Source organism: Actinopolymorpha sp. B17G11 (assembly GCF_040196095.1).
Lineage (GTDB): Bacteria > Actinomycetota > Actinomycetes > Propionibacteriales > Actinopolymorphaceae > Thermasporomyces.
This window is the reverse complement of the sequence record NZ_JBEFTW010000034.1, coordinates 1-57,671: the sequence shown is the minus strand read 5'-3', so window position 1 is coordinate 57,671 and position 57,671 is coordinate 1. Positions and strand designations below refer to the sequence as shown.

The 57,671-nt window shown below is 68.8% G+C and carries 48 protein-coding genes and 1 pseudogene (1 of these 49 running past the window's edge); 23 read left to right on the top strand and 26 right to left on the bottom strand.

All coding sequences use genetic code 11. The features are described from left to right. The 3 genes in view from ABN028_RS27605 to cbbX are tightly spaced (at most 14 nt apart) and all read left to right on the top strand, a layout consistent with a single transcriptional unit that may run on beyond the window. Positions 1-1,392 carry the 3' portion of a form I ribulose bisphosphate carboxylase large subunit gene (locus ABN028_RS27605; RefSeq protein WP_349330245.1) on the top strand. Its footprint begins 54 nt before the window's first position, so only the last 1,392 of its 1,446 coding nucleotides appear in the window; its start codon lies beyond the left edge, outside the window; the stop codon is at positions 1,390-1,392. A 14-nt stretch (positions 1,393-1,406) separates the two neighbouring features. Next, positions 1,407-1,874, top strand: coding sequence for a ribulose bisphosphate carboxylase small subunit (locus tag ABN028_RS27600; protein ID WP_349330246.1), 468 nt, complete (start codon positions 1,407-1,409; stop codon positions 1,872-1,874). Then, positions 1,874-2,869, top strand: a complete 996-nt coding sequence (gene cbbX, locus ABN028_RS27595) for a CbbX protein (RefSeq protein ID WP_349698648.1) — start codon at positions 1,874-1,876, stop codon at positions 2,867-2,869. Before ABN028_RS27600 ends, cbbX begins: the two co-directional genes overlap by 1 nt. Here the strand turns inward: cbbX and ABN028_RS27590 are convergent. Next, a complete protein-coding gene (locus ABN028_RS27590) occupies positions 2,850-4,412 on the bottom strand; it encodes an SDR family oxidoreductase (protein ID WP_349698647.1) in 1,563 nt (520 codons plus the stop codon). The two genes, cbbX and ABN028_RS27590, sit on opposite strands and share 20 nt — an antisense overlap. A 16-nt stretch (positions 4,413-4,428) precedes the next feature. After that, positions 4,429-5,376, bottom strand: a complete 948-nt coding sequence (locus tag ABN028_RS27585; protein ID WP_349698646.1) for a phosphoribulokinase — start codon at positions 5,374-5,376, stop codon at positions 4,429-4,431. Positions 5,377-5,624: 248 nt separating this feature from the next. Here ABN028_RS27585 and ABN028_RS27580 point away from each other — a divergent pair, with 248 nt between their 5' ends. Both ABN028_RS27580 and ABN028_RS27575 read left to right on the top strand, forming a co-directional pair. Beyond that, positions 5,625-6,287 carry a response regulator gene (locus ABN028_RS27580; protein ID WP_349330250.1) on the top strand — a complete coding sequence of 221 codons (663 nt, stop codon included), beginning with the start codon at positions 5,625-5,627 and terminating at the stop codon, positions 6,285-6,287. Then, positions 6,284-7,453 carry a GAF domain-containing sensor histidine kinase gene (locus ABN028_RS27575; protein WP_349330251.1) on the top strand — a complete coding sequence of 390 codons (1,170 nt, stop codon included), beginning with the start codon at positions 6,284-6,286 and terminating at the stop codon, positions 7,451-7,453. Before ABN028_RS27580 ends, ABN028_RS27575 begins: the two co-directional genes overlap by 4 nt. A 42-nt stretch (positions 7,454-7,495) precedes the next feature. Here the strand turns inward: ABN028_RS27575 and ABN028_RS27570 are convergent, their stop codons facing one another. From ABN028_RS27570 to ABN028_RS27530, 9 genes are all read right to left on the bottom strand, one after another. Further along, the gene (locus tag ABN028_RS27570) at positions 7,496-7,918 is read right to left on the bottom strand and encodes an HNH endonuclease signature motif containing protein (RefSeq protein WP_349330252.1); all 423 of its coding nucleotides are present in this window, start codon (positions 7,916-7,918) and stop codon (positions 7,496-7,498) included. Then, positions 7,915-9,072 carry a DUF222 domain-containing protein gene (locus ABN028_RS27565; protein ID WP_349698645.1) on the bottom strand — a complete coding sequence of 386 codons (1,158 nt, stop codon included), beginning with the start codon at positions 9,070-9,072 and terminating at the stop codon, positions 7,915-7,917. The genes ABN028_RS27570 and ABN028_RS27565 overlap by 4 nt, the downstream gene beginning before the upstream one ends. Before the next feature lie 946 nt (positions 9,073-10,018). Next, positions 10,019-10,828 carry a Rid family hydrolase gene (locus tag ABN028_RS27560; protein WP_349698644.1) on the bottom strand — a complete coding sequence of 270 codons (810 nt, stop codon included), beginning with the start codon at positions 10,826-10,828 and terminating at the stop codon, positions 10,019-10,021. A gap of 80 nt (positions 10,829-10,908) precedes the next feature. Continuing rightward, positions 10,909-11,292, bottom strand: a complete 384-nt coding sequence (locus ABN028_RS27555; protein ID WP_349330255.1) for a VOC family protein — start codon at positions 11,290-11,292, stop codon at positions 10,909-10,911. 114 nt (positions 11,293-11,406) lie between these two features. Beyond that, positions 11,407-12,009 (bottom strand): hemerythrin domain-containing protein, encoded by a 603-nt coding sequence (locus ABN028_RS27550; RefSeq protein ID WP_349698643.1) that lies wholly within the window; start codon positions 12,007-12,009, stop codon positions 11,407-11,409. Positions 12,010-12,118: 109 nt separating this feature from the next. Further along, a complete protein-coding gene (locus ABN028_RS27545; protein ID WP_349698642.1) occupies positions 12,119-13,081 on the bottom strand; it encodes an AraC-like ligand-binding domain-containing protein in 963 nt (320 codons plus the stop codon). A gap of 183 nt (positions 13,082-13,264) precedes the next feature. Further along, positions 13,265-13,669, bottom strand: a complete 405-nt coding sequence (gene mscL, locus ABN028_RS27540; protein WP_349698641.1) for a large conductance mechanosensitive channel protein MscL — start codon at positions 13,667-13,669, stop codon at positions 13,265-13,267. Between the two features lie 147 nt (positions 13,670-13,816). Beyond that, a complete protein-coding gene (locus ABN028_RS27535) occupies positions 13,817-17,038 on the bottom strand; it encodes an AfsR/SARP family transcriptional regulator (RefSeq protein ID WP_349698640.1) in 3,222 nt (1,073 codons plus the stop codon). A gap of 76 nt (positions 17,039-17,114) precedes the next feature. After that, positions 17,115-18,152, bottom strand: a complete 1,038-nt coding sequence (locus ABN028_RS27530) for a phosphotransferase (RefSeq protein ID WP_349698639.1) — start codon at positions 18,150-18,152, stop codon at positions 17,115-17,117. 186 nt (positions 18,153-18,338) lie between these two features. Between ABN028_RS27530 and ABN028_RS27525 the strand changes: the two genes are divergently transcribed. Together ABN028_RS27525 and ABN028_RS27520 are read left to right on the top strand one after the other, a co-directional pair. Then, on the top strand, positions 18,339-19,193 hold the full coding sequence (locus tag ABN028_RS27525) for an SDR family NAD(P)-dependent oxidoreductase (protein ID WP_349698638.1): 855 nt from the start codon (positions 18,339-18,341) through the stop codon (positions 19,191-19,193). 230 nt (positions 19,194-19,423) lie between these two features. Further along, entirely contained in the window at positions 19,424-20,221 is a 798-nt protein-coding gene (locus ABN028_RS27520; protein ID WP_349698637.1) for a GntR family transcriptional regulator, read from the top strand. 81 nt (positions 20,222-20,302) lie between these two features. Here ABN028_RS27520 and ABN028_RS27515 read toward each other — a convergent pair whose 3' ends face one another. Continuing rightward, entirely contained in the window at positions 20,303-21,592 is a 1,290-nt protein-coding gene (locus tag ABN028_RS27515; RefSeq protein ID WP_349698636.1) for an enolase C-terminal domain-like protein, read from the bottom strand. Positions 21,593-21,784: 192 nt separating this feature from the next. Further along, complete coding sequence (pdxR, locus tag ABN028_RS27510; protein WP_349698635.1) at positions 21,785-23,242, bottom strand: MocR-like pyridoxine biosynthesis transcription factor PdxR; 1,458 nt, start codon at positions 23,240-23,242, stop codon at positions 21,785-21,787. Between the two features lie 177 nt (positions 23,243-23,419). Between pdxR and ABN028_RS27505 the strand changes: the two genes are divergently transcribed. Both ABN028_RS27505 and ABN028_RS27500 read left to right on the top strand, forming a co-directional pair. Then, positions 23,420-23,692, top strand: coding sequence for a dihydrofolate reductase family protein (locus ABN028_RS27505; RefSeq protein ID WP_349698634.1), 273 nt, complete (start codon positions 23,420-23,422; stop codon positions 23,690-23,692). A 26-nt stretch (positions 23,693-23,718) separates the two neighbouring features. After that, positions 23,719-24,117 (top strand): SRPBCC family protein, encoded by a 399-nt coding sequence (locus ABN028_RS27500; protein ID WP_349698633.1) that lies wholly within the window; start codon positions 23,719-23,721, stop codon positions 24,115-24,117. Positions 24,118-24,174: 57 nt separating this feature from the next. Here the strand turns inward: ABN028_RS27500 and ABN028_RS27495 are convergent, their stop codons facing one another. Continuing rightward, complete coding sequence (locus ABN028_RS27495; RefSeq protein WP_349698632.1) at positions 24,175-24,498, bottom strand: GNAT family N-acetyltransferase; 324 nt, start codon at positions 24,496-24,498, stop codon at positions 24,175-24,177. A 196-nt stretch (positions 24,499-24,694) separates the two neighbouring features. Between ABN028_RS27495 and ABN028_RS27490 the strand changes: the two genes are divergently transcribed. From ABN028_RS27490 to ABN028_RS27480, 3 genes are all read left to right on the top strand, one after another. Continuing rightward, a complete protein-coding gene (locus ABN028_RS27490; RefSeq protein ID WP_349698631.1) occupies positions 24,695-26,176 on the top strand; it encodes an endonuclease/exonuclease/phosphatase family protein in 1,482 nt (493 codons plus the stop codon). Between the two features lie 86 nt (positions 26,177-26,262). Continuing rightward, positions 26,263-27,156 carry an HAD family hydrolase gene (locus ABN028_RS27485; RefSeq protein ID WP_349698630.1) on the top strand — a complete coding sequence of 298 codons (894 nt, stop codon included), beginning with the start codon at positions 26,263-26,265 and terminating at the stop codon, positions 27,154-27,156. Then, positions 27,153-29,516: a glycoside hydrolase family 65 protein gene (locus ABN028_RS27480; RefSeq protein WP_349698629.1), complete on the top strand. Its 2,364-nt coding sequence runs from the start codon at positions 27,153-27,155 to the stop codon at positions 29,514-29,516. The genes ABN028_RS27485 and ABN028_RS27480 overlap by 4 nt, the downstream gene beginning before the upstream one ends. Before the next feature lie 216 nt (positions 29,517-29,732). On the opposite strand, the gene ABN028_RS27475 is transcribed toward ABN028_RS27480, so the two are convergent. Both ABN028_RS27475 and ABN028_RS27470 read right to left on the bottom strand, forming a co-directional pair. Beyond that, entirely contained in the window at positions 29,733-32,684 is a 2,952-nt protein-coding gene (locus tag ABN028_RS27475) for a discoidin domain-containing protein (RefSeq protein ID WP_349698628.1), read from the bottom strand. Continuing rightward, positions 32,681-34,717 (bottom strand): glycoside hydrolase family 2 protein, encoded by a 2,037-nt coding sequence (locus ABN028_RS27470; RefSeq protein ID WP_349698627.1) that lies wholly within the window; start codon positions 34,715-34,717, stop codon positions 32,681-32,683. The genes ABN028_RS27475 and ABN028_RS27470 overlap by 4 nt, the downstream gene beginning before the upstream one ends. Before the next feature lie 212 nt (positions 34,718-34,929). Here ABN028_RS27470 and ABN028_RS27465 point away from each other — a divergent pair, with 212 nt between their 5' ends. The 7 genes from ABN028_RS27465 (at position 34,930) to ABN028_RS27435 (ending at position 41,923) form a co-directional block, all read left to right on the top strand. Continuing rightward, entirely contained in the window at positions 34,930-35,757 is an 828-nt protein-coding gene (locus ABN028_RS27465) for a FadR/GntR family transcriptional regulator (protein ID WP_349698626.1), read from the top strand. After that, entirely contained in the window at positions 35,754-36,899 is a 1,146-nt protein-coding gene (gene dgoD / locus ABN028_RS27460; protein WP_349698625.1) for a galactonate dehydratase, read from the top strand. The genes ABN028_RS27465 and dgoD overlap by 4 nt, the downstream gene beginning before the upstream one ends. Before the next feature lie 69 nt (positions 36,900-36,968). Continuing rightward, on the top strand, positions 36,969-38,300 hold the full coding sequence (locus ABN028_RS27455; RefSeq protein ID WP_349698624.1) for an ABC transporter substrate-binding protein: 1,332 nt from the start codon (positions 36,969-36,971) through the stop codon (positions 38,298-38,300). A gap of 54 nt (positions 38,301-38,354) precedes the next feature. Next, positions 38,355-38,822 (top strand): hypothetical protein, encoded by a 468-nt coding sequence (locus tag ABN028_RS27450; protein WP_349698623.1) that lies wholly within the window; start codon positions 38,355-38,357, stop codon positions 38,820-38,822. A gap of 104 nt (positions 38,823-38,926) precedes the next feature. After that, on the top strand, positions 38,927-39,796 hold the full coding sequence (locus ABN028_RS27445; protein ID WP_349698622.1) for a carbohydrate ABC transporter permease: 870 nt from the start codon (positions 38,927-38,929) through the stop codon (positions 39,794-39,796). A gap of 17 nt (positions 39,797-39,813) precedes the next feature. After that, positions 39,814-40,650, top strand: a complete 837-nt coding sequence (locus ABN028_RS27440) for a carbohydrate ABC transporter permease (protein WP_349330287.1) — start codon at positions 39,814-39,816, stop codon at positions 40,648-40,650. Positions 40,651-40,660: 10 nt separating this feature from the next. Further along, entirely contained in the window at positions 40,661-41,923 is a 1,263-nt protein-coding gene (locus ABN028_RS27435) for a cellulase-like family protein (protein WP_349698621.1), read from the top strand. A 487-nt stretch (positions 41,924-42,410) separates the two neighbouring features. Here the strand turns inward: ABN028_RS27435 and ABN028_RS27430 are convergent, their stop codons facing one another. The 6 genes from ABN028_RS27430 to ehuB form a co-directional block, all read right to left on the bottom strand. Continuing rightward, a complete protein-coding gene (locus ABN028_RS27430; RefSeq protein ID WP_349698620.1) occupies positions 42,411-43,928 on the bottom strand; it encodes an amidase in 1,518 nt (505 codons plus the stop codon). Beyond that, the gene (locus ABN028_RS27425; RefSeq protein ID WP_349698619.1) at positions 43,925-44,926 is read right to left on the bottom strand and encodes a D-2-hydroxyacid dehydrogenase; all 1,002 of its coding nucleotides are present in this window, start codon (positions 44,924-44,926) and stop codon (positions 43,925-43,927) included. Before ABN028_RS27425 ends, ABN028_RS27430 begins: the two co-directional genes overlap by 4 nt. Before the next feature lie 89 nt (positions 44,927-45,015). Further along, entirely contained in the window at positions 45,016-45,849 is an 834-nt protein-coding gene (gene ehuA, locus ABN028_RS27420) for an ectoine/hydroxyectoine ABC transporter ATP-binding protein EhuA (protein WP_349698618.1), read from the bottom strand. Continuing rightward, the gene (ehuD, locus tag ABN028_RS27415; protein ID WP_349330292.1) at positions 45,839-46,489 is read right to left on the bottom strand and encodes an ectoine/hydroxyectoine ABC transporter permease subunit EhuD; all 651 of its coding nucleotides are present in this window, start codon (positions 46,487-46,489) and stop codon (positions 45,839-45,841) included. The genes ehuA and ehuD overlap by 11 nt, the downstream gene beginning before the upstream one ends. A gap of 61 nt (positions 46,490-46,550) precedes the next feature. After that, positions 46,551-47,264 carry an ectoine/hydroxyectoine ABC transporter permease subunit EhuC gene (gene ehuC, locus ABN028_RS27410; protein ID WP_349330293.1) on the bottom strand — a complete coding sequence of 238 codons (714 nt, stop codon included), beginning with the start codon at positions 47,262-47,264 and terminating at the stop codon, positions 46,551-46,553. Positions 47,265-47,278: 14 nt separating this feature from the next. Beyond that, entirely contained in the window at positions 47,279-48,193 is a 915-nt protein-coding gene (ehuB, locus tag ABN028_RS27405; protein WP_349698617.1) for an ectoine/hydroxyectoine ABC transporter substrate-binding protein EhuB, read from the bottom strand. A 442-nt stretch (positions 48,194-48,635) separates the two neighbouring features. Here ehuB and ABN028_RS27400 point away from each other — a divergent pair, with 442 nt between their 5' ends. Beyond that, complete coding sequence (locus ABN028_RS27400) at positions 48,636-49,304, top strand: GntR family transcriptional regulator (RefSeq protein WP_349331312.1); 669 nt, start codon at positions 48,636-48,638, stop codon at positions 49,302-49,304. 51 nt (positions 49,305-49,355) lie between these two features. Here the strand turns inward: ABN028_RS27400 and ABN028_RS27395 are convergent, their stop codons facing one another. The 3 genes from ABN028_RS27395 to ABN028_RS27385 all read right to left on the bottom strand — a co-directional run bounded on the left by ABN028_RS27395 (position 49,356) and on the right by ABN028_RS27385 (position 52,697). Then, positions 49,356-50,012 carry a hypothetical protein gene (locus tag ABN028_RS27395; protein WP_349698616.1) on the bottom strand — a complete coding sequence of 219 codons (657 nt, stop codon included), beginning with the start codon at positions 50,010-50,012 and terminating at the stop codon, positions 49,356-49,358. 229 nt (positions 50,013-50,241) lie between these two features. Beyond that, on the bottom strand, positions 50,242-51,192 hold the full coding sequence (locus ABN028_RS27390; protein ID WP_349698615.1) for a threonine ammonia-lyase: 951 nt from the start codon (positions 51,190-51,192) through the stop codon (positions 50,242-50,244). Between the two features lie 35 nt (positions 51,193-51,227). Further along, positions 51,228-52,697, bottom strand: a complete 1,470-nt coding sequence (locus ABN028_RS27385) for an NAD-dependent succinate-semialdehyde dehydrogenase (protein ID WP_349698614.1) — start codon at positions 52,695-52,697, stop codon at positions 51,228-51,230. 271 nt (positions 52,698-52,968) lie between these two features. On the opposite strand from ABN028_RS27385, the gene ABN028_RS27380 reads away from it, so the two are divergent. From ABN028_RS27380 to ABN028_RS27370, 3 genes are all read left to right on the top strand, one after another. Then, positions 52,969-54,240 (top strand): aspartate aminotransferase family protein, encoded by a 1,272-nt coding sequence (locus tag ABN028_RS27380; protein ID WP_349698613.1) that lies wholly within the window; start codon positions 52,969-52,971, stop codon positions 54,238-54,240. An 80-nt stretch (positions 54,241-54,320) separates the two neighbouring features. Further along, positions 54,321-55,505: a M24 family metallopeptidase gene (locus tag ABN028_RS27375; protein ID WP_349698612.1), complete on the top strand. Its 1,185-nt coding sequence runs from the start codon at positions 54,321-54,323 to the stop codon at positions 55,503-55,505. Between the two features lie 62 nt (positions 55,506-55,567). Beyond that, positions 55,568-56,878 carry a mandelate racemase/muconate lactonizing enzyme family protein gene (locus ABN028_RS27370; protein ID WP_349698611.1) on the top strand — a complete coding sequence of 437 codons (1,311 nt, stop codon included), beginning with the start codon at positions 55,568-55,570 and terminating at the stop codon, positions 56,876-56,878. A 139-nt stretch (positions 56,879-57,017) separates the two neighbouring features. On the opposite strand, the pseudogene ABN028_RS27365 reads toward ABN028_RS27370, so the two are convergent. After that, positions 57,018-57,548, bottom strand: a pseudogene (locus tag ABN028_RS27365) (IS630 family transposase); the annotation flags it as partial. Between the last annotated feature and the right edge of the window lie 123 nt (positions 57,549-57,671).

Below are 57,671 nucleotides of genomic sequence, written 5' to 3'. Positions count from 1 at the left end.
GAAATGGGTTACTGGCAACCCGACTACGTGCCGGAACCGTCCGACATCCTGGCGGCGTTCCGCATCTGTCCCCAGCCTGGCGTCCCGCCCGAGGAGGCCGGCGCGGCGGTCGCCGGTGAGTCGTCGACGGCGACGTGGACGGTGGTCTGGACCGACCGGCTCACGGCGTACGACCGCTACCAGGCCAAGTGTTACAAGGTCGAACCGGTCCCGGGCAAGGAGGGCGAGTACATCGCCTACGTGGCCTATGATCTCGACCTCTTCGAGGAGGGGTCGATCGCGAATCTCACCTCCTCGATCATCGGCAACGTGTTCGGCTTCAAGGCGTTGAAGGCACTGCGGCTGGAGGACATGCGCATTCCGCCGCATTACACAAAGACGTTCCAGGGGCCCGCCCACGGCATCGTGATGGAACGCGAGTACCTCAACAAGTACGGACGCCCGCTCCTCGGCGCCACGGTCAAGCCCAAGCTGGGGCTCTCGGCCCGCAACTACGGCCGAGTGGTCTTCGAAGCGTTGCGCGGTGGGCTGGACTTCACCAAGGACGACGAGAACATCAACTCCCAGCCGTTCATGCGGTGGCGGGACCGTTACCTGTTCTGCATGGAGGCGGTCAACCGCGCGCAGGCCGAGACCGGGGAGATCAAGGGTCATTATCTCAACGTCACGGCCGCGACGATGGAGGACATGTACGAACGCGCCGAGTTCGCGAAGGAACTCGGCAGCGTCATCGTGATGATCGACCTCACCATCGGCTACACCGCGATCCAGTCGATGGCGAAGTGGGCCCGCCGCAACGGCATGATCCTCCACCTGCACCGGGCGGGCCACTCGACCTACACCCGGCAGAAGACGCATGGGGTGAGCTTCCGCGTCATCGCCAAGTGGATGCGCCTGGCCGGTGTCGACCACATCCACGCCGGTACGGTCGTCGGCAAGCTGGAGGGCGACCCCAACTCCGTCGCGGGGTTCTACGACACGTTGCGGCTCAACCACGTCGAGCCCGATCCGGTCAAAGGCCTCTATTTCGAACAGGACTGGGCCTCGATGCCCGGCGTCATGCCGGTCGCGTCGGGCGGGATCCACGCCGGCCAGATGCACCAGCTGCTGCACCACCTCGGCGAAGATGTCGTACTCCAGTTCGGTGGTGGCACCATCGGCCACCCGATGGGAATCGCGGCCGGCGCCGCCGCCAACCGCGTCGCCCTCGAAGCGATGATCAAGGCCCGTAACGAAGGCCGCGACTATCTCGCCGAAGGCGAGGACATCCTGCGCGACGCCGCGAAGCGCAGCCATGAGCTCGACGTCGCGTTGACGACCTGGGGCGACATCAGCTTCACCTACGAGTCGACCGACACGCCCGATGTCGTCGAGACGCCCACGTCGGTGTGAGGGAAGGCCAGTCCATGCGGATCACCCAAGGCACGTTCTCCTATCTGCCCGACCTCACCGACGAGGAGATCTCCAAGCAGATCCAGTACGCACTCGACCACGACTGGGCGCTGTCGGTGGAGTTCACCGACGATCCGCACCCCCGCAACAACTACTGGGACATGTGGGGCCTGCCGATGTTCGACATGAACGACGCGGCCGGCGTGCTGTATGAGGTCAACGCCTGTCGCAAGGCCTACCCTCAGCGCTACATCCGGGTCAACGCCTACGACTCCCGGCCGCACCGGCAGACCACCGCGCTGTCGTTCATCGTCAACCGCCCCAGTCACGAACCAGGCTTCCGGGTCGAGCGTCAGGAGACAGTTGACCGCAGGATCCGTTACACCCTTCATCCGTACGCGGCAGACCGTCCTGCCGGCGACCGCTACGTCTCCACGACAGGCAACGGCCACGACGGCCACCCGCCCGCGGCTCCCGGCTGATGACCGCCGGCGACGCGCAGGAGCGCCCCAGCTTCGGCATGCCGACACATGGCGTGTCGCCGGCGAAGCCTGGCGACACAGGCGATCGTGAGGCGACTCCGCCGCCGCGACTTCCCGCCGACGCCAAGGTGGACCTCGCCGCCGAGCGTCAGGCCTCGGGCATCGACGAGATCCTCGACACGCTCGACCAGGAGCTTGTCGGCCTGGCGCCGGTGAAGACCCGAATCCGCGAGATCGCCGCGCTGCTGCTGGTCGACCGGGTCCGCCAGCGTTTCGACCTGAGCGCGTCGCAGCCCAGTCTGCACATGTCGTTCACCGGAAGTCCGGGCACCGGGAAGACCACGGTCGCCCTCCGGATGGCCGAACTGCTGCACCGGCTCGGCAGCATCCAACGCGGCCACCTCGTCGCCGTCACCCGCGACGATCTCGTCGGCCAGTACGTCGGCCACACGGCACCCAAGACCAAGGAGGTCATCAAGCGCGCCATGGGCGGCGTGCTGTTCATCGACGAGGCCTACTACCTGTACCGCGCCGAGAACGAACGCGACTACGGCCAGGAGGCGATCGAGATCCTCCTGCAGGTCATGGAGTCCCATCGCGATGATCTCGTGGTCATCCTCGCCGGCTACAAGGACCGGATGGATTCGTTCTTCGGCTCCAACCCCGGTATGAGCTCGCGGATCGCCCATCACCTCGACTTCGCCGACTACGACCTCGACGAGCTGGTGGCCATCGCGCAGCTCATGTTGAACAAGGAGCACTACCGGCTCTCCGACGCCGCCGAGGCGGTCTTCCGCGACTACCTCCAGCGCCGGATGCGCCAGCCTCGTTTCGCGAACGCCCGCAGCGTCCGCAACGCACTCGAACGCGCCCGGCTCCGACAGGCCAACCGCCTCGTCGCCGCGACCGGACGTACGTACCACAAGGACGATCTGATGCGGTTCGAACCCGACGACTTCCTCGCCAGCCGCGTCTTCACCGACCAGCCGGGCTAGCCGGGCTAGCCGGGATAGCCGCGCCCGCCGACTCGGCCGTACGCACGACATCGCGCAACATCATCTCGTAGACGAGTCCGTGGAACGGTTTGAGGAGCCACCAGTACGCGTGCCCGGCCAAGCCGCGCGGGACGAAGACCGACCGCTCCACCAGGCGCCGTGATGTTCCGTCGTCGTCGATCTGTAGTTCCAGCCAGGCGTTGCCGGGCAGGCGCATCTCGGCATGCAACCGCAACAGCCGATCCGGCTCGCGAACCTCGACCCGCCACCAGTCCACCCGATCACCCACCCGCAGCCGATCCGGGTCCCGCCGGCCGCGACGCGCGCCGGTTCCGCCGGCCAGCCGGTCCACGAGGCCACGCAGTTGCCACGCGACCGTCGTGTGGTGCCAACCACGGTCGCCGCCCATTCCCTCGATGGTCGACCACAGCACATCCCGGGACGCCTTGACCGGCCGGCTGTGCTGCTCGACGTAGAGACTGCCACCGGACCACGCCGGGTCGGTCGGGAGTGGATCGCTCGGTGTGGCGACGGCCGCGTCCGCGGCTGACGACCATCCGAGTGCCACCGCGAGCCCGCGAGTCCGTTCCAGGGCAAGGGATGCGGCCGCGTCGAAGCCGAGGCGGCCGCCCGGTGGTTCGCCGAGGTGACCGGCGATGTCGTCGTCGTGACAGACCACCTCATACCGCAGTGACGCGACCAGCGGTTTCGCGATCCCCTTCGGTACGGGCGTCACCAAACCGACCCAGTAGCTCGACAACTTCGGCGACAGCACCGGCAGCGGCACGATCCACCGACGCCGGAGGCCCTCGATCGCCGCGAATCTCCGCATCATCTCTTCGTACGTGAGGATTTCCGGACCGCCGATGTCGAACGTTCGGTTGGTCTCGGGCGGCAGCCGGGAACACTCCGCGAGGTACCACAACACGTCTCGGATCGCGATCGGCTGGATCCGGCTGCGTACCCACCGAGGCGTGGTCATGACGGGCAGGCGTTCGGTGAGGTACCGCAGCATCTCGAACGACGTCGAACCCGAACCGATGATCACCGCCGCCCGAAGGGCGACCGTCGGCACGCCGGACCCGAGGAAGATCTGCCCGACCTCCTCCCGCGAACGCAGATGCGGGGACAGCTTCGCCGCTCCCGTGGGAATGATCCCGCCCAGGTACACGATCCGCCCGACGTGCGCCCGCTCGGCCGCACGTGCGAAGCGGGTCGCCGTTCTGCGGTCCCGTCGTACGAACCGGCGTCCCTTCCCCATCGCATGAATGAGGTAGTACGCGGTGTCGACACCGGTGAGGGCCCGGGCCAGAGTGTCGGGGTCGTTGGCGTCACCCTCGATGACCTCGACGTCGCCGAACCACGGGCGTTCGTGGATCCGGTCGGTCGACCTGGTGAGGACGCGCACCTGCGTGCCTCGGTCCACCAGCTCCGTCACCAGCCGCCCGCCCACGTAGCCGGTCACTCCGGTGACGAGGGTCGTCGCACGGGTGGGAGACGTGGACTGGGTAGACGTGGACTGGGCCGAGGTGGCGGGGGCCATGACTCGTCCGGCGTCTCTACCGGGCCGCCGTCAGGAGGTGGTAGAGCAACACCAGCTGGGTGATGGCGAGGGCCTCACTGCGGTCACCGTTACCGAGGTCGCCCAACATCTCCACCGGCTCGCCGCCTTCCAGACCGAGCCGCGACCAGATCGCCTTCTGGACAACCCGGCTCTCCTCACGCGGCACATAGCCGTGCACGTGCAGCGCGTCGACCGGCAGCCCGTCCTCATCCCTTGCCAGGCTGAGATGAAGCGCACGCTGGTCGCTCTCGGCAAGGATCCGGCGCAGATCCGGATGCCGGATCGTCGGGCGCAACATCAGCTCGGCCGACAACGGCGTTCCCGGTGGGTCGTACCTGCCCGCCACGGGCGCGAACCGGGCGACGAGATCAGCGACGGCGCGCTGTGGACGGATGAAGGCAGCGGACTCCGGCTCGCGGCGTTCCAACTCCGCGTGCACCTGTTCGACTCCGTAGCCGCGTTTCTGCGTGTCCCGCTTGATCTTCCACTGCCGACGGATGTCCTCCGGCGGGTCGAGATAGACGGTGATGTCGAAACACGCCCTGGTCAGCCTCGAGTGCAACGGCAGCAGGCCTTCGACGATGACGAACTCCCGCGGCTCGACGAGCTCGGGCCTGGCCAGCTGGCCGGTGTCATGGTCGTACACCGGTTTGAGGATCGGCTGCCCGGTCGCGAGGAGCTGCAGGTGCTGCTCCATGATCTCGACATAGTTGCATTCGGGATGCAACGCCGTGAAAGGGAGGTTCTTGCGTTCCTGCCGGTCGTACCGGTGATAGTCGTCGACACAGATCCGGGTGACGCGTTCGGGACCCAGTGGGTTCGCGAGTCCCTTGCTGAGCGTGGTCTTTCCCGCCGCACTGTCGCCGGCGATGGCCAGCATCGTGGGTCGTCCCGGGCCCGCCTGGTGACGCCCACGCTGCATCCGAATCAGCTTGTGCGGCATGTCGTCTCCTCCCCCGTGAGCCATGACAGACGACGGCCGACACCACCGAATGTACGTTCCTACGCGGGCGTTGGGACATTTCGTCCCTCGGCCACAGGCCTGCGCCGCCACGGCTTGCACTCGACCATAGGCCAGGACGGATGGGACCGGATCCCCCGCGCGAGGGTGCCCACGGGGTAGGGGTCCTCGGTAGTCCCGTGTCACTCGTTTTCCATTCGGGCTCGCAGCCACGCTCATACGCTCATCTCATGGGCAACCAGCCGCTTCGGCTTGTCATGGTTGACGACCATGAAATGGTCCTCGAAGGGTTGAAAGCCCTTCTCGCCCGGTTTCGTGGGCGGGTACGCATCGTCGCGCAGTCGGTGAATGCCGACGACGCGGAGCCGTTGATCGCCGCGCTGGATCCTGACGTCGTGGTGTCAGACGTACGCCTGCGCGGGTCGGCCAGCGGACTCGATCTGTGTCGACGCCTGGTCGAATCCGACCCGGGACGGCGCGTGGTCCTGCTCAGTGCGTACGACGACGAGCAGTATCTTTTCCAGGCACTCCGGGCAGGTGCGGCGGGTTATCTGTTGAAATCCATCGACCGGGAGGAACTCGTCAGGCAGCTCGAACGTGCCGCAGAAGGCGAAACCGTCGTTGATCCCAGCATGGCCGGCAGAGCGGTCGCCGCGGCCGCCCGGTTACAGGCCGGCGAATTCTGGCCGGGCGCCCATCTGAGCCTCACCCAACGCGAAAGCGAAGTTCTCGCCCTGGTTGTCGCGGGACTCTCCAACCGGGCCATCGCAGGCAAGCTTGTCGTCGGTGAGGAAACCGTCAAGAGTCACGTCCGCGGGATCTTCCGCAAGCTCGACGTGAACGACCGTGCAGGTGCCGTCGCGGTCGCGCTCCGCGAGGGGATCTTTCAGTGACTGCGCCGCTCGTCGACATCATCGAGGTGGCCTCGTCGGGGCTTTCGCTGGAGGACCTGGCCCCGCGGATGGCGCCACTGATCGCTGCCGCGACCGGGACCGACGCATGTCTCCTCTTCGCATTTGACGACCTGGATCTCGAAGCCTCACAGCCTGTAGGCGCCGGACGCCACGCCGGGGGGCTCGACGCCGCCTGGCAGTGGTTGACGCTTCGCGGAGCGACTCCACCGTACGACCGAGGGGTCGGACGGGTCAGGATCCGGCTCGGCGAAGCGCTGCCGGACGCCGGTCGGGAGGGCCTGGATCCTGATGGTGAGGCGTACATGTCGATGGTCTCGGTGCCGATGACGAGTTCGCCGGGCGGCGTTGTCGGCGCGCTGAGTGTCTATACGCGGCCCCGGCGCAACTTCACCGATGGGGACATCCGGCTGCTCACGTCGATCGGCAGCCTGATCGCCAGTGGAACTCATGCCGGCCACCTGCGGCGCCGACTCGCTGCTCGCGAACGCGCCCACGAACGCTTCACCGAGCAGGCGATCGCTGCGCAGGAAGCGGAACGGCGCCGACTCGCCGCCGACATCCACGATGGCATCACCCAGCGCCTCTGCAGCCTCCGATTCCACCTCGACGCCGCTGCTGACGCGCTGACCGCGGAGCCGGCATTCGCGTCCGAGCAGTTGGTTGTCGCGCGTACGCTCGCGCGCCTCACGCTGGACGAGGCGCGGGCGGCCATCAACGGCCTGCGACCACCCGTTCTGGACGACCTCGGCCTCGCCGACAGCCTTGCCAGCCTGGCCCGGTCGATAGCGGGGATCGAGGTCGTCGTCGACGTCGACGAATGCGCGCTCCCCGAGCATGTCGAGATCGCGCTCTACCGCATCGCGCAGGAAGCGCTGCAGAACGCGGTCAAGCATGCAGACGCTTCGACCGTCCGGCTCCAGCTACGGCGTACCGGCGAAGACGTGGCACTGGTGGTCGCCGACGATGGCCGGGGCTGGGATGAAGCTGGACAGCTATCGTCTGGCAACGGGCGGGAACCGCGAGCCGACGGTGGATATGGCCTGCGGAGCATGGCCGAACGTGCCGAGCTGATCGGTGGTCGGCTTTTTGTGGTTTCGCGAGTCGGCGAGGGTACGACGGTGACCGCGCGCGTCTCCCTCACGTGACCGGAGCCAGGGCGTCTCCACACCGCACCCACGAGCCTCGCCTCAGAAGGGCGTGCTGTCGGCGGGTTCGGTTGGGTCGGCGCTGGGTGGTGATGAGGGTTGGACGGTGTAGGTGTGGCCGAGGGGGCTTTGGGTGGTGAGGCGGCCGGGTTGGTTCTGGGTCCACCACCAGCCGGCTTCGTGTTTCGCGCGGTGGTGCCGTCGGCACAGGGGTGCGAGGTTGCAGGCGCAGGAAGGTCCGCCGAGGCGGTGTTCGATGGTGTGGTCGAGGTCGCAGGCGATCGCGGGTCTGGAGCAGCCGGGCTGGCTACAGGTGCGGTGCATCGCTTGGATGAGGCGGCGTTGGGTGGCAGTAGGTTTGTACCGTCGGCTGCTGGCCTGGTGGTAGACGACTTTGCCGTCGACGGTGACGGTGCGGCAGTACTCGAACCCGCCTGCTGCGGCTTTCTTGATGTCGTTGATCACCTGGGGGGTGACCGCGCCGAACCCGGCGAGTTCTCCCGCACGTGATTCCAGTCCGAGCCAGGTCTGCAGGTCGGCGACGAGTTCGATCCTGCCGACCAGCTGCTCATCACCGGCCTCGACACGATCCCCGCCGTCACCCGGATCATCCAGGTCCACCTCGGTATCGCGACCCAACCCGCCCCAGCCACCTGCACCGCCAGCGTCGCCGCCCGGGGCAGGGTCGTCACACAAAGGTGGATTGCCGTCGGGTCTGCCGCCTCGTCGCCGCCGCTGGTGGACGGCGCGGCGTTTCCGGTGGCGGGTGGGCCCTCGCCCTGGGCGGGGATGTCGGAGCCGGTAGGGGTGGCTGTGTCATCGTCACGTTCTGCTGTGGCCGGGTGGCGGCCGCGGAGTAGGTCGAGGTAGACGTCGGCTTCGATCTGCGCCAACGTCCGCACATCACCACCGGCCCTGATCCGCTTGGCTGCGGCCTTGATGAACACCCTCGCCGCGGCGGTCCCCGCCAACGGCAGGTCCCGACCCTCGATCGTCCCCGTCCCGTACACACCGGCGCCGAACCGGACCCGCCGACCCTGCTGCGCTTCTTTGCGCCGCGCCTCGACACCATCGGGGTCGAGTTCACACACCTTGCGCCGCAGCCGCCGCACCAGCTGCGCCCGCGTCAACCCTGACGCGCCAGCGTCAGCGGCGAGGATGAACGCCTCCGCCACCCCCGCCAACTCCGGGGCGAGCCAACTCGTCTCATCCGCGATCGACCGCGCCTTCCCCACGCTGATCCGGCCAGCCGTCAGCGCCGCACGCGTCAACGGCAACCGCTCAGTCAGCTCGAACGCGAACGACAACTCCCGATCGGCCGACCCCGGTGACATGCACAACGCCGCACCCACCTCAGCCGAGGCGAACTCACCGAAACACCGATCCAGCTCGGGCGGCGAATCCGGCTCACACGCAGGCGAACGCGCCACATGCGCCATCACCTCGTACAACCGCGCCGACGCCCACGACACCTGCCGCTCCCACGCCGCCATCACCAACACCCGCACATGACCATTCACCGCCGCAGTGTCAATCCCGGCCAACACCGCACCAAGCTCAGCACCCGGCGCCGCCGAAGCCAACACCGAGAAATCCGGATCCCCACGACGATCGAACATACAAGCGATTCTACCATTAATAGGTCACCACTGCCCCTCCAGAACAGCCTTGTTTTCAACGGATTCATCCACTACCTGCCAACGACAACGAGCACGCGAGACCCGCCAGCACCAGCGTCAAGACCGCCTCTCAGGAAGGTTCCTGCGCACCGCCCCCATCGCGGGACCAGCAGGAGCAACGGCAACAGAGCAACGGCGCTGCAACGGTGCCTGCGAGGGTCCAATGCCCATGCGGGTGGGCCTTTTCTACGGCGGCCAGGCGGCGGTCCTGGTAGGGATCGCCTTCGAGGTCTGGCCGGCGACACTGCCGGAGTGGATCGCCGGACCGGCCGCGCGCAACAGCGAAGCCCTGCTGCTGGCGATGCTGCTCGCCGCCTGGATCGAGTTCGCCCGACCACACCTCGTCAGCCGGCCCGCCCGCCGGCGCTGGGTGGTCACGACGGCGACAGCGGCCGCGTGCCTGCTCGCCGCGACAGTTCTCCTCGTGGGCGACCTGCCGAGCCGCTTCCGTACCCTCAACGAGCCGTTCCTCGTCGCCGCCGTCCTCATCCCGGCGCTCCAGGCGCGGCGGCCACCTCCGGTGCGGGTCGCCGTCGGCATCACCCTCGCCACGCTCGTGATCGTGGCGGCCACCAGCCAGACCGCGCCCGTCATCCACCTGGCGGAGGCACTTGGTGTCCTGGTCCTCGCACCCATCGGCCTGTGGGTGGTCGACCAGTCGATCGTCGATCCGGGAGCGCGGCCGTCGCCTGCCGCACTCCGCGTTGGTTGGTACGCGGGCCTGGTGGTGACGCCGATCCTGTTGTCGCTTCTCGCGTCCCGCCCAGTCGATGGGTTGGTGGGTGAGATCGCGGGCTATGGCGTACGCACGATCGAGGCGTTCGGGTGCATGCTGCTCGTCCAGCTGTACTTCACCGTCGGGCGCCGCGAGCGGGTGACCAGCGGCTCAGTCCGCGAGGATCGCGGTGGCGGCGATCTCGACCCTCATCTTCGGATGACCGAGGCGGCTGACCACGACGGCGGTCCAGATCGGCGCGTGGGTGGGGATACGGGCGCGGAGCTCGCCGCTCATGCTCCCGAACTCGTCGTCGTCGAGCTGGGTGTGGTACGACTGCAGGCTGATCACGTCGGTCCATGACGCCCCCGCGGTACGCAGCGTGCGTTCCACATTGTCGAACGCCTGCACGATCTCGTCGTGCCGGCCCTCCGGGAACTCCCCGTCGTCGGACCACCCGCCCTGCCCCGCGGTCTCGACGCGGTTGCCGACCCGTACCGCCTGCGAAGAGTAGCGGCGGGCAAGCTGGGCCTCGCCGTAGCCGGGTGTCACGAAGAACTCCGGTCGTGTCATCTCACTCCAGCCCTGTGGTGCGACAGCCGCCACGCGGACCTCGACATGCATGCGCGGTCCGAGCTTGGGCAGGCCGACCCTCGTCCAGATCGGTGCATGCGACGGCATGCGGGTGCGGAGTTCGGCGCTCATCACCGCGTCGACCTCGGCCTCCCAGTCGCGGTCGATGGCGTGGTACGAATGCACCGCGGTCACGTGGTCCCACGACGCGCCGGCGCCTGCCAGAACGCTCGCTACGTTGTCGAGTGCCTGGACGACCTCACCCTGCACCGTCGGCGGGTAGTCGCGGGTCCTCGTCCAGCCGCCCTGGCCGGAGGTCTCGATCGTGGTGCCGAGCCGTACGGCCTGGGCATAGGCCGACGACCCCAGCTCCGGGTCGGCCGGATCCGGGAACTCCGGTCTACGCAAGTCCCGGGCGCCAGGCGCGTCCGACCCATGCACATGGGGCCCACTCTCCGGCTCGACGGCGTCCGGACCAGCTGGCGGCGTCAACCGGCGCTGCCGTACGGACGGGTGATGATCTCGAGGAAGTGACCGTTCGGGTCCTCCCAGTAGACGCCCCGGCCGCCGTCGTTGGTGTTGAACTCCCCCGGCCGGCTTCGTCCCGGGTCAGCCCAGTAGTCCAGCCCGCGCTCGCGGATCCGGCCGAAGATCTCGTCCCACTCCGACTCCTCGACGAGGAAGGCGTAGTGCTGCGGGTGCACAGGCCCGTGGTCGTCGGCGAAGTCGAGCGACACGTCGTTGGAGACCTGGACGACCATGAACGGCCCGTACGAGGTGGGTGCGTCCAGGCCGAGAATGTCGGCAAGGAAGGCGGCGGACTCGCGCTTGTCCTTGGCGTGGACGATGGTGTGGTTGAACTGGACCGGCATCGTGGCTCCTCCCCATGCCCAGACATCTTCGGGGATGTCCAGAGCGTCTCACGACCTTGACGACCTCGACCGCGACGAAGCCCGCGACCTCGCCAAACGGCTGCCGGACACCCCCTAATCCTGCCCTGCGTGGTCGGTTTCGAGAACCGATGACCTGGAAATCCCGAAGTGCTCCGACGGCGGAGCCGGGAAGGCGTCCTCGGAGACGACACGTGACATCCGGTTGAGCGCCGGCGCGAGACTCGTCTCCTCGTAGTCGAGATGCTCGGTCAGGCGGTCTGCCAGCCGCACCAACGCCCCGGCGGCCGCGGCCTTTGCCGCCTCGTCGCCGGGGAGGCGGGCGAGGGCACGTTCGGCTTCTTCGAGGTCGTCGGTCAGCGCGCGGTGGTCGGCGTCGAGGCGGTCGATCACCTGCTTGAACTCCGGGTCTCCCGCATCCTGCTGCTGCTGGAGCAATGCGGGGAAGAGCATCGAGGTCTCCACGTCGTGGTGAGCGTGGACGAACCTGCAGAAGCTGGCACAGTAGCGGCGCAGCGTCCAGCCGGGCCGGCGGAAGGACAGGTGGGTGAGCACCGCCGCCGCGTCGGCCAGGTCCTGGCCGTCCTCGGTGATCACCGCGACCGCGCGGCGGAGCAGGGCAAGGTCATCGCGCATTCCCGCATGCATCTTCACCAGCCGGGTCAGCGCCCAACCCGCCTCACCCGTGTCCTGCGCCATTTCGCGTACCTCCCGCCTCCTGGACGACATCCGACGTCCAGCGTGCGGCCTGGCACGGCCAGCGGACTGTCAGTGCAGCGCACATCTCTCGACGGATTGCGCACAAGGCTCAGCTGGCCAGCGCCTCGCACTGCTTGCGGTACTCACTGGGCGGCACACCGTACGCGGAGCGGAACGCCCGGCTGAAGTGCACCGCGCTACCGAAACCCCAGCGGCCAGCGATCGCACCTAACGGTCTCGTCCGCAGTGCGGGGTCGGCGAGGTCCCGCCGGCAGCGTTCGAGCCGGCGTTGTCGGATCCACCCCGCCACGGTGACGTCCTGCGCCTCGAACAGCTTGTGCAGGTAGCGCAGCGAGATGTAGTGCGCGCCCGCGATGGCGCTCGGAGAGAGTTCCGGATCAGCCAGCCGCTGCTCGATGAACGCATGGACACGGTGGAGCAGCGCCTGCTGCCGGGTGCCGAGTTCGACCGTGGCGGTCCGCCGCAGCCGGGTCGTCAGCGCCACGGTGAGCAGGTCGACCACCGCGGTGCCCAGGCGTACACCTTCGGAGGCGGCGCAGTCGTCGAGGTAGCGGGGGAGCTGGAGTGCGAGGGACGAGACGAGGGCGCCGATCCCGTGGTCACCGGGTATGCGCGTACCGGTCAGCTGGATCACGTCGTCGCTCCGCAGTGGCAGCATCATGCGCGGGATCGTCAGTGCGACGTGGCGGGTGGCCGAATGGATGATCCGGGCCGGCCGCGACGGGTCGAACAGCATGAAGTCGCCCGGGCCGAGGACGCACTCCCGGCCGTCCTGTTGGATGATCAATCGCCCGACCCGCAGGACATCGATCCGGTAGACGTCTGGGTCTGACAGGCGGATCCGCGCCGGGGAACGCAGGCAGACCCCGGGGGGCATCGTGGCGTCCGCGACATCGATCGCCCCGACGCTGCCGACGACCATCGAGCAGCTGTAGTCCGACCCGTCGACGAAGCTTCCCTCGAACGGCACCGCTGTGTTGTCGACCACGTCCTGCCAGTAGTCAGGTCGCGAAGCGACCGGCACATCGTCGGTGCGCAGCACCATGCTCATGCCCACCTCCACCGTGCGTCGCGGCCTGTGAGTCTGCCATGAACGGACGTCCGACGACGCTGTTGTCCCGCTCGGCAGTCTGCCTGGGGTGCCAGCGCGCCGCCACCCCTCTCTTGGGGCGTACGGACGAGGTGCGGGCGTGGGTTCAATCCGCCGGAGCGGGTCGCTCAGACGCCGGTGCCACTACCTACCGCTACCACTGCCACTACCACTGCCACTGCCGGACTGGTCACGGGAGGCGAGGATGTCGCGGATCTCCTGCAACAGCTTGATGTCATCGGCCGGAGGGGCCGGCTCCTCCCCGCGCGCCTGGCGCTCCTTGAGCTTGTTGTAGGGCACGACGATCAGGAAGTAGACGACCGCCGAGAGGATGAGGAAGGAGACGATCGCGGTGATCAGCGCACCGAGGGGGATCCCGCCGGGGCGCCAGGCGTTGAAGTCCGGCTGACCCCCGATCATGCCGATGAGGCTCATGATGACGTCGACCGCCTTGGTGACGACGATACCGAACGCCACGGCCATGACGAACGCCACGGCCAGCTCGACCAGGTTGCCCCTCATGATGAACTCTTTGAATCCTCTGAGCATGACCGTCTCCTGGCTTCCTCGTTCTCGAGCGCGCATGCCTGCCGATGATCTGAAGCCTTTCCGGATCATCGCTTTCCGCAAACGTCGTGGCCGCAGGTGGACTCCTCGGCGGTAGAGGGCCGGACCTGCGGCGTCCTTGGCTCCCGGTCAGCCTTCGGTGAGGGTCTCGAGCAGCGCGCGGGTCTGGCTCTCGCCAGGACGGTGCCCTGTCTCCTGGTGGATCGCCAGCGCCTGTCGCGCGGTGGCCGCGACGCACTCGACATCGCCGCCTCCCGCGAGCTGAACCCGGGCGAGCAACGTCAGTGCCTTGCCCTCGTAGCCGCGGGCGTCGATCTCCCGTGCGGTGTCCACCGCCGCCCGGGCGGCGGTGAGCGCCTCGTCGGGGTTGCCGAGCCGAAGGTACGCATGGCCGAGCGCGAGGTGCGCGTCGATGAGCTCGAGCCGGTTTCCGCCCTCGGTGAAGATGTGTTCCGCCTTCTGCGCGTACGCCACCGCGCCGGCATGATCCCCGCGCCGCAGCGCGGCGTCGGCCTGCAACACCAGGGCACAGCCGTCCACCCGGCTGCTCTGCATGCGTTCGGCCAAGCGTGACACCGTGTCCGCGTGCCGTTCCGCCTCCTCGACGTGGGCCGGGTCCCCACGGAGGTCGGCGAGGTCCCCGTGCAGGTTGGCGAGGTTGGCGGTCGTCACCAGGAGCGCGGAGTCGTAGCGGGCTGCGCGTTGGATGCGGAGGGCTCGGTCGAGGCAGTGCCGCGCCTGGTCCAGTCTCCCCTGCCAGCGGTAGACCTCCGCGAGATTCGACAGGGCGGCACTGTGCAGCTGCGGCGACTCGGTCTCCGAGGCGAGTTCCACGGTCCGCTCGAACCGGTCGGCGGCGAGGGCGAGCTGGCCGAGGTAGAGGCGGGCGGAGCCGATGTTCAGCTGGTGCCGCGCTTCGTACTCCCGGTTACCCACCTGGCGGTCGATCACCACGGCGCGCTCCTGCAACTCGGCGCCCTCGCGGTAGCGGCCCTGCTCGAACTCGACGACGGCCAACTCGTTGTAGGCGACCGCCTCTCCTTCCGGCCACTCCACCTCGTGGCACAGGGCGGCCGCACGGGTGCCGTGCGCCCTCGCCGCGGCGTAGTCACTCACACAGCGGTACGCCTGAGCCAGACTGAGCTCGGCAGCGGCCTCCCCGCCCCGGCTGCCGTCGCGGATGGCCGCCGCCAGGGCGAGCTGACCGGCCGTGATCCAGTCGCCGGGGTGCCGGCGGAAGAAGTAGAAGCTGCGGAGGACGTCGACGAGGAGCCAGGACGGTACGCGGTCCGCGACTCCAGGCTCGGCGGCGGCCTGGACGACGGCCGCCAGGCAGACCCGCTCGGCCTCGAGCCACCCGGCCGCGGCGTCCCGATCGTCGAACTCCGCCGCGGGAACGTCGGGCAGCTCCGGCGGAGGTGGCGAGACGGTGGCCGGCAGCCGTACGACATGCGGGAAGGCCGCGGCCACGGCAGCTGCGGCGGTGTGGAGGTACCAGCTGAAGAGCCGCGTCGCTGCCGCCACCCGTTCGTCCGGGCCGAGCAGCTGCGTGGCGTACACCCGGAGCAGGTCGTGGAACGCGTACCTCCCCGGCGGGCGCACCTCGAGCAGGTGGCCCGCGACCAGCCGCCCGAGGAGCCGCCTCGCCTCGCGGACCGGAACGGCGGCGAGCGCGGCGACCGCCTCGGCGCTGAAGTCGGGACCGGGCGCCAGGCTGGCGAGGCGGAACGCCCGCCGTTCCGGTGTCCCCAGCCGCTCGTAGGAGAGGTCGAACGCGGCCCTGAGCGAGCTGTCCTGCCCTCCCTCGATCCCGATCCTGGCGAGCCGGTCGCCGTGCGAGAGCTCGGCCACCACCGCCGCGATCGGTCGATGGGGCTCCGCGGCCAGGCCGGCCGCGGCGAGGCGGAGGGCGAGGGGAAGTTGGGCACACAGGTCGATCAGATCCACGGCGGCGGCGCGCTCCCCCGCCACCCGACGCTCGCCGAGGATCCGGGTGAGCAGGGCAAGGCACTCGGCGACGTCGAGCCGGTCGAGATCGAGGCGCCCGGCGCCGTGGTGGGCCCTGAGCCCGCTCAGCTGGTCGCGGCTCGTCACCAGAAGCAGGCAGGACGCACTGCCTGGCAGCAGCGGGCGTACCTGTTCGGCGCTCTTGGCATTGTCGAGGACGACCAGCATCCGCTTGTCGGCCAACAGCGACCGGTAGAGGGCCGCGGCCTCGTCGATGTCCACCGGCACCTGGTCCGGCGGCATGCCCATGGCCCGGAGGAAGCCCGCGAGCACGTCACCCGGCTCTCGCGGCGGCGACTGCGCGTAGCCGCGCAGGTCGGCGAAGAGCTGACCGTCGGGGAACTCCCCGGCCACGCGGTGCGCCCAGTGCACCGCGAGCGAGGTCTTGCCGATACCACCCATGCCCGCGATGGCCGTGATCACCACGGCGTGGGACGGCGGGCGGCGGTCGGCGAGAAGGTCGTCGAGCTGGCCGAGCTGGGCGTCGCGGCCGGTGAAGTCGGTGAGACCGTTCGGAAGCTGGCGTGGCACCGGCTCCTGTGGCGACGCGGCCGCCGCCGGCGCTCTGGAACCCCCTGGTGGCCGGTGCGGCGGCAGCTCGAGATCCGGGTCGGCGCGCTGGATCTGCTCGTGCAGCTTCCGCGCCGGCCGGCTCGGCTCGACGCCGAGTTCGTCCCGCAGGAGGCGGCACAGCCGCTGGTACGCGACGAGGGCATCCGCCTGCCGGCCGCACCGGTAGAGGGCGAGCATGAGCTGGGACCACACCCGTTCGCGGTACGGATCGGCTTCGGTCAGGGCCTCCAACTCCCCCACGAGGTCCGCGTGGTTGCCGAGGAGCAGGTCGGCGTCGATCCGCGTCTCCACGGCGGACGTGCGCCGCTGGTCGAGCCGATCCGCCGCGGTCCGGATGATCGGCGTCGACGAGACGTCGGCGAAGGCCGGCCCCCGCCACAGCTCCAGCGCCTCCGCCAGGAGCCGCCGCGCGGCGTCAGCGTCCCCGTCGCGAAGTGCCGCGCGCCCTTCGGCGTCCAGGCGGTCGAACCGGCCGGCGTCGATGTCCTCGTGCGGGAGGCGGAGCTCGTAGCCGGGCGCCTTGGTCCGCAGCACGGTCGCGTCGCCGTCACCGAGCGCGCGCCGGAGCCTCATCACGTAGCCGTGGATCTGGTTGACCGCACCGCGTGGCTGGTCTTCCGGCCACAGCTCCTCGGCGAGCTGATCGACGGGAACGACCTGGCCGTCCGCGACGACGAGGCGGGCGAGCAGCGAGCGCCACTTCGCCGCGGTGACGGGCCGCCAGCCCTCAGCGGTGCCGACCTCGAGCGGGCCGAGGACCCGGATGCGCACTGCGCAGCCTCCCTCCGGCCTGCCTTCGTACCGACCTCTCATTGTGGAGATGTACGCAACTGCCGGGGCAGCTGGCTCAACCCAGACCCGGCGAACGGGACAGGACGCGGGCGTACTCCGTGACGTCCGTGACCTGGGCAGGCAGGCGCTCGAGGCGGTCGAGGACCTCCCGGTCGGCGCGGTCTGCCGACTCCACGCCGGTGGGACTGAGCGCGACCTCGACCCACTGCCGGAGCTTGGAGAGCCGCATGCCGAGGAGTCGAACCAGCAGGTCCGGACGGCGCGGCACGGGGTGGCCGCCGGCTTCCTCGTACGCCGTCAACGTCTGCCGGACGAGCGCGACGTCCGGGCGGTCGCGGCCCCGCATCGCGAAGACGGTCGCGACGTGCGCGGCCTCCAACGGTGCGCTGTCGGGGCCCGCGACGTCCCAGTCGATGAGCACCGGCCGCCAGGCCGCCCCGCCGCCCTCACCGGTCGGCGTCATCAGGACGTTCCACGGCTCGAAGTCGCGATGGGTCAGGACGTACGGGCCGGTCGCGGTGAACACGTCGAGGATCCGGGCACCCAGCTCGTGGATCAGGCCGAGCCGGTCGGCGAGAGTGGCTGCCCAGGGGCGGTTCTGCGCGCGCCCTTCGCCCAGCCACTCGTTCCACCGCTCGGGCGGCAGGGGCGTGAACTGGCCGTACCACCAGGACAGTTCAGGTGTTTCCGCCAGCTGCCGCAGCTGATGGATCCGGGCGAGCGTGGTGCCCAGCCAGCCGGCGATCTCGTCGCCGGGCTCGAGCGGGCGGTGTTCGAGGTACGGATAGGCACGGAACACCCCGTGTCCGTCGATCGCCGCGGCCGCGCCGAACTGGGGCGCGGGTGGCTGGATCGGTTCCACGGTGTCGACGCCGGCGTCCAGTGCCTGGCGTTCGATGTCCATCGCACGTTCGAGGTCGGCGCGCCACGGCACCTCCGGGCCCTCCCAGAACCGCTTGACCAGCGCGGAGCCCGACGTCGTGTCCAGCCGCCAGGTCTCCTGGCTCACGTGCCGGACGGGAACCATCGGACCAGTGGCCGGCCCCAGCCCGAAGTGCTCGGCGACGAGCTCGGCCGCAGGCGGTCCGGACATCGATGACCACTCCCTGACTCTCGGCGGTACAGTCACCCCGCGCAGGCATGCAGAACTCTCGCGAAGGCTCGACACGCAAGGACCGTATCCTCGTGCACCTGCACGGCGTCGCACCAGCGATATCCCTTGCACCACACACTCCGCGGCCTGATCGACGCCACGCACCGTCGCGACAAGGAGTCGCCCATGACCGCCACCGCCACCTCGGGCGGCACCAGGCCCCGACGCGCCGAGAACCTTGGCGGCGAGAGTCGTGACTTCGACGGGATGGTCGCGGTCGTCACCGGCGGATCGACCGGCATCGGCCGAGCCGTGGTCGACCGGCTCGCGGCCGGTGGAGCGTCGGTGGTCTACTGCAGCCACGACCCGCGGACGGTGACCGCGACCGATGTCGAAGGCGTGAACGTGACCGGAGTTGTCGCCGACGTCCGTTCGGCCGACGACATGCGCAGGCTGATGTCCGAGGCGGTCGAACGCCATGGTGGGCTCGACATCCTCGTCTGCAGCGCGGGAATCCAGACCTACGGCACGGCGGAGGACACGACCGAGGAGGACTGGCACGCCGTCCTGGACGTCAACCTCTCCGGCATCTACCGGGCGGCGAAGTTCGCCATCCCTCTCCTGCGTGAGCGCGGCGGCGGCACCATCGTCGCCATCTCCTCGGTGCAGGGCCGGGCTCCCGCCCGCCGGGTGCTCGGCTACTCGGTGAGCAAGGCCGGTGTCGACGCGCTCGTGCGTTCGATGGCGGTGGATCACGCATCCGACCGGATCCGGGTCAACGCGGTGGCACCGGGTCCCGTCGACACTCCCCTGCTACTGACCAGCGATCCCGGTCGGACCCCAGCCCCGGAGCCGCCCGCCGAACCCGACCGGCCGGCCGACCTTCCGGACACGCCCCAACCGCGGATCGCCCGGGCCGAGGAGATCGCCGAGGTGGTGGCGTTCCTCGCCAGCAGAGCGTCGTCCTACGTCACCGGCGCGACGTACGCAGCGGATGGCGGGATGGCAGCCAGCCAGGGCGGCGTTCTGACGGTGCACTAGATGACGCGGGGAGCCGCGAGTCAGGCGACTCCCCTTGGAATTGGTCATCTAGCGAAGACTTGGTCGGTCGTCGGTGCTCACCCGCGCACAGCTGGCGCGAGGCAAGATCGTCTTGACGTCGAGGCGATGAGCGGGGCACTGCGACGAGCCGGCTGACGGCGAGCCACCCAGTGTGGTGCTCTACCATCGCCAGGGGAGAACGCGGTACAGCGGAAAGGTGGCTCGACCTCATGGCCGGACGGGCGCTGCGCAGTCCCCGACGGGCACAGCTCGACGTGCTCCGCAGCGCAAGCACGCGATCACAGGTCTACGCGCTGCTCCGCAGGGCCATCGTCTCCCTCGATCTTCTTCCTGGACAGGCGTTGTCGGAGAACGAACTCGCCGCCCGGCACAGCGTGAGCCGCACCCCGGTACGCGAGGCACTGATCCGGCTCGCCGACGAGAACCTCGTGGAGGTCGCACCCCAGCTAGGCACCTTCGTCTCGCGAATCAGTGTGCGCGACGTCATCGAGATCCAGTTCATCCGCGAGACCCTCGAACGCGCCTCACTGCCCCACGCGATCAAGAACATCACCGCCACCGACGAGGCCTACCTCCGCGCTCTGCTCGACGAGCAGGAGGAGGCCGGACGCAAGGGCGACCTGCACCATTGGTTCGCCACGGACGAAGCCCTGCACCGGACTCTTCTGGAGATCGGCGGCCACCCGCGCGTGTGGCCGATCGTGTCGTCGGCGAAGGCGCACCTGGACCGGGTACGCATGTTGAGTCTGCCCGATCCGACCATCCTCGACGAACTCCTCACCCAACACCGCGCCATCGTGGACTTCGTCACCTCCAAGCAGCGCAAGAAGGCCGACGAGGTACTGAGCCACCACCTGCGGATCGCGCTGGACATCCTCGAACCGCTCGAGCAGGAGCACCCCGACTACTTCGTTCTCGACGAGGAGGAGGACGAGGTGAGGGAGGCGCCGGCCCCGCGGCCAGTCAAACGGACCGCCACGAAGGCGGCGTCTCGACGCCGCCGCTGAGCACCCGCGGTCAGCAGGAGTCCGGCCGTACGTCGAAATCCCTTGTTGCCCTATGCCCAGACCAGTTGGCCGGGCGCGTGGTCACGTGGTGGACGGGCCCGGCGGCGGTGGAGGAAGCTCGGCGAGCTCCGCCAGTCCGGGGATCGACGACGTGTCCGCGGACTCCGGTCGTGCCCAGGAGCTGTTGGGAATAAGGGGAAACCAGCTCGGGCGCAGCGCGTCGCGGTCGTAGGCGTAGCTGCCGAGCCGACGGAAGAGGTCGGCATAGTGCTCCAGCCGGTCGCGGTCGAGCTCGACACCCAGACCTGGTCCGGTGGGCACCGCGATCGCGCCATCGTGGTAGGTCATCTTGCCGCCCACGATGATGTCGTCCACGAGGTGGTGGTAATGCGCGTCCGCCGCGAACGTGAGCGTCGGCAGGACGGCGCCGAGATGGAGCATGGTGGCGAGCTGGATGCCGAGTTCACCGGAGGAGTGGACGCAGATCTGCTGCTGGAACGTCTCGCAGACGCCCGCCGCCTTGATGCAGGCGCGGATTCCTCCCCAGAACGTCGTGTCCAGCAGGATCGTGTCGACCGCCGGATCGCGCAGGTTGGTCGCGAGCTGCTCGAAGTTGACGACGACCGCGTTGGTGGCAAGGGGGATCGCTACCGCGTCCCGCACCTGGCGCATGCCGTGCAGGCCCCACGTCGGGTCTTCGTAGAAGTCGTTGTTGAGGTCCTCGATCGCCCGCCCGAACTTGATCGCCTCGTCCACCGACAGCACGCTGTTGGGGTCGTAGCGGACCCGGTCGTCCGGCAGCGCCTCGGCGAGGGCCCGAAAGCACGCCAGCTCATGGGCGGGTTCGAAGACGCCACCCTTGAGCTTGTGGGTGGTGAATCCGTACCTCTCCTTGAGTTCCTTGGCGTGCTGCACCAGTCCGCCGGGGGTGAAGATCTCCCCTTGGCCTGTTGCCGGATGTGCGTACCGGAAGAAGAGATAGCTCGCGAACGGTACCTTGTCGCGGACCTTCCCGCCGAGCAGGTTGTGCACCGGGACGCCGAGCGCCTTGCCACAGAGGTCGAGGCAGGCGAACTCGATCGCGGCCAACAGCTGCGTCCGGTTGTTGTAGAGCGACGCCGTGGGATTGGCGATCTTGAACCGCAGGGCCTCCAGCTCGAACGGATCGTGCCCCACGAGATACGGCTTCAGCCCGTCGAAGTCGGCAGGCTGGCCGCCACCGCCCATCTCGCCGAGACCGGTGATCCCCTCGTCGGTGTCGACTTCGATGATCGTACGCACGAACCGTCCCCAGTGCGCGCCGTTGGAGTGCCGCAGCGGCGCCTCCAGCGGAACGGTGATCGTGGTGGCCCGCAGGTCGGTGATCTTCAACGGCTCTTCACCCTCCACGATTTCCGTACTCCGACTGGCGAAGAGCTACCATACTAGTCGCCCAATTTGGGTGCATCTCGTAACTTTCGGTGAGGGCCACCCTGATTCAACTGGGCGCTGCATGAGGGTCACCCTGCCCCAATAGGTCCGCGTGAGGGCACCCTCCTCCCACAGGTTTCCGGTCGGCACCCGTCACTTTTGCAGCGTCATGGTCAGGGGCTCGTCCAAGCTGGCGAGGCGCAGGGCCGCGGTCAGCTGGTCCACGCCGGCCTCGATGCGCCGCTCGGTCAACGCCGAGTATCCGAAGATCAGGCCCGGCCGGCCAGGGCTGCGCCGATACGCTCCCACCGTGCCGATCCGGACGCCTGCCGCACCCGCGGCACTGACGATCGCATTCTCGTCGACACCGTCGGGGACCCACGTCACGACGTGCAGCCCGGATTCCGTCCCGGCTACCCGCAGACCGGGAAGACTGCCGCCGAGCGTCCGGACCAGGGCGTCGCGGCGCCCCTTGTAGACCGGTCGCATCTTGCGCAGGTGCCGGTCGAGTTCTCCGCGATCGACGAAGTCCGCCATCGCCAGCTGGTCGATGGTCGGCGACCCGCGGTCGACCAGGAGCTTGGCGTCCGCGACTTCCGTGACGAGGTCGCCCGGAAGCACCATCCAGCCGAGCCGCAGGCCGGGGATCAGGGTCTTGCTCGCGGAACCGACGTAGATCACCCGGTCCGGCGCCCTGCCCTGGAGAGCGCCCACCGCCGGCCGGTCGTAGCGGAACTCGGCGTCGTAGTCGTCCTCGATGACGTACGCACCGGTCTTGCGGGCCCACCGGACGACCGCCGATCGGGCGCCGGCGCTCATCACCGAACCGATCGGCCACTGGTGCGACGGGGTCAGCACCGCCAGGTCGGCCCGGCTCGCTGTGAGAGCAGCCAGGTCCCAGCCGCCGTCGGTGACCGGGATCCCGACGATCTCCAGACCCAGTGCCCGGGACGTGGGCAGGACGTCGTCGTCCATGCACGGGTCTTCCACGGCGATCCGCGCGGCGCCGCGCCGGGCCAGCACGCCGAGGGTCAGGTTGACCGCCTGGGCGTACCCGGCACAGGCCACGACGTTGTCGGGGTGGGCCTGCAGGCCGCGCACCCGGTTCAGGTAGGCCGACATGGCCTGCCGGAACTCCGGGGCGCCGTGCCCGTCGGGATAGGCGAGCCGGTCGTGCGGCGTTTGGGTGAAGACCCTGCGCAGCGATCGCAGCCAGACCTGGCGGGGAAAGCTGCCCGGGTCGCAGCGGCCATAGCCGAAATCGATGTCGGTGCTCGGGTGGGTGATTCGGGCGGACCGCTGACCGGCATCGCGCGTCGTGGCGGCCACCCGGGTGTAGCCGCCAGGGGTGCTCATCAGGACGCCTTCGCCGCCCAGCTGCCGATATGCCTCGACAACGACGCCGCGAGAGACGCCGAGGTCCGCGGCGAGCGTCCGCGATGCGGGCACGGAGGTCCCGGGCGCCAGCCGTCCCTGCCGGACGGCGGCGCGGATGGCCGCCTCGATCTGGCGGTGCAGCGGCTCCGCGGACGTCTCGTCCAGCTCGACGAGCAGGTCCTCAGACAGGCGGCCCGGTCCGTACCCACGCGTCACGCCGTTGCCTTCCGGCATCGAAACTGGTCCTCTCGCCGCGGCCAAGATTGGACCTTCATGATCCCCGAGAGCGTCGGGAAAATCGTCCTGTCCGAACGAACCGGAAGGAACCAGTCATGGCAAAGATCGTCAACTCCACCTTCGTATCGCTCGTCGGCGTGGTGAACCAGCGACCCCACATGGCACGGCACACAGGTGCTCGCGGGCGGTCTCGTCGACGAGGTCCGCAAGCTCAAGCAGACCGAGGGCGGCTCGATCCTCATGCACGGGGTCGGGCCGGTCGCCAAGACCCTGCTGCGCAACGGCCTTCTCGACGAACTGCACCTGTGGGTGCACCCGGTGCTCGCGGGTGTCGGCGACGAGAACGACGTCCTGTTCGAGGCTGGACTCCACGCCCGGCTCGAGACGTCCAACGTTCAGGCCTTCGACAACGGCGTGGTGGTGCTCTCGTTCCGCAAGCCGTCATGACCACAATGCCTGCAAGGAGAACCTCCATGGGCCATTACATCCTGCGCCGCACACTTTCCGCCCCGAAAGAGCGGGTCTACGACTTCTTCGTCGACCCAGTCGCGTTCTCCCGCTGGTTCGTCGTACCGGGCTTTACCACCCCCGCGGACAGGGTCCACATCGACTCACGGCCGGGCGGGGAGATCCGAGCGGTGATGGTGTCCGACGCCGACACCACGCAGGTCCCCTTCGTCGTCGGCTTCGGCAACCTGGATCCGATGGAGAAAGTGGTCCTCTATCCCGGCGAGGACGAACGCGTCACGATCACCCTCACCGAAATCCCGGAGGGCACCGAACTCGCGTACCTGTACGAAGGACCGGCAGCCGGGCCGGCTGACGTCGCTGCCGCGGACGCAATGCTGGACCGCATGGCGGAGCACACGTGACGCGCGGCCCAGGACCGCGGTGATCGGCGGAATCCGGCGAAGCGCCGCGGGTCTTCCTCAGCCCTCGCCAGCCGACCCGCCCGGATGCAGCCAGGCGGTCCAGCGCTCGATCGCTAGGTACCCCATCCGTTCGTACACCGGCCGGCCGTCGTCGCTGGCGAGGAGCACGGCCGGCTGGGTCGGCTCGCAGAGGCTCGCCGCCCACGTCACCGCCGCCGCTGCGCCACGCCCGCGCGCTCGCGGCAGCGTGGCGACGTACTCCACCATCGTCACGCCGGCGTGCTGGTGTGCGGCCGCCACCGCGGCGGGCTCGCCGTCGACCGTGGCCAGCCAGACGCGGGTCGTACGCGCGCAGGTCCGTCGTGGGCCAGGCGCTGACAAGCATGTACGGAACATGCGCCGGGTACAGCGACGCCACCTCCGCCACGACGGCCGCCGGATCGGTGAGTGGCTGCAGCAGGATCACCCAGTTGGTCAGGGCGCCCCGGTCTCCGATCCACCCGGCGGACCATCGCGGGCCGGTCCGCCATGGCCGGCCCGCGCAGCGGGCGACCTCGACCGCGAAGGATCCGGACACATGACGTCACCTCCCACGCCGATGAGGTTCATGGCGTTCAACATCTATCTCGGTGGGACCCGCACCGGTGGGGAGCCGAATCGGCGACAGCTCATCGAGTTCATCCGACACGAGCAGGCAGACGTGGTCTTCCTTGTGGAGACCTACGGTTCCGGCGCCACGATCGAGGCAGGCCTGAACGAAGGTCTGCCGGAAACCCACCGCTACCAGGGAATCCAGATCACCAGGGAGCCCGACCAGGCGGAGAACCGCGACAATCTCTGGCTCTTCACCCGGTATCCGGTGGCGGAAATCTATCCCCGCGCGGCCCGGGGAACCGTCACGTCGTTCCATTTCGGCGGCGTACGCATCGCCCTGCCGTCCGGTCTCGAGGTCAGCGTCTTCACCATCTGGCTGGACGCGGCCGAACGCGCGTGGTTCCCGACCGATGCGGCGGCGCTCGCTCACGCACACGGCCGGGCACCCGAACTCGGCGCCGACGAGATCGCGGCGTCGGATGAGGCGCGGCGTTTCGCCAAGGCCCGCACGATCCTCGACGACGTGCTACCAGGTCTGGTTTCCGACGAGGACGCGCCGGTCGTCATCGGCGGCGACCTCAACACGCTGTCGGCCTACGACTGGTCCGCGCGGTTCGCCGATGCGTACGGCCATGAAGGATTGGCGATCCCGTGGCCGGTGACGGATGCGTTCGCCGACGCCGCGTTCACCGACGCCTACCGCGCGGTTTACCCCGACGCGGGCACCCATCCCGGTCGCACCTGGTCGCCCTACTGGGGGTTTGGCTATGCGCCGGCCCGCATCGACTACGTCTGGACGCGCGGCAACGCGCTGCGGGTGACGGGCGGGCACACCCACACCGAACGCCTTCAGCGACACGAGAAATCCACCTTCGCCACCGAGTACCCCTTCTACTCCGACCACGGCGCCCTGGTGATCGACCTGGTGGTCGAGGGCGGCGGCGGTGCTCCGTTCGGCGTGCCCTGCAAGGAAGTCGACCCGACTGACCGCCCGGACACCCCGCCCATCGGCACTCGCATCGACCAGAACGAGCTGACCGTCGAGGCGACGAGCGCCCAACCCGGCTTCGAGGCCGCACACGTGCTCGTCCCTGATCCCGACATGTTCTGGAACTCCGCCTGGGATCCGCCCGCCCCCCTGCCGCAGTCCCTCACCGTCGATCTCGGGCGCGAGCGCGATCTCACGGGGCTCACATATGTCGGGCGGCTGGTCGGGCGGGTGTACGAAGAACATGGATACGGCGCCGGCATCGATGCCTACGAGGTCGCGGTGTCCTCCAACGGCAGGACCTACACCGCGGCTGGCCGGGGCACCCTCGCCCGCAACCGGCGACCGCAGTGGATCCCGCTACGTCACACGACCGGACGCCGCGTGCGCTACCTCCGGCTTACCGCGCTCGAAGGGTTCCGCGGTACCGCCGGAGTGGCCGAACTCCACGTCTACGAACGTCTGGCGAGGGGGTAGCCAGTCCTGTCCGCGTTCAACGTCACGAGGCGTACGACCCGATCGGGTTGGCCTCCCGTCGCCAGCCAGGCCGTCAGGGCGGCGCCGTGGGCGACAGGCCCGTACGACAGAACGACGGTGACCCGGCGCGACCCTCAGACCGCGACGCCCTTCCCTCCGCGATCGGCGTCGTTTCCTCGCCTGCCGGCACGATCTCCTCGTTGTCCTGTTCCCCGGTCGCCACCGCGGGCATCATGGGGAGCGTGATGATCGGTCTGCCCGCGGGGATTGCGGCCTGCCTGTTCGACCTTGACGGGGTCCTGACCAATACGGCGAGCCTTCACCGACAGGCGTGGAAGCAGACATTCGACGCGTTTCTCACCCGGCGCGACGGTGCCGATTTCACGGCGTTCAGCGAACGCGACTATCTGCAGTACGTCGACGGCCGGCCACGCGACGACGGCGTGCGGGGGTTTCTCCGTTCGCGTGGAATCCAGCTGCCGGAGGGCAGTTCGGACGATTCGCCGACGAGTGACACGGTGCATGGCATCGGCAGCCGGAAAGACACGCTGTTCCTGGCCATCGTCAAGGAACGCGGCGTCACGGCCTATCCGGGGTCGGTGCGCTATCTGCAGGCCGTCCACGATGCCGGGCTCTCGGTCGGGGTCGTCACGTCCTCGGCCAACGGCGAGCTGATCCTGGACACCGCCGGCCTGAGCCGGTTCGTCCAGGCCAGAATCGACGGCGTTTTGATCGCCGAACGTGGCCTGCGCGGCAAACCGGAGCCCGACTCCTATCTCGCCGGCGCCGAGGCGTTGGGCATGGCGCCGTCGCAGGCGGCGGTCTTCGAGGACGCCCTCGCAGGCGTGCAGGCCGGACGCGCCGGCAGCTTCGGGCTCGTGGTGGGAGTGGACCGCACCCACCACGCCGACGCGCTCCGGGCCCACGGTGCCGACCTGGTGGTGTCCGACCTCGCCGAACTCCTCGCGGTGCACCGGTGAGCGGCCCACCGCGCGGCTACGAGGTCTCGCCGTGGAAGCTGCGCTGGCGCACCCTCGACGTCAGCGCCCTGAAGCGCACCGAGTCCACCTTCGCGCTGTCCAACGGCCACATCGGGTTCCGGGGATCGCTCGAGGAGGGCGAACCGCGCGGGCTGCCCGGCACCTACCTGAACGGTTTCTTCGAACGCCGTCCGCTGCCGTACGCCGAAGCCGGTTACGGCTACCCGGAGGACGGCCAGACGGTCGTGAACGTCACCGACGGCAAGATCATCCGGCTGCTGGTGGAGGACGAACCACTGGACATGCGCTACGGCTCCGCGCCGTTCCACACCCGGGAGCTGGACTTCCGTTCCGGCACGCTGCGACGGCGTACGGACTGGGAGTCGCCCACCGGGCGGCGGGTGCGGATCCGATGCGAGCGGCTGGTGTCGTTCACGCAACGCGCGGTCGCCGCCCTCCGCTACGAGGTCGAACCGCTCGACGGCCGGATGCAGCTGGTCGTGCAGTCGGACCTGCTGGCGAACGAAGCGATCGAACCGGAGTCGGACGACCCTCGCGTCGCAGCAATTCTCCAGGCTCCACTGGTAGCGGACTTCGCGGCCGCCGTGGACTACAGCGCGGTGCTGTCCCACCACACCCGCCGATCCGGGCTGCGGATGGCCGCCGGTATGGACCACGAGATCGAGACGCCCGACGGAGTACGCACGAAGATCGAGGCCGACGGTGACCTGGCCCGGCTCACGGTGGCGGTCGAGGTGCCGGAGGGCCAGCGGTTCGCGATCACGAAGTATGTCGCCTACGGCTGGTCGGGCCAGCGGTCGACCTCGGCCCTGTGTTCACAGGTGGAGGCGGCCCTGGCCGGTGCGAGGCGGACGACCTGGCAGGGTCTGCTCGACGAGCAGCGGGCCTACCTGGACGACTTCTGGGCCTCCGCCGATGTGGAGATCGAGGGGGACGCGGAGCTGCAGCAGGCGGTACGGTTCGCGCTGTTCCACGTCCTCCAAGCCGGCGCCCGTGGGGAGACCCGCGCGATCCCGGCGAAGGGCCTGACCGGGCCCGGCTACGACGGGCATGCGTTCTGGGACACCGAGTCGTTCGTCCTGCCCGTCCTCACCTACACCGTGCCGGCGGCGGCGCGGAGCGCGTTGATGTGGCGCTACGCCACGCTCGACAAGGCCCGGGCCCGGGCGGCCCAGCTCGGCCAGAATGGCGCGGCGTTCCCGTGGCGGTCGATCAACGGCGAGGAGTGCTCCGGCTACTGGCCAGCGGGCACGGCGGCGTTCCATATCAACGCCGACATCGCCGACGCGACCGCCCGCTACCTCGCGGCCACGAAGGACGAGGAGTTCGAAGCCAACTACGGGCTGGAGCTGCTGGTGGCGACCGCTCGGCTGTGGATGTCGCTCGGCCACCACGATCCGCACGCGGGCTTCCGGATCGACGGCGTGACCGGCCCCGACGAGTACACCGCGGTCGTCGACAACAACGTCTTCACCAACCTGATGGCCCAGAAGAACCTCCGCGAGGCGGGCATCCGCTGCGAACGCCTCCCCCGGGTCGCCCGCGAGCTGGATGTCGACGAGGAGGAGATCGCCGCCTGGCTCGACGCCGCCGACCGGATGGTCATTCCGTACGACAAGACCCTCCAGGTGCATCCCCAGGCGGAGGACTTCACCAGCCACGCGCACTGGGACTTCGCCGGTACGCCGCCGGAGAACTACCCGCTGCTGCTGCACTATCCGTACTTCGATCTCTATCGCAAACAGGTCGTCAAGCAGGCCGACCTGGTGCTCGCGATGCACCTGCGCGGTGACGCGTTCACGCCGGAGCAGAAGGCCCGCAACGTCGACTACTACGAAGCGTTGACGGTGCGGGACTCGTCCCTGTCGGCCAGCACCCAGGCCGTGCTCGCCGCCGAGGTGGGTCACCTCGATCTTGCCTACGACTATCTGGCCGAGGCGGCCCTCGCCGACCTGCACGACACCCAGCACGACGTCCACAACGGCCTGCACATCGCGTCGCTCGCCGGCGCGTGGATCGGGACGGTGGCGGGGTTCGGCGGCATGCGCGACCATGGCGGGAACCTCACGTTCACGCCGCGCCTGCCGCCGGAGCTGGCGGCCATCACGTTCCGGATGTGCTTCACCGGTAGCCAGATCCGGGTGGCGATCCATCCGGAGGAGGCGACGTACTCGCTGCTGGGCGGTCCGTCGATCGAGATCGGCCACCACGGGGAACCGCTCATCCTCACTCCGGACGCGCCCGTCACACGACCCATCCCACCGACGCCGCGTCGCACTCCGCCCCAGCAACCTCCCGGGCGGGCGCCCTTCCGCCGCAAGCCGGTGCTGCCGCGCTGACCGAGCGGCAGGGTCTGGCGGTGACCCAGTGAGCAACCCTGCGGTGGCCACTGGGCAGCTCCTACGGTGACCGAGGCGACATTCGCCTGGTCAGCTGGGCTTGTGGAACGCGGCACAGGTGTCGGCACCTGCCCCGCATTCCAGCGGCCTGGCCAACCAGGCGAATCGCCAGGTCGAGCCCCGGGAGTCCCCGTCCCGGGCCCGGAACGGCCCAGGTCAGCCGGTGTGGGCGATGTTGACCTCGGCGGCGGAGATGTGGCCGTTGACTCCGTTGCGGGCCGTCAACCGGACGTATCGCGCCGACGTCGCCGACCACTCCGCCGTCTTCGTCGTCGCGTCCCCGGCCCAGGTGCCGTCGGCGACCGGAGTGAAGGTCTCTCCGTCGGCGCTGACCGCGACCTCGTAGTCGGTGACCACGCCGTTGACATTGCCGTCCTGCCGCGGCTGGTAGACCAGTGCAGTCGTGTCGTACGTACCGCCCAGATCGAGGGTCAGCGACTGCGGCGGCGGTGTGTACGGACTCCACGACTCGTGCCACATCGTGCCGCAGTTGCCGTCGATCGCCTTGCCTGCTTCGTATCCCGGCTGCTGGCTCGTCGCGGTCGCGGTCATCTGCGACTGTGGTACGAGGTGGGGATACGTCAGGTCGGGGTCGGTCGGCGGCTCCCCCTCGCCCAGCGGAATGAGCTCCGTCCTCGACACGTTGAGCTCTGCCACCGTCGGCGCCCGTGGGCAGCCGTTGACGTCGGTTGCCTCCAGCCGGACGTACCTCGCTTGCACCGGCTCGTCGAAGGGCGCTGTCTTGGTGGCGTAGGTCCCGGCCCAGTGCCCGCTCGCGGCGTTGGTGAACGACTTGCCGTCCTTGCTCGTCGAGACGGTGTAGCTGGTGATTCCCCCGGCGACCGGGGTGACGGCTGGCGTGTACGCCACACCTGCCACGGTCGTCGACTCCCCGAGGTCGAGGGTGATCGCCTGCGGCAGCGGCTCGACCGGCGACAACGCCGACCGCCACGTGGACCAGAGCCGGTCGTCGATCGCGTGCTCGGCCACGTAGTTGTGGCCGAAGTCGTTCGCCGTGTGTTCGCTGGTTGCCGTCGCGGTCATGTCTGTATGGCGTACGAACGAGGGCCGCGGACCCGTCGGCACCACCCGCAGGTTGTCGAACTGGGCCCGTTGCCACCCGCCCACCCGCAACCCCACCTGCCCCGTCGTGTGGTCCGCGTCCTCGACGGATGCGAGCTCGTCGCCGTCGAGCAGTGCCGTGACCTGCTCCCCGCGGAACCGCAGCGCAAGCCGGTGCCAGGTCCCCGTGCCGACGGCCGCCACGGATCCCGAGGCCAGCGTCCGGTCGCGTCCCCGCAGGTCCTGGGTGAAGAGTCGCCACTCGCCGGTATCCGCAACGCGCAGGTGGTAGCCGGCCGCGTTGTGCTGCTGGCTGTCGACCCGGCCGAGCAGTTCGACGTGCCCGGACTTCTCCAGCAGCGCGTCGACGCCGACCTCGTAGTCGCCCCACCAGCGCGGGTCGCCGACGATCGTCGTGGGCGGCATGTTCGTGTTGTGCCAGGTGATCGGCTGCTGGGTGACCTGCTGCTCGTAGCACGTGCCGTTGCGCCCACCAGCGCACCGGGCCGCCTCGAACCCGCCGTGGACGTCGGCGACGTAGCGCGCCAGGCCGAGACTTCCGACGTGCTCGAAGTCCTCGGCATACGGCATCGGCAGTTGCGCACCAGGATCCGCGTTCGCCGCCGCGGTGCCCTTCGCCTGGCCGGTCGTCGTCGAGAGCGTGACCACGTGGCCGGGTTCGACGGTCAGTTCGTACGCACCATCGGCCGCGTCAATGCTGCCTTGACGTACGAAGTCGTCGGCCGTGCTCGGGGTCGAGAGGTTCGTCGACCACACGTGCACGGGGCGGTCCGACAGCCCGCCGGTCACCTCGAACCGCAGCGTCTCGGCCTCACCGGAGTCGAGTGTCTCGATCACCACGCTGTAGTCGTCGGTGTCGGCCGACCGCAGCGCCACGTGGCTCGCACCTTCCGCGCTGTAGCCGCTCGCGCTGTCGAGATAGTGCCACCCGGGCTCGGTGAACTGTGTCGTGTGCGCGTCGACCCAGATGCTGGGGCCGACCTCGTAGAAGCCCGACCACGGGCGCTCGGCCAGCATAAGGCCGGTCCCGCCGATCGGGAAGTTGTCGTACCACGCGGAGATCAACGCCCAGTTGAGGTTTCCGGTGACCTCGGCATCGATGTAGTGCCGGTTCATCGCCCGGGCGAGCGGTTCCGCGCCGACGTCGTAGTCCTGGGTGCTGTTCTCGCTGTCCCACAAGGGCTTCCCGAGCGCGCGGGCCGCGTCGCTGACGTGACACTGGCGCTGGAGCGTCCGCCACTCACACACGTCGTGCTCGCCCAGGATGTCGATGGCGGCGTTCAACTCGGGGTCAGCGGCGATCTCCGGCGCGGCGAACCAGTAGTCCGGTGGATTGTGGTTGTCGGTGGCGGCGATCTTGATGTCACCGAAACCCTTCTCCGCAAGGGCTTCTGCGAGTCGTACGTAGACGTCGCGGTTGAAGCCGCTCTCGTTGGCGCCGCCGAGGTAGTCGATCGTGAAGCCGTTCTCCTGCGCGCACTCCACCCATGCGACGAGGTAGTCGACTCGGTCTGGCGACCAGTAACCTCCGTCGAACCAGCCGGGCGCCCCCCATGGCAGGCCGTAGAACTTGATGTCGGGATTGCGTTTCGCGGCCTCCCGCATCAGCCACCATTCGTAGCCGCGGGTGCAGTCCACCTCGTCGGCCGTCCGCATGTGACTGGCCTCGGCGCCCACGGTGGCGTCGACGTCACCGCCGATCTCGACCTTGAGGAGGTCGAGGGCGGCTCCGTAGTTGGGGGTGAAGAGGTAGTCGAGGATCTCGTCCCGTTCCTTCTTCGGGTAGTCGATCAGCAGGCGCGACGATCCGCCTGCGCTGACCCCACCCACACCGTCGAAGGGCCGACCGAGATCCTCACCGTCGAGGCTGATGGTCTGCGGCGCGGCGGCGTTCGCCGCCCGTGCCGCCGATGCGGCGCCGACCCCTGCCGACACGCCCGTCAGGGGCATGGAGAGCGCCGCGACCGCCAGCGAGACGACTCCGACGACCAACCGTAGCGACTGGACCCGCGATGTGAGGCTCACAGCTCTGCGTCCTTGATGTTGTGGTAGACAACGCGTTTCGTCGTCCCGTCGAAGGCGAGTGCACCCATCTCCGAGATCCCGTTGTATTCCTGGTTGTAGCCCGCACGGGTCTTGTAGTCCTTCAGTACCCAGAAGAAGTAGCCTGCGACGTAGTCCTTACGTTCCGCCACCTGTGCCCAGTGCGAGCGGAAGTTCATCGCCTGCCATTCCTCGGTGCCGACCTCGGTCTCCGGGCCGTGGTGGCCGAAGAACGACCACGAGCCGTTCTCGGTGATCATGATCGGTTTGTCGGGATACCTCGCGTGTACGGCGTCGATCGCGGGACCGAGGTCCTCGTTCTTGCCGTAGAAGTAGCCGAAGTACTCGTTGAAGCCCACGATGTCGGCGATGTCGAACGCCGGGTCGTTGGTGGTGTGCGACGCCCACGTGACGGGGCGCGCGGTGAGGTCGACGGCCTTGACCGCCGCCTTCATGTCGGCGAGCCAGGCGCGGTAGATCGGCGCGCCGTTGCCGTCGATCTCGGACTCGTTCTGCAGGCACCAGCAGACGACCGACGGGTGGTTGTGGTTGTTCCACGCCATCGTGAGTGCCATCGCCCTGGACAGTCCGTACTGCTCGGTCTGCAGCTTCTCCTGCGCCGCGTTGACCCACATGTTGTCGATGTCGTCCATGACGTAGACGCCGTGCGCGTCGGTCCAGTCGTAGGCGTAGGGGTGGCGCGTGTAGACCGTGTTGCGGACGGCGTTGGAGTTCGTGGCGAGGACATGGCCGAGCTCGCGGTCGTAGTCGGTGCGGGTCATCGCCCGCCCGTGCGCCCCTGTCTCCTCGTGCCAGTTGAGCGCCTTGAGGAACGCGGGCTTGCCGTTGACGAGGAGCTTGGCGTCGCTGATCTCGACCGTCCGCATGCCGTAACGATCGCTCAGCTGGTCGACGAGACTCGTTCCCGACGCCGCGAGAAGCTTGGTCGTCGCGGTCAGGACGGCGGGACGCTCCGCGCTCCAGGCCGGGGCGTCCGGGATGCCGGTCTGGATGCGCGTGACCGCCACGCCGCCCGCCGGGACGTCCACCGGGACACTGACCGGCTTCGCGCCGGTCCCCTTACCTGCGTCGAGGACGACCCGGCCGGTGAACGCCTCGTCGCGCCGGTTCTCCACCACCGCACGGACCTCCAGCTCGCCGTCAGCGGCCGCGAGGAGGACCTTCGCGACGGTGACGGTTGGCACCGCCTCCAGCCAGACCGAGCGGGTGATCCCGGCGTACGGCCAGTAGTCGACCGGCTTCCAGGGGATGGCGTACGGGTCGGTGATCGAAGGGCTGGGCTGGGTGTAGTCCTCCCACGAGGCGAGCCGGTGCACCCGGACCGCGATGACGTTGACCCGGCCCGGGCGGAGGGCGGCGTCACCTGTCGGCAGCGCGAACGGGGCGTACCCGCCTTCATGCGCGCCGAGGTGCTGGCCGTTGAGCCAGACGTCGGCGCGGTAGTTGACGGCGAGGAACGCGAGCCGGACGTGGCGTGCCGCCCAGTCGCCCGGGACCGAGATCGAGGTGCGGTACCACGCGTAGCCGTCGGCGAAGGCCGTGCCCTCGCCGAACCGGCTGCCGTCGTACCCGCCGAAGCCCGGCGTGTCCTTGAGATCCCACGCCGACGGGACGGCGATCGAGTCCCAGCCGGAGTCGTCGTGGCCGGCGCCCTGCCACTCTTCGCTCTCGCCGACGCCGTCCGGGTCGAAGCGGAACCGCCATGTGCGGTCGAGGTCGCGGTAGCTCCTGGTGGGTTCGTGCGTACGCCAGCCGTCGAACGCCGGGACGACCGCGTCGTACTGGAAGACCACCCCGGTGCCGGCGATGGTACGAAGCTCGGTACCCGCCGGCTCCCTGTCACCGTGTGGCGGCGGTTGGTTACCGGATCCCGCTGCCGCAGCCGCGTCAAGGGCGGGAGCGGCGGCCGCCGGCGCGGCGCCTGCCACCATGGAGGCCGCGATCGGGGTCAACGCGGCGGCTTGAAGCATGGAACGTCGGCGGATCGGACGCATGACGGGCCTCCTGCGGGCGGGCGCGTGGCGGGGCGGGCCTCGGCGAGCGGAGCTCGCTGGGGGCTGGCACCAACGCTTTCGTCGATGTTGCGCCGTGAGCATGGTCAACCCGACCGGGCTTGTCAAGATGTAGTCATAATTAATGTCTTGTTCTAGGCTGGCCCCCACACCACAGAAGTGCACGACAGAACCAACGCTCACAAGGGAGAACCGTGGCCGTCTACTCGCGCCGAGGCCTGCACGGGCAGACCGTGCGGGAGATGGCGCGTCGCATCTTGTCGGGGGAGCTCGCCGAAGGGGAGACGATCGATCTCGCCGCCCTGGAGACCGAGCTCGAGGTGAGCCGTACGGTCCTGCGCGAAGCTCTGAAAGTGCTCGCCGCCAAGGGGCTGGTGGACGCGCGGCAGAAGCGCGGCACGTTCGTACGTCCTCGCTCGGACTGGAACCTGCTCGACGGCGACATGATCCGCTGGCAGTACGCCGACCGGGGCGATGACGCGTTCCTCGACAACCTGCACGAGGTACGCGAGGTGGTGGAGCCGGCGGGTGCCCGGCTCGCGGCGGTCCGCCGTACCGAGGACGACCTCGCCGCACTCGACGCGGCACTGGACGAGATGGCCGCGGCCGTCGGCGTCCCGGCGGAGGAGGTACGCGCCGACCTCGCGTTCCACCGGGCACTGCTCACGGCCACCCACAACGAACTCCTGCTCCGGATGGAGGTCGTCATCGAGGCCGGGCTCGCCACCCGCGACGAGTTGGTCCACGAGGCCAAACCCGCCGACGACCCGGTGCCGGCGCACCGTGCCGTCGCCGAGGCGGTCAGAGACGGCGATCCCGACGCCGCGGAGAAGGCCGTCCGGGCCCTGCTGGAGAAGGCCCGCCAGGACCTCGACTCCACCCGACTCGGGGGCCAGCGCGAAGGCCAGCCTGAGGCGAAGCGGGCAAGTCAGCGGGGCAGCCAGCCGCGCGAGCGCCGGCGAGATCGGCAGGCAGCGAAACGGCCACGGCGCCGGAACGTAGGCGACAAGAGTGCCGGATGAGGATCACCGCCCTGCGTACCTATCCCGTCCCGCCTCGGTGGCTCTTTCTCCGCATTGAGACCGACGAAGGCGTCACCGGGTGGGGCGAACCGGTGGTCGAGGGCAGGGCGCGCACGGTCGCGACCGCCGTCGAGGAACTCGCCGAATACCTCGTCGGCAAGGACCCGCTGTGCATCGAGGACCACTGGCAGGTGCTCACGAAGGGTGCCTTCTACCGCGGCGGTGTGGTCCTCTCCAGCGCGGTCGCCGGGATCGACCAGGCCCTGTGGGACATCGCCGGCAAGGTGCACGGCGTACCCGTCCACGCCCTGCTCGGCGGACCTGTGCGCGACCGCGTCCGGGTCTACGGCTGGATCGGTGGCGACGAACCCACCAGCCTCGCCGAGGCCGCGAAGCGCCGCCTCGACGACGGCATGACAGCAGTCAAGATGAACGCCTCGGCCCAGCTGCGGCTCATCGACACCGCTGCCGAGGTCCAGGCGATCGTCGAGCGGGTCGCGACCGTCCGCGAGACCGTCGGTCCCGAGGTCGACATCGCGGTGGACTTCCATGGCCGGTTGACGGTGCCCATGTCGCGGCGGGTGCTGCCCCTGCTGGAGCCGTACCTCCCGATGTTCGTCGAGGAACCGGTCGTGCCGGAGGTGAGTGACCGGATCGGCGAGGTGGCCGCGGCAACGAGCGTGCCGATCGCCACCGGCGAACGGCTCTACTCCCGCTGGGACTTCCGGCCAGTCCTCGGATCCGGCGTCGCCGTCATCCAACCCGACCTCTCCCACGCCGGCGGCATTTCCGAAGTACGCCGGATAGCCGCGATGGCGGAGGCCTACGACGTCGCCGTCGCGCCGCACTGCCCGCTCGGGCCGGTCGCCCTGGCGGCCAGCCTGCAGATCGGCTTCGCGACACCGAACTACCTGATCCAGGAGCAGAGCATCGGCCTGCACTACGGGGAAGGCTTCGACCTGCTCGACTACCTCGTCGACCGTTCCGTGCTGACCCACCGGGACGGTTTCATCGACCGGCTCGACAGACCCGGGCTCGGCATCGAGATCGACGAGCGGACCGTTGAGCGCGCGACACAACACGCGACCGACTGGCGGACGCCGATCTGGCGCCGCGACGACGGTTCGCTCGCGGAATGGTGACCCCTTTTCCCTCAGCACCACCCACACATGACCCAGGCACACATGCTTCACACACAAAGGAGTGGCACCATGCGGAAACGGCCAGTGGACAGGATGTCGGGAGCCGCGCACGGGCTCAGCCGGCGACGGTTCCTGTCGGCGAGCGCCGGCATCGGGGCGGGGGCGTTGATGCTGGGGGCGTGCGGCGGAGGCAGCGAACAGGCGGGCAAGGTCGGCGGTGAGATCACCGTGTGGACCTGGCCCGACAACGACAAGACGTTCGAGAAGACCATCCCGATCTTCGAGAAGAAGAACCCGGGAACGAAGGTCAAGGTGCAGGCGTTCGCCTCGGACCAGTACGACAGCAAGCTGCTCGCCACGCTGGTATCCGGCACCGGTCCCGACGTCGCCATGGTGGAGATCACCAACGTCGCGAAATACAAGGGAAAGCCGGGCTTCGTCAACCTCGCCGAGGGTCCGTACGACGCGACGAAGAGCGCCGGCGACTACGCGAACTTCTCCTGGGACTACGTGTTCGACAAGGAGGAGGACCGGGCCTTCGTCCTGCCGAAGAACACCGGCCCGGGTGGGCTCTTCTACCGCCGCGACGTGCTGGAGAAGGCCGGCCTGCCGACCGATCCCGACGACGTGAACGACGCGTTCAAGACCTGGGACGACTATCTCGCCGAGGGCAAGGCGCTGGCCGTCAAGGACGAACGCTGGCTGATCGACACGCCGATGTCGATCGTGGGAGCGATCCGCGCCCAGGCTGGTGTCTCGATGTTCGACGAGTCCGGGGCGTCCCAGCTGACGTCGGACGTCATGGTGGCCGCCGTCGACTACGCCAAGCAGGCCTACGATGCGGGGCTGGTCGCGCCGTTCGAGCAGTGGAGCCAGGAATGGGGAGCCGCGATCAAGAACGGCACGGTCGCGACGTTCCTCATCGGCAACTGGTTCGGCGGGCTCGTCAAGAGCGTCTACGCGCCGGAGTCGGCAGGCTCGTGGGGCGTGACGCTCGCACCGGAGTACGACGGCAATGCCGCGTTCAACTCCGGCGGCGACTTCATCGGCATCCTCGAAACCAGTGAGAACAAGGCGACCGCGTGGGAGTTCGTCAAGTTCGTCACCCAGGACCCCGACAGCCTGCGCACGATGTACCGCGAGAACGACCTCTACCCCGCCTGGACGCCAGCCCTGGAAGAGGACTGGATGAACGAGCCCGACGACTTCTATGCCGGGCAGAACGTCAACGAGGTCTTCGCGCAGGTGTCGGAGTCGATGGAGACGCCGATCACCCATCCCGACGACCAGGCGGCACAGGACGCGCTGACCGACGCGGTCACCGATGTCATGAAGGGCAAGGCCGAGACCGGGGCAGCCCTGTCCGCGGCGCAGGCCCGCGTCGAGAAGCGTTCCGGCTGAGAGGGCGTGACACCCATGCCAGTGCAGTCCACACGTAGGTCCGAGGTGAGCGCTGTGACCGGGACGGCTCGAGGGGTCGACCGGCGGCGTTTCCTCGGCCTTTCGGCCGGCGTTGGGTTGGGTTCGTTCGTCCTCACCGAGCAGTACGACAACAAGCTGCTCGAGACACTCGTGCCCGGTGCCGGACCGGACGTCGCCGGCGTCGAGATCACCAACGTCGCGAAATACAAGGCGAAACCAGGCTTCGTCAACCTCGACGCGCGGAACGACCTGTATCCCGCCTGGAAGTCGGCCACGGAGGAGCCGTGGATGAACGAGCCCGACGAGTTCTATTCCGGCCAGAACGTCAACGAGATCTTCTCCGTGGTGTCCAACGAGATGAAGACACCGATCACGCACCCCGATGACTTCGCCGCCCAGCAGGCCCTGTCCGATGCGGTCACCGATGTCATGAAGGGCAAGGCCAAAGCCGACGATGCACTGCGCGACGCGAACCGTCGGGTCGAGAACCGGTCAGGTTGAGAGTCACCATGCCAGCTGACAGCCAGACAGCCACACTCCCCCGGGCCAGCGGACCACCGTCTCGAGCCCCCGACCCGCGTGGCGGCCGGGGGCTGCGGGCGAGGGTGGGCGCTAACCGCGCGTTCTATCTCTGCATCGCGCCGTTCTTCGTCCTCTTCGCGATCTTCGGCGCGTTTCCGATCCTCGCCTCACTGGTGATCAGCTTCGTGCGCTGGGACGGGCTGAGCACACCGGAGTTCGTCTGGCTGCAGAACTACGCCATCCTCTTCCAGGACCCGGTGTTCCGGAAGGCGATGGTCAACACGGTCTACATCTGGATCGGTTCGACGGTCGTGACGATGGGCCTGGCGTTTTTCCTTGCCTACCTCATCAACGAGTACGTCCTGGTGGGCAAGGGATTCTTCCGGGTCGTGTTCCTGTTTCCGCTGCTCGTCGCTCCGGCTGTGACGGGCATCATCGCGAGCGTGATGTTCTCCTCCCACGCCGGCGTCGTCAACGCAGCACTCAGCGCGCTCACCGGCGACCGGGTCACCTTCGAGTGGCTGCAGTCGACCGGATGGATCAAGCCGCTCATCATCCTGCTCATCGCGTGGCGGTGGACCGGCTGGCATCTGATCATCTTCCTGGCCGGGCTGCAGGCGATTCCGCGCGATCTCTACAGCGCCGCGCGGGTCGACGGTGCCGGCGAGAGCCAACTGTTCTTCCGGATCACGCTGCCGCTGATGATTCCGTTCGTGCTCTACAGCGCGATCTCCTCGACCGTCGGCGCCTTCCAACTCTTCGACGAGCCGTACGTCCTCACCGGTGGTACGTACGGAACCGCGAACTCCGCGCAGGTGATGGGCACGTACCTCTACCAGGCGGCGTTCCAGGAGTTCAAGTTCGGGCTGGCATCGGCCACGTCGTACGTCATCTTCGCCCTCATCCTGGTGTTCTCCGCCATCAACGCCCGCATGCTGCGGCGACAGGTCTGAAGGGAGGGAGAGCACTCGTGAACGATGTCGGCCACCGGACACCACGGGTCGTGATCACCGTCGCGGTCGCCATGACCACCCTGCTCTTCGTGTTTCCGCTGTACTGGATGGGAGTTCTCGCCACCCGGAGGACCTCGGAGGTGTTCCAGTTCCCTCCGCCGCTCCTGCCCGGCACGGCGCTGATCGACAACTTCGGCCGGCTGCAGTCCAGCCTTGACATCGTGCGGGCGCTGGGCAACACGGCGTACGTCTCGGTGGCGCACACGGTGCTGGTGCTGCTCGTGAGTTCCCTTGCCGGCTACGGGTTCTCCCGCTTCCGGGAGGCGCCGGGGCACCGGGTGCTGTATGGCTCAGTGCTCCTCACGCTCTTCATCCCACCTGCGGCTGGGCTCATCCCGTGGTTCGTGGAGATGAAGGAGTTCGGCTGGATCAACACGTACTGGCCGCTCATCCTCACCGGTGCCGCCACCGGCTTCGGCGTCTTCTGGATGCGGCAGGTTGTCGACAGCACCGTGCCGGCCGATCTCTACGACGCAGCACGGATGGACGGCGCCGGCGACCTGTGGATCTACTGGCGGGTGGTGCTGCCGATCATCCGCCCAGGGCTCGCCGCCCTTGCCGTGTGGAGTTTCATGATGAGCTGGAACAACTTCCTGATGCCGCTCATCATCCTCAACGACTCGGAGAAGTTCACGTTGCCGCTGGCGCTGACCCAGCTCAACACCGCCGCCGGAGGTGCCGACGTCGCCGCCGTGATGCTCGGCACGACGATCGGCGTACTTCCGGTGTTCGTCGCGTTCGCGTTCGCCACCAAGCAGTTCATCGCCGGCCTCACCGCCGGAACCGTGAAGTGAGGAAGGGCTCATGACCGTCGATATTCCCTCCCACCTGCCGGCACGGCTGACGATCTCGCTGTGGGACTTCAGCTGGTTCACCCAGACGATGCCGGGTGAGCCGTTCGAGGACCTCGACCGGGCATTCGCCGAGGCGGTCGAACGCGGCTACAACACCGTCCGCATCTGCGCGATGCCCTACACCCTCTTCGGCAGCGACATCCCGCCGGAGCCGCTGCGGATCGCCAACCTGGGAAGGGGATTCGGGAAGGGTACGCGTTGGTACAACAACGCCGGTGGCGCGGTGATCGACGGTCGCGCCCACCTGTTGGAGCTCTTCCGGGCAGCGGAACGCCACGGCTGCCACCTCATCGTGTCGAGTTGGGAGTACCAGCAGACGCCGAGCTTCTTCGCCACACCGGCACAGTACGAAGCGCTGGTCGCAATTCCCCCGGCGCGGCGCTGCGCGGCGCTGGCGGAGTCGATGAGCGCGCTGCTCGACTTCGTGAAGGACAACGGCCTCGCCGACCGGATCGCCTACGTCGAACTGCACAACGAGGTCGACAACGCCGGCACGAGCCTCACCGAGGTCGCCGCGGAGGGCGAGAGCGTGGTGGCGGCTCAGCGGGCGCTGATCGAGAGCGCGGTCGACCTGCTGCGCAAACGCCACCCAGACCTGCTGCACACGGCGTGCTACTCCGAGCCGGCACTGCACCGGTTGGACGACCTCGCCGGCAATCTGCAGGTCGCGCACTTCCACATCTATGCGTACGGCGTCCTGCGGCAACTCTTCGACGAGGCGGGTCTGTGGTCGGACGCGGAGTTCCCGACGCCACTCGTCACGCGGCTGCTGCGTTCTGACGCTCCGGCATACGACGACTGGCTACCGGACGAGGAGTGGCGCCTCGCGGCCACCGGCGTACAACGGCGACTCGTCTACACCCACGACTGGACCGACCCGGTGAAGTGGGACCTCTACCTCTACGAGCACTACCACCGCTACCGCGAGTCGATGCGAGAGATGGTCCGAAGCCGGCTCGAGGCGTACGCCGACTTCGGCGCGCGGCTCGGCGCACCGGCGGTGATCGGCGAGGGTTACGTCGGCTACACGCCGCTGCACACGACGTTCGAGGAGGGGCCGGTGGGCAAGGACATCTGCGAGTTCGCGGTGCTCGAGGCCAAGCGGCTCGGATACTGGGGCACGATCCTGTGCAGCAACGCCGCGCCGCACCATCCGTTCTGGACCGACGTCGCCTGGCAGCGCGAGGTCAACTCCTGGATCACCGACGTCTGACCCCGCGTACGCCCCCGGTCATGGGCCCAGTCCCGTGATCATGATCGTGATCATGAATTCCTTGCGGAGCTATAGCCCCGTCAGGCTTCACGGTCCCGTACGGCTTCATGATCATGACTGCGGTCCCGGCGCCGGCGCCGCCCAGGCGCAGCCTGGCACAGGCCCAGCCCAGGCACAGGCCCAGCCCTGCCGCAGGCACAGGCCCAGCCCTGCCGCAGGCACAGGCCCAGCCCTGCCGCAGGCACAGGCCCAGCCCTGCCGCAGGCACAGGCCCAGCCCCGCCGCAGGCACAGGCCCAGCTGGCGCAGTCCCTGCGCTGGGCGTAGGCCTGGATACGTCGTGAGACTGCGGCTCGTCGGCGAACGCCGCCGCTTTCATGGTCATGAAGCGAAACCGTACCATGACAGAAGGCGGGGCCATACGCCCCACGGCGTTTCATGATCACCATCTTGATCCCGGGGCCAGCATCTCGACCGGCGGTCCATGATCACGAGGGGGTGGGCGTGGCTGAGGGGGCGGCCGGCTGAGGGGGCGGCCGGCGGGGTGGCGGGGTGGAGGGTGGCGGGGTGGAGGGTGGCGGTGTGGAGGGTGGCGGCGACGTGAGCGGGGGCTGAGGCCATGACGTTGCGGACTCGTACGCATGGCAGGCCCGCAGGACCCGCGCGTCGGCGTGCCGAGGGCCGACGACCTGGAGGCCGATCGGCAGCTGGTCGCTGGTCAACCCGCACATGAGGGTCGCCGCCGGCTGTTGGGTGAGGTTGAACGGATACGTGAACGGCGTCCACTCGGTCCACCGCCGCATGCCCGAGCCCGGCGGCACCTCGCATCCGGCCGCGAACGCGGGGATCGGCAAGGTCGGCGTCAGCAGTAGGTCGTAGCGCTCGTGGAACCGCCCCATCCGAACGCCGAGATCCATGCGTACGGCGGTCGCGTCAAGATAGTCCAGCGCGCTGAACGACCGGCCCTCCTCGACCACCTCGGCGAGCCCCGGGTCGATCCGGCCCACCACGTCGTCACCGCCGTAGGCCTGCACGACCTTGGCGGCACCGGCGAACCACAACACGTGGTACGCCTCGATCGGGTCGGCGAAGCCTGGGTCCTCCTCCACGACCTCCGCGCCGAGAGCGGCGAACACCTCTACCGCCTGGCGCACCGCCGCCGCGACCTCCGCGTCAACCCGGGCGTACCCGAGGTCGGAACTGAACGCGATCCGCATCCCCGCGACCCCGCCGTCGAGGGAGGAGCGGAACACGTCATACGGCCGGTCCAGCGCCGACCAGTCCCGCGAGTCGGGCCCGGACAGCACGTCCAGCAGCACCGCCGCGTCGGCCACCGTGCGGGTCATCGGCCCGGCATGCGCCAGGGTCCCGAACGGGCTCGCGGGATACAGCGGCACCCGGCCGTACGTCGGTTTGAGCCCGAAGGTCCCGGTGAAACCGGACGGAATGCGGATCGACCCGCCGCCGTCAGTGCCCACGGAAACGACACCCATGCCGAGCGCCACCGCCGCCGCGCTGCCCCCGCTGGACCCACCGGCGGTCCGCGTGGGATCCCACGGGTTGCCCGTCGCGCCGTAGCGCAGGCTGTCGGTGACCCCCTTCCACCCGAACTCCGGCGTCGTCGTCTTGCCCAGCAGCACCGCACCGTGCTCGCGCATGCGTGCGGCGACCGGCGCGTCGCCCGTCCACGGTCCGTCGGCGTCGGCGGAGAGGAGCTGCGATCCGCGCAGGGTCGGCCAGCCGGCGGTGAGGAGCAGATCCTTGACCGACGCCGGTACGCCGTCGAGCAGTCCGGCCGGCGCTCCGTGGCGCCACCGCCGCTCGGACTCCTTCGCCTGCGCCCGGGCGAGGTCCGGATCGACCAGACAGTACGCATGGACCGCGCTGTCGAGCCGCTCGATCCGGGCGAGTGCCGCGTCGACGGCGTCCACCGGTGACGCCTTGCGGGTACGGAACAGCTCCATGAGCTCGGTCGCGCTACTCATGGCGAGCTCGTCGTCCGTCACGTGGTCCCCTCCCCTGGTGGCCGGTCCGCTACCGGGACGTAGCCCAGACGCTTGTCCACGACATTCTGCAGCGGCTCGCCGTCCATCCACCGCTCGAAGTTCGTCACGAAGAGCGCCGCGAGATCGTCGAGCCAGCCAACCGTGTCGCCGGCCATGTGTGGAGACACGAGGGTTCCGGGAGCACTCCACAGCGGGCTGTCCGCAGGCAACGGCTCCACACTGAACACGTCGAGCGCCGCACCCGCGATCGTCCCCGCCCGCAGCGCGGTCACCAGCGCCTCCTCGTCGACGATCGGCCCCCGACCGACGTTGATCAGCCGCGCTGTGGGTCGCATCCGGGCGAGCACGTCGGCGTCAACCAAACCTTGCGTCTTCGTGGTCAGTGGTGCCGCGACGACGAGTAAGTCAACTCCGCCAACGACTTCGCGCAGGTCATCGCTCGCGAAGACCACGCCGAAGTCCGGATCCTCCGGTTTCGGCGTACGACCGGCTCCACTCACCACCATCCCGGCCGCGCGGAGCTGGCGGGCGATCGCCCGGCCGATTCCGCCCGTGCCGACCACCAGCACGGACCGCCCCTCGATGCGTTCGGCGTCCCGGTGCCGCCACTCCCGGCGTTCCTGCAACCGCCAGGTCGTCGGCAGATCCTTGGCCCAGGCAAGGACGACCGCGAGCACCCATTCCGCGATCGGCCGGTCGAAGATCCCGCGCGAGTTGGTGACCACCACCGCGCTCTCGACCAGCTCGGAGAACAGCAACCGGTCGACCCCCGCCGACGCGATGTGCACCCACCGCAGCGAATCCGCGCCCGGCCATGCCGTACGCAGGGCAGGGGAAAGGAAATCCCAACAGAAGAAGACGTCCGCGCCGCGCAGGGCGTCACGAAGCTCATCGGCGCGGACGTACCGCACGTCCGCGCGATCCTCCACCGCCGCCATGCCCGGCGGACGATGCGTGTCACACAACACCGTGACGACGGGCGCGGCAGACCTGCTCATCGCCTGCGATTATCCTGCGTTGCGGCGTCCCGGCCGGCGGGGGTGGCTGCACCTGCGTGCACATGGGGAACGTACCCACGAGCCGGTCGTCAACGCTCATCCAGGACGGCACGCAGGAAGGTCTTGGTCCGGTCGTGCTCGGGTTCGGAGAAGATCTTCGCCGGTGGCCCCTGCTCGATCACGTGACCACGGTCGAACATCATGACCCGGTTGGACACGTCGCGGGCGAATCCCATCTCATGCGTGACACACAACATGGTGATGTCGGTGGTCGCGGCGATGTCACGCAGGACGTTGAGCACGTCGGCGACAAGCTCCGGGTCGAGTGCGGAGGTCACCTCGTCGAGGAGCAGGACCTTGGGCTGCATCGCCAGGGCGCGCGCGATCGCCACCCGCTGCTGCTGCCCGCCGGACAGCTGCGACGGATAGGAGTCGCACTTGTCACCCATGCCGACAAGCTCGAGCAGGCCCTTGGCGCGTTCGGTCGCCTCCTCGGTCGACAGGCCGAGGACCTGACACGGCGCCTCGGTGACGTTGCGGAGGACCTTCATGTTCGGGAAGAGATTGAACTGCTGGAAGACCATGCCGATCTTCCTGCGTACCGACCGGCAGTAGCGGTCGTCGGACGGCACCAGCCTGCCGCCCTTCTCCATGTGGGTCAGGCATTCCCCGTCGACCGTGATCGTGCCGCTGTTGGGCTTTTCCAACGTCATCAGCAGCCGCAGGATCGTCGTCTTGCCCGATCCGCTCGGCCCGATCAGCGTCACCCGCTCACCAGCCGCGACGTCGAAGTCGAGTTCGTTGAGGACGACATTGTCGCCGTAGCTCTTCATGATCTTGTCGAAACGGACCAGGGGATCACTCGATGGCTCGGCGTGCCGGCCGGCGGCCTGATCCGGTTTGTGGGCAGTCTCAGTGGCCAAAGCGACGCTCCAATACCCTCAGGGGAACGGCGGCCAGGATGCTGACCACGAGGAACAGCAAGCCGACCATCGTGATGGGTTCGAGGTAACGGAAGGTCTCCGAGCCGACCGTCTTCGCGGCCAGGAGCATTTCTCCGACGGTGATCGCCGACAGCAGGGGCGTGTCCTTGAACATCGCGATGATGTAGTTGCCGAGAGCGGGCAGGACCCGCGGAATGGCCTGCGGCAGGATGACGTCGGCCCAGACCTTCCGGCGCGGCAGGCTCAGCGCGGTGCATGCCTCCCACTGACCGCGAGGGACGCCGTCGATGCCGGCTCGATAGACCTCGGACATGTACGCCGCATAGTGGAGCCCGAGGCCGATCACACCAGTCGCGAGAGCAGGCAGCGTGAGACCGAGGGCGGGGAGTACGAAGAACAGGAAGTAGAGCTGCACCAGCAGCGGAGTGCTCCGGATGAACTCGACCACCGCGGTCGCCGACAGCTGGACCGCACGGACATTGGACCGGCGCAGCAACGCGAGGACCAGACCGACCACGAGTGCCACCAGCGAGCCGAGGATCGTGGCGAACACGGTGATCTTGAGGCCGTCCAGCAGCAGCGGCAGGTTCTCGGCGACGAAACCCCAGTCCCAGTTCATGCGTGTTCTCGCTTCGCCGAGAACCCACACGCTGTGTCCGTGCTTCGCTCACTTCGTTCGCTCATGCCGGCACCTCCTTGCGGACAACGGTCTTGACGGCCGGTTGCGTGGTGGCGACCGGTACCTGGCCGATGGACGCCTTGGCTCTGCGTTCCAGCCAGCGCATGCCGAGCGTCATGAGGTAGGCCATCACGAAGTAGAGAACGAGCACCATCGAGAAGATCAGCACCGTGTGGCCGGTCAGCTGGCGCAGCACCTGTGCGTTGAACGTGAGGTCGTTGATCGTGATGAGTGAGACCAGCGCGGTCCCCTTCAGCAACTCGATCAACAGGTTGCCGAACGGCGGGATCATGCCCACGACCGCCTGCGGGAAGATGATCCGCCGCATCCGTTGGGCCGGTGAGAAGCTCAACGCGATCGCCGCTTCGTACTGCCCCGGCGATACTGCGTTGACCGCACCGCGCACCACCTCGGCACCGTAGGCGCCGATGTTCAGGCCGAGCGCGACGATGCCGGCGAACATCGGGTGCATCTCCCAACCCAGCAAGGGCAGTGCGAAGAACAGCCAGAAGAGCTGCACGAGTGCCGAGGTGCCGCGGAAGAACTCCACGTAGACCCGGGCGATCGCCCGGACCGCTCGCTGCCGCGCCCGGGCCATCAGCCCGGCGAGCACGGCCATCACCAGTCCGATCGCCGCGGCGCCGGCCGTGATCTCGAGCGCGACGAGCGCACCGCGCAGCAACGTCGGGAGATAGTCGAGCATCGTCGACAGCATGGGTATCCGTCCTGTCAGCCCGAGCAGAGGCTCTTGGTCGTCTGGTCGGTCGGAAGCTCGGCCTTGCTGAATCCGTAGGGCTCGATGATCTCGAGCAGGTCACCGCTGTCCTTCAAGTCACCGAGATGACTGTTGAACTCCTCCAGCAGGTCGGCGTCTGCGGGGCGGAAACCGTAACCCCCACAGCCGGTCTGGGGTTTGCCGTCGACCACCGGAACGAATGGCTCGGTGACCTCCAGGTCGAGCCCCTCCCGGTTGTCGAGCAGGAAACGTAGCGTGATGCTGGTGAGGGAGAACGCGTCGATCCGGTTGGCCGTCAGGCCTTCGAAGCCGCTGGCGGAGTCGGTGAAGGACACGAGGTTTTTCACCCCGGCACCTTCGGCGTAGGTCACCTCGATCGCGCCACCGACGACTCCGAGCCGGATCCCGGCCTTCGCCACATCGTCGTAGGTCTTGATCCCGTCCGGATTTCCCTTGCGGACAAGGAAAGCGCTCTTGCCGCAGTAGTCGGGTTCGGAGAAGGCGATCTGGCCGCACCGCTCGGGGGTGATGTACATTCCCGCGGCGATCACGTCGACCGCGCCCGCCTGCAACGCCGGGATCAGCGACCCGAACTCGACCAGTTTCCCTTCCAGGGTGGGAATACCCATCCGGGTGAAGACCTCCCTCGCCACGGCGGGGGCCTCACCGACCAGGTCGCCTCCGGTGTTCTTGAAGCCGTAGGGCGCTTCGTTGGCGAACGCAACCTTGATCGCACCTTCGCGCTTGATCCTCGCCAGCGTGTCGCCGGCACCGGCGTTTGTCCCGGCCAGTGAGCGCCCGCATCCGGCGACGGCGACAGACGCTGCCCCCGCAAACAGCGCATGCCGGAGAAACCCGCGCCGGCCAAGACGCGGTAACGGATTGTTGGGCAACGGTTCCTGGACCACGTGAGCCTCTCCCTGTGGTGGTGAGGGGAATCGGCACGAGCTGGACATCCGGGTGTTCCTCGGCGAGGCGCAGTGCAAACCCTGCGACCGGCTCAGCCGCCCGGGTCACCGCCGGGGCCTCTGTGGTGCGAAGGAAGTTATCGGCGTACCGTACTGTTGTCAACAATCCGATCATCGCCATGCAGAGAATCTGCTAGGGGGTGTCTGATGGATCACGATCGATCAGTGAGCGGCGTATCCGCGCCCGGCTGGCAAGGCCGAGGAGGAAGGCGCACTGGTCTTGTGCGCCGATCGACGAGAACGCAGCCAGGCGGGATGTGGGACGCCGCGAGCCGATCGTGATCCATCAGACACCCCCTAGGGTCGGCGCGATCGGATGCGCCGGCGTGGTGGTCATTCGATCCACCCGCTGCCGGCGGCCGGGGTCTGGAGAAGAGCACACATGAACGACCTCGTCGGGCAGTCAGGTCTCGGACCGGTCAGCCGCGAGTCCACTGCCAGCATCATCGCGCGACAGCTGCGTAACGCCATCACCCAAGGCATCCTGACTCCCGGCACCCAGCTCGGCGAGACCGAGCTCGCCAACCGGTTGAAGGTCAGCCGCGGTCCACTGCGCGAAGCGATGCAGCGCCTCGTCCAGGAAGGGCTGCTGCGCAGCGAACACAACCGCGGCCTGTTCGTCATCGAGCTCGATGCCGACGACGTGCGCGACATCTACCTCGCCAGGTCCGCGATCGAACGTGCGGCGGTCGCCACCATCTGCGAACGTGATCCCGCCGGCACGGCACGCCGGTTGGAGAAGGCCCACCGCCCGATGGTCACCGCCGCGCGACGCGGCGATCTCAAGGCCCTCAGCGACGCCGATCTCGCGTTCCACCAGCTGCTCGTCGAGGAGTCCGGGAGTCCACGGCTTCGACGCATGCACGACACCCTGCTCGTCGAGACGCGGATGTGTATCGCCGCGCTCGAGCAGACCTGCCAGGTGCCCGAGGCCACCGTCAGCGAGCACGGTGCGATGGTCGAGGCGATCCGAGACCGGGACCTCGAACGCCTCGACAAGCTCATCACCGCGCACACCAACGACGCCTTGTCACGACTGGCGCCCGGCTGAGCTGAACCCCGTCCGAGGGTCGCCGCCGTACGCGCAGTGGCGGCGTCACCGTCACCGCAGAACCAGCTCCCCCAGAGAGACGGGTAGCAGCTTCACCAGCAGCAGGATCAGGACGATCGCCAGCGCCAGAAGGGCGGCCCACGCCACACCCAGGCGACTCCATCGCCGCCGACCTGCCGCGCCGTCGACCCGGCCCGCATCATCGGGTTTCCAGAGTTCCACCACGAGCCGGCCACCGAACGCACCAGCAGCGGCGACGAGGACCCACATCCACAGGTCCATGTCGATGTCGACCGAGGACGATGCAGCGCCGACCCCGGCGGCCAGGCCGATGACGAGCCCCAGTCCCACCAGCAGTGACCGGGCGATCAGACCCGCCCCGGCGAGGCGTAGCGCAAGGGCCGTCGCGGCCATCGGCAGGATGACGAACACCGGCGTGACCAACGCGACCACGACGAGGATTGCGACCAGCACCGCGGTGAGGAGGAGGAATACCGCGGCGATGACCGCTTCGACGCCGGACATGTCATCGGTCACGGCACCGGAGGTGATGTCGCGGATGATGGCGGTGCCTATGCGTTCGAACAGGACGACGATCAGGAAGCCGCCGACCGGCACGGCGAGGAGCGCCCCCGCGGCAGCCCCACCCGCCGCGGCGAACGACCGTGCCCATGCCGGTACGCCGAGCCGGGGGCGGTCCACCCGCACGTCGTCATGAACTGAGTGCGGGGGCGTGGATCCCTGCCCTGGTTGTGCTTCGTACATCAGGCGTCACGCCCCTCCGAGCCGGCGGCGGCGGTGGCCGGTTCCCTTCATGATCACCGTCATGATCACGGAAGGAGGGCTCGGGTCGCCGCCCAGCCGGGCGAGTCGAAATGATCAACGAGGCACGATAACCCGGCGTCGCGGTGTCGCCAACCGTCGAGGCGTACGCAGGTCAGAGCAGGGAGGTGAGCAGCGCGCGGTCGACGTTGCCGCCGCTCAGCACGGCGACCGCGCGTTGGCCCGGCCGTAACCCGCACCGCCGGTGGAGCAACGCCGCGACCGCGACGGCGCCACCGGGTTCGGTCAGCAGTTTCGTACGTTCGAGAAGGATTCCCATGGCCTCGACGATCTCCTCGTCGCTCACCTGTACGACGTCGTCGACGTAGCGGGTGGCGAGCGCGAGGGTGCGTTCGCTCACGAAGGGCGCCGCCAGCCCGTCGGCGATGGTCGGCGTGCGCGGTAGATGGACGACGTGCCCCTCGGCCAGGGCGGCGTGCAGGCAGGCCGCGCCGGCGGGTTCGACCCCGATCACCCGGACCGAAGGACGCTGCTCCTTGACCACCGCCGCGATACCTCCGACGAGCCCGCCGCCACCCACCGGGACCACGATGGCGTCGAGGTCGGGGACGTCCTCGAGGAGTTCGAGCCCGATCGTTCCCTGGCCGGCGATGATGGCCGGATCGTCGTACGGCGGGATCACGACCCGGCCGGACTCGGCGACGATCGCGGGGAAGTCGGCGTGGGTCTCGACCGCGCTCTCCCCGCGCAGGATCACCTCGGCGCCATAGGCCTTCGTCGCGGCGATCTTGCTGGTCTGCGCGGTGGTGGGCATCACGGCGGCGGCGGACACGCCCATGCGGGCAGCCGCCCAGGCCAGTGCCTGGGCGTGGTTGCCGGCGGAGATGCAGATGACACCGCGGTCGCGTTCGTCAGGCGTCAGCCGCGCGAGCCGGTTGAGGACGCCGCGCGGTTTGAACGAGCCGGTCTTCTGCAGGACCTCGGCCTTGACCAGCACCTCCACGCCGGCGCGCCCGTCGAGGCTCGAGACCGACAGGACCGGCGTGCGGAGCAGGTTGGTGCCGATGGTCTCCCGCGCGGCACGCACCGCCTCGAGTCCGACCACGGGACCCGCCTCCTTCCCGACGCAGCCCGAACGCCCTACCTGACGGTGACGTTGATGTACTTCACCTCGAGGAACTCCTCGATGCCGAGCCGCCCACCTTCGCGGCCGATGCCCGACTGCTTCACCCCACCGAACGGCGCCGCCGGCGTCGACACCATGCCCCGGTTGAGCCCGACCATGCCGGACTCCAGGCGTTCGCTGACCCGGATGCCACGCTCGAGATCGCGCGTGTAGACGTACGCGATCAGCCCGAACTCGGTGTCGTTGGCCGCCGCGACCGCCTCGTCCTCGGTCTCGAACACCGTCAAGGGGGCGACCGGACCGAAGATCTCCGTCCGCGACATCTGCGCGGCGGGCGGGACGCCGGTGAGGACGGTCGGCTGGTAGAAGTACCCCGGCCCGCCGACCGCGGAGCCGCCGACCACCGTCGAGGCACCCTGCTTCACCGCGTCGGCGACGAGCGACTGCACCTTGTCCAGGGCGGCGGCGTTGATCAGCGGCCCGACCTGTACGCCGTCCTCGACGCCCCGGCCGACCCGCATCGCGCCCATGCGTTCGGCGAGCCGGCGGGAGAACTCCCCCGCGACGCCGGACTGGACGTAGAACCGGTTGGCCGCCGTACACGCCTCGCCGACGTTGCGCATCTTGGCCAGCACCGCACCGTCGACGGCCGCGTCGAGGTCGGCGTCGTCGAAGACGACGAACGGTGCGTTGCCACCGAGTTCCATCGAGGTACGCATGACGGTGCCCGCTGCCTGCTCGAGCAGCTTCCGCCCCACCGCCGTCGAGCCGGTGAACGACAGCTTGCGCGAGCGCGGGTCGCGGATCAGCGGCTCCATGACACCGGCGGCATCCGTGGTGGTGAGGACGTTGAGTACGCCATCCGGCAGCCCGGCCTCCTGCAGGATCCGGGCGAGCGCCAGCATCGACAGGGGCGTGTCAGGTGCGGGCTTGATCACCATGGTGCAGCCGGCCGCCACCGCCGGGCCGATCTTGCGCGTGCCCATGGCCATCGGGAAGTTCCACGGCGTGATGAGCAGGCACGGGCCGACGGGCTGGCGTACGACGACGAACCGGCTCGTCCCGTCCGGCGACACCGCGTAGCCGCCGTCGATGCGTACGGCCTCCTCGGCGAACCACCGGAAGAACTCGGCGGCGTAGGCGATCTCGCCCTTGGCCTCGGCCAGCGGCTTGCCCATCTCCAGGGTCATCAGCAGGGCGAGGTCGTCCTGGCGTTCGAGCAGGAGGTGGTACGCACGCAGGAGGATGTCACTGCGGGCTCTCGGCGCGGTCGCGGCCCAGGAGTCCTGCGCCTCGACGGCCGCGTCGAGTGCGGCGACGCCATCGGCGGGTGAGGCGTCGGCCACCGTGCACAGCGCCTCGCCGGTGGACGGGTCCTCGACCCTGAACTCCGCGTCACCGGCGGCGGCGCGCCATGTGCCGCCGATCAGGAGTTCCTTGGGTACGTCCGCGACAACCGCGCGCTCGCGCTCGGCCTGGCTCATCTCGGGACACCTCCATGGCATCGCGCGTGTCTGATCACCCCGACCCTCGCCACCTTAGCTCTGACGCCACGAGCTCGTGATCATGAAGGGAAAGCGGCGCATAGACCCCAATTCCCTTCATGGTCATGGTCATGATCACCGTCATGATCACGGAACCGGCGACGGCAAGGGCAGCGCGGCTCGGAAACTCACAGCTATGAGGGATTGACGTCAAGTATTACAGTCGGATTGTCTGCAATCCAACAGAGCGCTTTGATCTCCAGGGGTCGCCATGGCACAGCTCTCCCCACTCCTCAAGCAGGCCACGCCCGTCCTCGCCGCACGCGGCGAAGGGGTCTACCTCTACGACGAGGAGGACCGGCGTTATCTCGACTTCACCGCCGGCATCGGGGTCACCAGCACCGGTCACTGCCATCCGCGGATCGTCGAGGCTGCCCAACGCCAGGTCGCGACGCTGATCCACGGGCAGTACACGACCGTCATGCACCGTCCGCTGCTCACCCTCGCCGACCGGCTCTCCGAGGTGCTACCGGCCGCGCTCGACCGGGTGTTCTTCGCCAACTCCGGCAGCGAGGCGATCGAGGCGGCGCTCCGGCTGACCCGGCAGGCGACCGGCCGGCCCAACGTCGTCGTCTTCCAGGGTTCGTTCCACGGCCGGACGATCGGCGCGGCCGCGATGACGACGGCCGGTACGAAGTTCCGGGCCGGGTTCTCGCCGCTCATGGGTGGCGTGGTGGTGTCGCCGTTCCCGGATGCCTACCGGTACGGATGGGACCAGCGGGCCGCCACCGACTTCGCGCTGCGCGAACTCGACTACGCCCTCGCCACGCAGACCGCGCCCGACGAGACCGCGGCGTTCGTGGTCGAGCCGGTCCTCGGCGAGGGCGGCTACGTACCAGCGACGCCCGAGTTCCTCGCCGGTCTGCGCACCCGCGCCGACCGGCACGGCATCCTGCTCGTCATGGACGAGGTCCAGACCGGGTGGGGCCGCACCGGGAAGTTCTGGGGACACGACCACTTCGGTGTGACACCCGACATCCTCGTCACGGCCAAGGGCCTCGCCAGCGGCTTCCCGCTGTCGGCAATCGCGGCACCGGCCGACCTGATGTCTAAGGCCTGGCCGGGTTCCCAGGGTGGTACGTACGGAGGAAACGCCGTCGCCTGTGCCGCCGCCCTCGCCACCCTGGACGTGATCCGCGACGAGCACCTGGTCGACAACGCCGCCGCCACCGGCGCCGAGCTCGCCGAGGGACTCCGGAAGGTCGCGGCCGAGTTCCCCGTCATCGGCGACGTACGCGGCCTCGGCCTCATGCAGGGCAGCGAGTTCACCGGTCCGGCGGGCCAGCCCGACACCGCGACCGCCCAGCGCGCCCAGCAGGAGGCGGCCCGCCGCGGTCTGCTGCTGCTCACCTGTGGCGCCTTCGGCAACGTCGTCCGCATGATCCCGCCGCTCGTGGTGCGATCCCCGCAGGTCCAGGAGGCGCTGTCGATCTGGATCGAGGCGGTCGGCGCCGCCATAGCTCCACCGACCTCCGAAGGCTGAGTGAGACCGCCGATAACCGAACGACGAGTGGTGGCGCAGCGCCTGGCGCCGTGGTCATGGGACCGACCGAAGGAGCTGCCATGAGCGGACTCTTCAACGAACCGTCGAACATCCTCGCCGACGAACTCCCCCAGCGGCTCGACAGCCTTCGGCGGGTCATGCGCGAGCGCGACCTGACGGCGCTGCTGCTCACCGCACCTGAGGACATCTACTACCTGACCGGACTCGCCCACCAGGGGTACTTCGCGTTCAGCATGCTGGTGGTGCCATCAGCCGGGCCGTCCGTGCTCGTCACCCGCGAGATGGAACGTACGACGGTCGCGGACCTGGCACCGTCGGTCGTCCACCTGCCGTATGCCGACGCCGAGCGACCGTCGGCCGCCTCCGCCCGGGCCCTGCGTACCGCCCTCGACGGGGCCGACGCCGCGAAGGGGCGGGTCGGCGTCGACCGGGCCGGCATGAACTTCCCGCTCGCCGTGTGGGAGGAACTCGTCGAAGCCTGCGCGTACGCGGAGTTCTGCGACGGGTCGGGCCTCGTCGAGGACCTGCGGCAGGTGAAGTCCGGTGCGGAGATCGGCTGCGTACGCCAGGCCGCCGAGATTTCGTCGCGGGCGATGGAGGCCGGGATCGCCGCGGTGGCTTCCGGCGTCACCGAACGCGACATCGCCGCGGCCGTGTCCACCACCCTCATCACCGAGGGCAGCGAACCGCCGGGCTTCGTGCCGCTCATCCGCGCCCAGGACCGGCTGTTCCAGGAACACTGCACCTGGACCGACCGCACCATCGTCGAGGGTGACCGGGTGTTCATCGAGCTGTCCGGCTCGGTGGCGCGCTATCACGCCCCGCTCACCCGGATGGTCTACGTCGGTGCGCCCCACCCACAGCTCGCCGAGTCGGCCGCCCTGGTCACGGCCGGCCTGGAGACCGTGCGGGCGGCGCTGGTCCCCGGCGCTCAGGCCGGTGACGTCTATGCCGCCTGGCAGAAGGTCGTCGACGAAGGACTCGGCCACGACCGTTACCGCCGGCACCACTGCGGCTACATGACCGGCATCGGGTTTCCACCCAGCTGGAGCGGCGGCGGCGTGCCCGTCGGCCTCCGCCACGACAGCGAGCTGGAGATCAAGGCCGGCATGGTCTTCCACGTGATCTCGTGGCTGCTCGGTCAGCAGCTGCCCGACTACGTACTCTCCGACACGATGATCGTCACCGGGGACGGCGGCGAGATCCTCACGACCCCCCGCCGCGACCCGCTCGTCACGATGTAACCCGTCCCGATGCAACCCGTCACGATGTCAGCAGTCTCGACCGCCGCCGCGAGGAGCCGCCGATGCGTATCACCGCGATCCGGGCCACGCCGGTGGCCGTTCCCTTCCGCGAGGCCGAGATCTGGGCATACGGCGGTCGCACCGGCATGGTCAGTGTCCTCGTCGAGGTCGACACCGACGAGGGGCTGACCGGACTCGGCGAGGCGTCGGCGTACCCCTCGGCCGACATCGTGCTGGCCGTCCTGCGGTCGCTGGATCCGTTCGTCCTGGGGGAGGATCCGACCGCGATCGAACGCCTCATGAAGCGCATCACGGTCGCCGGCACCTGGCATCACGTGAAGTCGACGAGCCCGGCGATCGGTGCGGTCGAGATGGCCTGCTGGGACATCGTGGGCAAGCTGTGCGGGCAGCCGTTGGTGACGCTGTTCGGCGGGCGGGTCCGCGACCACGTGGAGTACTTCTACTACCTCAGCCGCAAGTCGCCGGCGGAGATGGCATCCGACGCTGCCGCCGGGGTGGCTGCGGGGTTCCGGACGCTGTATCTCAAGGTGGGTTCGGACGACCCGGGCGAGGACCTCGCCCGGGTCGAGGCGGTGCGCGCAGGTGGTGGGCCGGACGCGCTGCTGCGGATCGACGCCAACGAGGCGTGGTCGTCGGCGGCCGCGATCCGAATCCTCGCGGAGATGGGGCGTTTCGGGATCGAGCTCGCCGAACAGCCGGTGTCGGGGCGGAACCTTCCCGAGATGGCGTACGTACGCAGCCGGATCCCGATGCCGCTTCTCGCCAACGAGGCGTCGTGGACCCGCTTCGACCAGCTCGACGTCATTCGCCACGGTGCCGCCGACGTGCTCTCGGTCGACAACCAGATGGACGGTGGGCTGCTCAATCTCAAGCGTTCTGCCGGTCTCGCCGAGGCAGCGGGGCTCCCGGTGCTCAAACACAGCCTGGGCGAACTCGGTCTCGCGACCTACGCGGCCTGCCATGTCATGGCGGCGACGCCGAACTTCCTCGCCGCGAGCCAGTCGTACGCCTCCCTCCTCGCCGACGACATCGTGGTGGCTCCCGATCCTGACCGCGCTGCGCCGGCCCCAGGTGCAGCCGGTGCTGCCATTCCTGGCCTCGCAGCCGGTGCAGCCGGTGCAGCCGGTGCAGCCGGTGCAGCCGGTGCTGCGGGTGCACCGGCTGGTGCGGTCGGCCCGCTGCCGTATGTCAACGGTTGCTTGACGCCGCCGAGCGCGCCCGGCATCGGAGTGTCGCTCGATGCCGGGAAGGTCGCGAAGTACGCCGAGGCCTACGCCAGGGACGCGGCCAGCTTCACCTTCCAGCAACGCGATCCCGGCCGGAGCCCGACACCTCTCCTCCCCAAACTCTGACCGGTCCGGGCGGCGGCACGCTCGCAGACCTGTTCCATGATCATGCGCGGGAAACCCGGGCTTTCCGCCCGCGGAAACCGCCGTTTCCCACGCATGATCATGGCCGGCGGTCGAGTCGGCGCCGGGGCTCGCGCCCTCGCTAGTACCCCGTGGTTGAGATCTTTTGACGGTTCGTTTTGGTGAGGATCTGGTCGGCGGTCTTGGTCCAGACGAAGGGGTGGCAGCGGTCGTTCCAGCCGGTGATGAATTGGCGGATCTTGGTGATCAGGTCGCGGACGGAGCGGAAGGTTCCGCGGTGGATGGCTTGGCGTTCGATGATGGAGAACCAGACCTCGACCAGGTTCATCCATGACGCCGACGTGGGTGTGAAGTGGACCTTGATCCGGGGGTTGGCGGCCAGCCATTCGCGTACTTCGGTGCGTTTGTGGGTGGCGTAGTTGTCCATCACCAGGTGCAGTTCGTCCTCGGGGTAGGCGCGGGCGAGGTGCTTGAGGAACCGAAGGAACTCCTGGTGCCTGTGTCGTGGCTGGGTTAGCCCGGTCACCTTTCCGGTGGCGATCTCTAACGCGGCGAACAGCGTGGCGGTGCCGTGCCGGATGTAGTCGTGGGTACGTCGTTCAGCCAGCCCTGGCTGCATCGGCAGCACCGGTTGGGTGCGGTCTAGGGCTTCCGGATCACGGGTTGGGGTGACACCTGGCTCGGCCAGCCTGCGTGCGGGTGTGGGCCACGGGAGGCAGTCTCTGGATTGCTGAGATCTAGAGAGGGAGCCGTCCCGTGGCCCACGAGAACATTG

Excerpts from the sequence above, each read along its gene's own strand:
- ABN028_RS27455 (WP_349698624.1), top strand. The coding sequence starts at position 36,969 with ATGCGGAAACGGCCAGTGGACAGGATGTCGGGAGCCGCGCACGGGCTC.
- ABN028_RS27530 (WP_349698639.1), bottom strand. The coding sequence starts at position 18,152 with ATGTCCGGACCGCCTGCGGCCGAGCTCGTCGCCGAGCACTTCGGGCTG.
- ABN028_RS27590 (WP_349698647.1), bottom strand. The coding sequence starts at position 4,412 with ATGGCCCCCGCCACCTCGGCCCAGTCCACGTCTACCCAGTCCACGTCT.
- ABN028_RS27470 (WP_349698627.1), bottom strand. The coding sequence starts at position 34,717 with ATGCGTCCGATCCGCCGACGTTCCATGCTTCAAGCCGCCGCGTTGACC.
- pdxR (WP_349698635.1), bottom strand. The coding sequence starts at position 23,242 with ATGCCGGAAGGCAACGGCGTGACGCGTGGGTACGGACCGGGCCGCCTG.
- ABN028_RS27425 (WP_349698619.1), bottom strand. The coding sequence starts at position 44,926 with ATGAGCAGGTCTGCCGCGCCCGTCGTCACGGTGTTGTGTGACACGCAT.
- ABN028_RS27400 (WP_349331312.1), top strand. The coding sequence starts at position 48,636 with ATGAACGACCTCGTCGGGCAGTCAGGTCTCGGACCGGTCAGCCGCGAG.
- ehuC (WP_349330293.1), bottom strand. The coding sequence starts at position 47,264 with ATGCTGTCGACGATGCTCGACTATCTCCCGACGTTGCTGCGCGGTGCG.
- ABN028_RS27555 (WP_349330255.1), bottom strand. The coding sequence starts at position 11,292 with ATGCCGGTCCAGTTCAACCACACCATCGTCCACGCCAAGGACAAGCGC.
- ABN028_RS27550 (WP_349698643.1), bottom strand. The coding sequence starts at position 12,009 with ATGGCGCAGGACACGGGTGAGGCGGGTTGGGCGCTGACCCGGCTGGTG.
- ABN028_RS27380 (WP_349698613.1), top strand. The coding sequence starts at position 52,969 with ATGGCACAGCTCTCCCCACTCCTCAAGCAGGCCACGCCCGTCCTCGCC.
- mscL (WP_349698641.1), bottom strand. The coding sequence starts at position 13,669 with ATGCTCAGAGGATTCAAAGAGTTCATCATGAGGGGCAACCTGGTCGAG.
- ABN028_RS27525 (WP_349698638.1), top strand. The coding sequence starts at position 18,339 with ATGACCGCCACCGCCACCTCGGGCGGCACCAGGCCCCGACGCGCCGAG.
- ABN028_RS27500 (WP_349698633.1), top strand. The coding sequence starts at position 23,719 with ATGGGCCATTACATCCTGCGCCGCACACTTTCCGCCCCGAAAGAGCGG.
- ABN028_RS27565 (WP_349698645.1), bottom strand. The coding sequence starts at position 9,072 with ATGTTCGATCGTCGTGGGGATCCGGATTTCTCGGTGTTGGCTTCGGCG.
- ABN028_RS27520 (WP_349698637.1), top strand. The coding sequence starts at position 19,424 with ATGGCCGGACGGGCGCTGCGCAGTCCCCGACGGGCACAGCTCGACGTG.
- ABN028_RS27585 (WP_349698646.1), bottom strand. The coding sequence starts at position 5,376 with ATGCCGCACAAGCTGATTCGGATGCAGCGTGGGCGTCACCAGGCGGGC.
- ehuD (WP_349330292.1), bottom strand. The coding sequence starts at position 46,489 with ATGAACTGGGACTGGGGTTTCGTCGCCGAGAACCTGCCGCTGCTGCTG.
- ABN028_RS27435 (WP_349698621.1), top strand. The coding sequence starts at position 40,661 with ATGACCGTCGATATTCCCTCCCACCTGCCGGCACGGCTGACGATCTCG.
- ABN028_RS27370 (WP_349698611.1), top strand. The coding sequence starts at position 55,568 with ATGCGTATCACCGCGATCCGGGCCACGCCGGTGGCCGTTCCCTTCCGC.
- ABN028_RS27600 (WP_349330246.1), top strand. The coding sequence starts at position 1,407 with ATGCGGATCACCCAAGGCACGTTCTCCTATCTGCCCGACCTCACCGAC.
- dgoD (WP_349698625.1), top strand. The coding sequence starts at position 35,754 with ATGAGGATCACCGCCCTGCGTACCTATCCCGTCCCGCCTCGGTGGCTC.
- ABN028_RS27580 (WP_349330250.1), top strand. The coding sequence starts at position 5,625 with ATGGGCAACCAGCCGCTTCGGCTTGTCATGGTTGACGACCATGAAATG.
- ABN028_RS27490 (WP_349698631.1), top strand. The coding sequence starts at position 24,695 with ATGACGTCACCTCCCACGCCGATGAGGTTCATGGCGTTCAACATCTAT.
- ABN028_RS27545 (WP_349698642.1), bottom strand. The coding sequence starts at position 13,081 with ATGAGCATGGTGCTGCGCACCGACGATGTGCCGGTCGCTTCGCGACCT.
- cbbX (WP_349698648.1), top strand. The coding sequence starts at position 1,874 with ATGACCGCCGGCGACGCGCAGGAGCGCCCCAGCTTCGGCATGCCGACA.
- ABN028_RS27375 (WP_349698612.1), top strand. The coding sequence starts at position 54,321 with ATGAGCGGACTCTTCAACGAACCGTCGAACATCCTCGCCGACGAACTC.
- ABN028_RS27385 (WP_349698614.1), bottom strand. The coding sequence starts at position 52,697 with ATGAGCCAGGCCGAGCGCGAGCGCGCGGTTGTCGCGGACGTACCCAAG.